Raw genomic sequence first — 55,669 nt, forward strand, 5'->3', positions numbered from 1 at the left:
CGCGCGTGAGGACCGCCAGCAGGCCGAGCAGGCGGGCGCGGGCGTCCGCCGCGCTGTCGGACCGGGTGAGGGCCTCCAGTGACTGCATGTCCAGGACGGGGTCGAGGCCGAGGCGCGCGGCGAACGTGCGCATGGCCTCGTCCTCGCCGACGGGCGTGCCGTTCGCCAGCCATACGTAGCCGACGGGGCGGCGGAACCCGGAGGCGAGGGTGTAGCCGCTGTGTTCGGCGTCCCACCACAGGGCGAGCACCGGCCAGGGGGCGCTGACGGCGAGGGCCGCGGCCCAGCCCGCGAGGACGCTGTCGACCGGTTCGCCGCCGTGCAGCCAGGGCTTGCCCTCGGGGATCAGGACGCTCCACTCGGGTCCTGCCTGGGCGAGGAGCATGCGTTCGCGCAGGAGCTGGGCGGCGGGGCCGACGGTGGCGGGGGCGGCGCGGCAGAGGAGCAGCGCTCCCGCGGCCCTGGCCTGTGGGGCGGGGGTGTCGGCGGGGTCGGCGGTGGCGTCGGACGGCATGGACCCAACGCTAGGTCAGTTTGCGAGGTTTGGCCCCTGAATGCCCCTCTGCGGGATGGCCGGTACGACGGAATCCAGTCGCGACTGTCTTGACTTTCCGTATCCGCGATATATCGTGTCTCACGAGGGTGCGATACAACGCGTTCGCTCCTGAACCGTCCCGCCGAGGAGGTCGCACCATGCCCGAGTGGTCCGTGGCAGAGCCCCACAAGCTCGCCTTCGACGAGCCCGTGACGACGCTCCACGTACGCATCGTCAACGGAATGGTGAACGTCGTGGGCACGGACGAAGGTTCCGCCCGCCTCGAGGTGTCCGGGATCGAGGGCCCGCCGCTCCAGGTGACCCTGGCGGACGGCGTGCTGACCGTCGCGTACGACGACCTGCCGTGGAAGGGCTTCCTCAAGTGGCTCGACCCCAAGGGCTGGCGCCGCAGCGCGGTCGTGTCCCTGGCGGTCCCGGCGGGCACCGGAGTCGAGGTCGGCGTCGTCGGCGCCGGCGCGGTCGTCTCCGGGATACAGGGGCGTACGGAGGTCAAGGGTGTCACCGGTGACACGACACTGGTCGGCGTCGCGGGCGACGTGCGCACGGACACCGTCTCCGGGAATCTCGAGGCCCAGGCGGTCACGGGCGACCTGCGCTTCAACTCCGTGTCCGGTGACCTGACCGTCGTCGAGGGCGCGGGCCCCTCCGTGCGGGCCGAATCGGTGAGCGGCTCGATGATCGTGGACCTCGACCCGGCCGACCGGGCGACGGATGTGAACCTGACGAGCGTCTCGGGCGAGATCGCGATCCGCCTCCCCCACCCCGCGGACGCGGAGGTCGAGGCGAACACGGCGAGCGGAGCCGTGTCGAACGCCTTCGAGGATTTGCGGGTCGGCGGCCACTGGGGCGCCAAGAGCATCACGGGCAGGCTCGGCACGGGCCGCGGAAAGCTCAAGGCGACGACGGTCTCCGGATCGATCGCGCTTCTGCGGCGGCCTCCGGCGGAGGACTACACCCAGCCCCCCGCCGAGGACTCCCCCGCCACTGACGCCGCCGCCGGCGGCCCGGCCGACAAGAAGGTGCTCTGACATGCCCCCCGTCTTCGCCCACGGCCGCCTGCGCCTGTACCTCCTGAAGCTGCTCGACGAGGCCCCGCGCCACGGGTACGAGGTGATCAGGCTCCTGGAGGAACGCTTCCAGGGCCTGTACGCGCCCTCGGCCGGCACGGTGTACCCGCGCCTGGCGAAGCTGGAGGCCGAAGGCCTGGTCACGCACACCACGGAGGGCGGCAGAAAGGTCTACTCGATCACCGACGCGGGCCGCGCCGAGCTGGCCGACCGCAGCGGTGAGCTGGCCGACCTGGAGCTGGAGATCCGCGAGTCCGTGGCGGAGCTCGCCGCCGAGATCCGGGACGACGTGCGGGGCGCGGCGGGCGATCTGCGCCGCGAGATGCGGGCGGCCGCCTCAAAGGCGAGGAACGGGTCGGGTACGACCACGCGCAAGAGCGAGCGGCAGAGCCCGTTCGGCGACTTCCAGGACTTCGGGGACAAGGAGGCGTGGCGCGCGGCCAAGGAGGAGCTGCGCCGCGCCCGGCAGGAGTGGAAGGAGCAGGCAAGGCGCGCAAAGGACGAGAGCCGCCGGGCCCGCGAGGAGGCCCAGCGGGCGCGCCGGCAGGCCAAGGAGGCGCAGGAGCAGGCGCGCGAGCAGGCACAGGAGCAGGTCCAGCGTCTGGCGCAGCGGGTGCAGGACCAGGTCCAGGACCACTTCGCGCAGGGCGACTGGCCCACGGGGGTCCGGGAGGGCCTGACCGAACTGGCCAAGGAGTTCGGCGACTTCGGCAAGTACTTCGGCAAGGAGACGGGCGGCGCGGCCCGTTCGGACAGCTCCGGGACCGAGGTGCGGGTCACTCATGGGGACATCCCGGCGGAGTATCTGCCGTCGTGGACCCACGAGGACTCGACCGGTGACCCGGCCCGCGATCTGGACCGCCTCCTCGACCGCTTCCGCGACGACATCCGCGACGCGGCCAGGGACCACGGGGTGACGGAGGATCAACTCCGCGAGGCCAGGAGCCGGTTGTCGGAGGCGGCGGCGCACATCGGGGCTTCCCTGCAGGCACCCAAGGGCTGACCCGCGGTGAGGCCCACGGCGAGGAGGGTCGAGGGGCGCCGCCCCTCGACCCTCACAGGCCCGCCAAGGTCGGGCGAGGTCAGACGGTCAGCACGATCTTGCCGAACTGGCCGCCGGCCTCCATCCGCTCGAAACCCTCGCGGGCGCGGTCCAGCGGGAGGGTCTCGTCGATCACGGGGCGCACACCGGTGGCCGCGCAGAACGACAGCAGGTCCTCCAGCTCGTCCTTCGAGCCCATCGTGGAGCCGACGATCTTCAGCTCCAGGAAGAAGACGCGGGTCAGCTCGGCGTGCGAGGGGCGGTCCCCGCTCGTGGCTCCGGAGATGACGACCGTGCCACCGGGCTTGAGCGACTTGATCGAGTGCGACCAGGTGGCCGCGCCGACCGTCTCGATGACGGCGTCCACCCGCTGCGGCAGCCGCGCACCCGACTCCACGGCCTCGACGGCGCCGAGCTCCAGGGCGCGCTTGCGCTTGGCCTCGTCGCGGCTGGTCGCGAAGACCTTGAGACCCGCCGCCTTGCCGAGGACGATCGCGGCCGTGGCGACGCCGCCACCGGCGCCCTGCACGAGCACGGAGTCACCGGGCCGCACACCGGCGTTGGTGAACAGCATCCGGTACGCCGTCAGCCACGCGGTCGGCAGGCAGGCCGCCTCCTCGAAGCTGAGCTCCTTCGGCTTGGGCAGTACATTCCACTCGGGCACGGTCACCTGCTCGGCGAAGGTGCCCTGGTACTTCTCGGTGAGGATGGACCGGCCCTCCCGGGGCCCGACCCCGTAACCGGCCTGGCCGATGACAGAGTGCAGGACGACCTCGTTGCCGTCCTGGTCGATCCCGGCGGCGTCGCAGCCGAGAATCATCGGGAGCTTGTCCTCACCGAGTCCGACCCCGCGCAGGGACCACAGGTCGTGGTGGTTGAGGGAGGCGGCCTTGACGTTCACGGTCGTCCAGCCGGGGCGGGCCTCGGGAGCCGGGCGATCCCCCAACTCAAGGCCGTTCAGCGGCTGGTCACGGTCGATTCGGGCGGCGTAGGCAGCGAACATGACCTTGACCCTAGGTCCGCGCGGAGCCGCGCGGAACACCGTAGGGCTGTGACACGCGCCGCGCCCCGTGCGCCACGGAGTCGATCCGTGGCGCACGGGGCGCGGTCGGGGCCTGCGGCGTGATCAGCGTCGGGCGACGCCCTCGGCGCGCGCGGCGGCGGCAACGGCCGCGGTCACCGCGGGAGCGACCCGCTCGTCGAACGGCGAGGGGATGACGTACCCGGCGTCCAGGTCGTCACCGACCACGTCGGCGAGCGCGTCGGCCGCCGCGATCTTCATGCCCTCGGTGATCCGCGACGCCCGCACCTGAAGGGCACCGGCGAAGATGCCGGGGAAGGCGAGGACGTTGTTGATCTGGTTCGGGTAGTCGGAGCGCCCCGTCGCGACGACCGCCGCGTACTTGTGCGCCACGTCCGGGTGAACCTCGGGGTTCGGGTTGGCCATCGCGAAGACGAAGGCGCCGGGCGCCATCGAGGCGACCGCGGGCTCCGGGACCGTACCGCCGGAGACGCCGATGAAGACGTCCGCGCCGGCGAGCGCCGTCTCGAGCGAACCCGTGATGTTGGCCTTGTTGGTGAGCTCGGCCAGCTCGCGCTTGACGTCCGTGAGGTCCTCGCGGTCCCGGCTGACGATGCCCTTGCGGTCCGCGACCGCCACGTCGCCGAGCCCCGCCTCGAGGAGGAACTTGGCGATGGCGACACCGGCCGCGCCGGCGCCCGAGATCACGGCGCGCAGCTCGCCGAGCGTGCGCCCGCTGAGCTTGGCCGCGTTCTTCAGCGCCGCCAGCGTGACCACGGCGGTGCCGTGCTGGTCGTCGTGGAAGACCGGGATGTCGAGCCGCTCCTGCAGCCTGCGCTCGATCTCGAAGCAGCGCGGCGCCGAGATGTCCTCGAGGTTCACACCGCCGAACGAGGGAGCGAGCCGGACGACGGTCTCGATGATCTCGTCCGTGTCGGTCGTGCCGAGCGCGATCGGCACCGCGTCGACGCCGCCGAACTGCTTGAACAGGATCGCTTTGCCCTCCATCACCGGGAGGGACGCCTCGGGACCGATGTCCCCGAGGCCGAGCACCGCGGTGCCGTCGGTGACGACGGCCACGACGGACGACTTCCACGTGTAGTCGTGGACGAGCTCGGGATTCTCCGCGATCGCGGAGCACACCTTCGCGACACCCGGCGTGTACGCCAGGGACAGGTCGTCCTTGTTGCGCACCGGCACGGTGGCCTGCACGGCCATTTTGCCGCCGCGGTGCAGCGCGAAGGCCGGATCGAAGGGCTCTTCGGTGCTTTCGTTGCCGGTATGCGCCGGGCCCGCACTGGCCTGGCCGGAACCGGCGTCGCTGCGAGGATTGACGATCTCCGCTGCCACTTGTATGACCCCTTAAGTCTTAATCATCAGTTGAGGGTGGGTCCGCTCCTGGTTGAGGAACGGGCGGGCACCGCGTAAGACCCACATGTCGGGTGTCTTGCACTCGTACGGGTCAGTACGCGATGGGCGCGCCGCACGCGCGCCCTGAGCCCCGGATGAGGGGTGTAAAGAACCTTCTTACCTGACGGACGCCACCCCGGACGAGTCCATTTGTGATCGATCACAGCGCGGTGACATGACTCATAGCCGTGGATCCGGATATTAGGGGCCGGACCTCAAGCCGACCTCAAAGCCGACGGAGCGTCGCTCACATGATGAGACGCGACCCGCGTGGCCGCAGATCTTCCGGCCGGACAGCGGTGTCGCCGCAGATGTTCGCTCACCCGCTGGCGCGATGTACCGGCCTGTCGGGGTCCGGGAGCGGTACGGGGGTAACCCGTTATCCGATTTTGACATAACAGGGGCCCTGAATGGCCCGGTCCGAATGGCAAGATGCCGTAATCACACGAGGTCGCGACACTCGAAGGTGTGTGCCGGATCTCAGCATCGGCTACTCCCTCACCCTGCCGGAGGAACCAGAAATGACCGCAAGCACCACCCGTCGTTCGACCGCAGCGAAGTCCGCGAAGTCCCGGATTGCCGTGGTCGGCGCGATCGCGGTCGCAGGCACTCTGCTGCTGTCCGGCTGCGGTGACCAGACCAAGGACAAGAGCGCGCCCGCCGACTCCACCAAGAACGCTCCGCTCGCGGACAAGCTCCCCAAGGAGATCCGCGACAAGGGCGTCGTCACGGTCGGCTCGGACATCGCGTACGCGCCGGTCGAGTTCAAGGACAAGTCCGGCAACACGGCGGGCATCGACCCCGACCTCGCGGCCGCCATGGGCAAGCAGCTCGGCGTGAAGTTCGAGTTCCAGAACGGCACGTTCGACACCCTCATCACCGGTCTGCGCTCCAAGCGCTACGACATCGCGATGTCGGCGATGACGGACACCAAGGACCGGCAGAACGGTGTCGACTCCGACACCGGCAAGAAGGTCGGCGAGGGAGTCGACTTCGTCGACTACTTCAACGCGGGCGTCTCGATCTACACGCCGAAGGGCAAGACCCAGGGCATCAAGACCTGGAGCGACCTGTGCGGCAAGAAGGTCGTCGTCCAGCGCGGCACGGTCTCGCACGACCTGGCCAAGGCTGAGGCGAAGAAGTGCCCGGCCGGCAAGAAGCTCTCCATCGAGGCCTTCGACAACGACCAGCAGGCCCAGACCCGACTGCGTTCGGGCGGCGCCGACGCCGGTTCCTCCGACTTCCCGGTCGCCGCGTACGCCGTGAAGACCTCGGGCGGCGGCAAGGACTTCGAGATCGTCGGTGACCAGGTCGAGGCCGCCCCGTACGGCATCGCGGTCGCCAAGGGCAACACCCAGCTGCGGGACGCCCTGAATGCGGCGCTCGACGCCGTCATCAAGAACGGCGAGTACGAGAAGATCATCGCGAAGTGGGGCGTCGAGGCCGGCGCGGTCAAGGAAGCCACCGTCAACGGCGGCAAGTGACCGCGCCCCTTTCGTCACCCAGCCGTTTGAAAGGCAACACCCGTGTCTGTTGACATCGACAAGACGGACGGGCCCGAGGACGTCCCGCCGCCACCCAAGGCGGGCCCCGAGGCCATCAAGGCCGTCCCGGTCCGGCACTACGGCCGCTATGTGGCCGCGGTCGTCGCGATCGCCGTCCTCGTCGCGATCGTCTACGCGTTCGCCCAGGGCAAGATCAACTGGGGCGCGGTCCCGGACTACTTCTTCGACGACCGCATCCTCAGGGGCGTCGGCCAGACCCTGCTCCTGACCGCGATCTCCATGATCATCGGCGTGGCCGGCGGCATCCTGCTCGCCGTGATGCGTCTCTCGCGCAACCCGGTGACGTCGTCGATCGCCTGGTTCTACATCTGGTTCTTCCGCGGTACGCCGGTCCTGGTCCAGCTGTTCGTCTGGTTCAACCTGGGCCTGGTCTTCGAGTACATCAACCTCGGCCCGATCTACAAGGACTACTGGTCCTCGTTCATGACGCCGTTCCTGACGGCGCTGCTCGGACTCGGCCTGAACGAGGCCGCCTACATGGCGGAGATCTGCCGCGCCGGCCTGCTCTCGGTCGACGAGGGCCAGACGGAGGCCTCGCACGCCCTCGGCATGAGCCACGCCAAGACCCTGCGCCGGATCGTGATCCCGCAGGCGATGCGGGTGATCGTGCCGCCCACGGGCAACGAGGTCATCAACATGCTGAAGACGACCTCGCTGGTGTCGGCGGTCCAGTACTACGAACTCCTGCGCTACGCCCAGGACATCGGCCAGACCTCTGGTTCCCCGGTGGAGATGCTCTTCCTCGCCGCCGCCTGGTACCTGATCATGACGTCGATCCTGAGCGTCGGCCAGTACTACCTGGAGCGTTACTACGCCCGCGGCTCCAGCCGCTCGCTTCCTGCGACGCCGTTCCAGAAGATCCGGGCCAACCTGCTGTCGCTCGGTCGGCCGAAGGGAGCCGCGTGATGACCACCAACGCCATGGTGAAGTCCGAGGGCGTCCACAAGTCCTTCGGCAACGTCGAGGTCCTCAAGGGCATCGACCTGGAGGTCAAGGAGGGCGAGGTCTTCTGCCTCATCGGCCCCTCCGGCTCCGGCAAGTCGACCTTCCTGCGGTGCATCAACCACCTGGAGCAGATCAACGCCGGCCGGCTCTACGTCGACGGCGAGCTGGTCGGCTACCGGCAGAAGGGCGACAAGCTCTACGAGCTGAAGGACAGCGAGGTCGCGCTCAAGCGCCGGGACATCGGCATGGTGTTCCAGCGCTTCAACCTCTTCCCGCACCTGACGGCTCTCGAGAACGTCATGGAGGCGCCGGTCCAGGTCAAGCGCCAGTCCCGGTCCCAGGCGCGGCAGCGGGCCGGCGAGCTCCTGGAGCGCGTGGGCCTCGCCGACAAGGCGGGGAACTACCCCTCGCAGCTGTCCGGCGGCCAGCAGCAGCGCGTCGCCATCGCCCGGGCGCTCGCCATGGACCCGAAGCTGATGCTCTTCGACGAGCCGACCTCGGCCCTCGACCCCGAGCTCGTCGGCGACGTCCTCGACGTGATGCGTGACCTCGCCGAGTCCGGCATGACGATGATCGTCGTGACGCACGAGATGGGCTTCGCGCGCGAGGTCGGCGACAGCCTCGTCTTCATGGACGGCGGCGTGGTCGTCGAAGCGGGCAACCCGCGCGACGTCCTGACGAACCCGCAGCACGAGCGCACGCAGGCCTTCCTGTCGAAGGTGCTGTAACTCCGCGTACGCAGAAGCAGAAGGAGGGGGCGGTACGGACCTGGTGTCCGTACCGCCCCCTCCCGCATGAGCAGGGCTACTTGACCGCGAGCACCAGCGCGTCGGAGGGCGAGCGCCAGACGGGGCGGGCCTCGCCGAACCCGGCGGCGCGCAGGGTGCGGGCGTGCCAGTCTGCCGACGGGGTCTCGCCGTCGGCGTGCTCCCCGTAGATCTCGAAGCGCTCGGCGGTGGGTCCGGCGAGTACCGGGTCCTTGGCGGCGAGGGCCCACCACTCGGCCCAGTCGAGGGCGCCGGAGGCCTTGGCGCGGTCCATCTGCGCGTGGCGGTGGGCGCGTTCGGCGGCGTTGATCCGGGGCGTGGTGTCGTCGATCATGTGGTCGGCGTTCATGAAGACGCCGCCGTCGCGGACGAGGCCGGCGATCTGTCCGTAGAGGGTGGCGAGCGGTTCGTTGTGCAGCCAGTGCAGGGCGGTGGCGGTCAGGACGGCGTCGTACGAGGTGTGCGGCAGCCGCGCGGCCCAGTGCGGGTCCTTGAGGTCGGCGGTCACGAAAGTGACGCGGTCGTCGTCCGCGAAGGTGCCCTCGGCGATGGCGAGCAGCGCGGGGTCGAGGTCGACGCCGACACTGGTGGCTCCGGGGAACCTCTTCAGGAGCCGGTCCGTAATACTTCCCGTACCGCACGCGAGGTCGAGCACGCGCGGTGTGGGCCCGGCGAAGGCCTCCACCATGTCGAGCATGACCCGCAGCCGCTCCTCGCGGTCGGGCATGTACCACTCCTGCTGCCGGTCCCAGCTGTCCTGCCAGGCGCGCCAGTCGGCGGTGACTCCTGCGGTTTCCGTAGATCCCGTCATCGAGAACCCTCCCGTACGTAATACCCTCGAAGCAAGAGCAGCCATTACTCCCGTCATCGACGAAGATAGACCGCCCCGGTAAGGACTACAAGTGGAACTGGCCTATTACTCGGACTACGCCGTACGTCTGGTCAACAGCGAGGAGCCGGGTCGTGGCAAGGACTCCCTGACCACGGTCGAGGCGGTGCGCGACCTGTTCGGCGCCAACCAGTCGGCGGCCCGGCGCGCCACGGACGCCGACCTGACCCGCTTCCGCGGCGTACGGGCACGCCTGCGCTCGGTCTTCGATGCGGCGGACGGCGGCGACGAGACACTCGCGGTCGACCTGCTGAACTCGCTCCTCCTGGAGTTCCCGGTCAGTCCGCAGATCTCCGGACACGACCACCGGGACGACGACGACCGCCCGTTGTGGCACATGCACCTCGCGGACCACCCGTCGAACGCGACAGCGGGATACGCGGCGATCGCCGCGATGGGCCTCGCCTTCCACCTCACGGAGTACGGCGTGGACCGCCTCGGCCTGTGCGAGGCGTCGCCGTGCCGCAACGCCTACCTGGACACGTCGACGAACCGCTCCCGGCGCTACTGCTCGGACCGATGTGCGACCCGCGCGAACGTCGCCGCCTACCGCGCCCGCAAGCGCGCCGAGGCGGACCGGTCGGACAGCACGGGCCGCAGCGCCGAGAACGCCCAGGAGGCCACGGCCGCGACGGACCGCTGACGCTCGCCCTCCACCCACGGCTTGCGGCGGCGCAGGCGCCCGCGCACCTTGGCGAGCACGAGGTCGTCGGGCACCGCCCCGTACACCTCGCTGTCGCCGCCGGCGTCGGGGTTGTCGCCGAGCACCCACCAACCCCCTTCCCGCCGCTCGGAGATCCGCTTCACCACGAGCAGATCCTGCTGGAAGGGGTGCCGCAGGACGACCACGTCCCCCGGCCGTACTCGCGCGCCGTGCTGCACGAGCATCCAGTCGCCGGGATACAGCGTGGGCACCATGGACGGCCCGTCCACCTCGATGATTTGAAACGGCACCCTGGCCTCCCGCGTCTCCTCTGCCGTCTCAGACATCAGACATCCTCCCCGGTTCCGCCCGCCGGTCGTCCGGTCCCATCCTCCACCAGCCCCAGTCTCGCCCTGGACTTTTGTCCTAAGCCCATGGGGGCACCCGAGAAAACAGGTCTGCCACGGAGTAATGTCCCACCTGAGAAGACGATCACGAGGAAGGACTGCTACATGCTTTCCCGCCTGTTTGCCCCCAAGGTGAAGGCCAGCGCGCACTGCGACCTGCCGTGCGGCGTGTACGACCCGGCCCAGGCCCGCATCGAGGCGGAGTCGGTCAAGGCCGTCCAGGAAAAGATGGCCGGCAACGACGACCCGCAGTTCCAGACGCGCGCCATCGTCATCAAGGAGCAGCGCGCCGAGCTCGCCAAGCACCACGTGTCGGTGCTGTGGAGCGACTACTTCAAGCCCCCGCACTTCGAGAAGTACCCGGAGCTGAGCCAGCTGGTCAACGACACCCTGAAGGCCCTCTCGGCCGCCAAGGCGTCGAGCGACCCGGCGACGGGCCAGAAGGCTCTGGACTACATCGCCCAGATCGACAAGATCTTCTGGGAGACGAAGAAGGCCTGACGCCTTCCCGTCACCTGTCCGACAGCACCCGGCGTCCGCGCGGAGCCGGGTGCTGTCGGCGTTTTCGGGGCGCTCGGGTAGCGTCGCCCGGATGGAGCACTCGCGCGCCCGCATCCTCTACGTCACCGATCTCGCGTACCCGGCCCGTGGCCGCCGGTACTGCGACGAGGACATCGCCCTCTCGGCTCGGCTTCGCGAGGAGTTCGACGTGGCGCTGTGCCATCCGCTGGACGCCGCCGCGCTGATGGACGGCTTCGACGCGGTCGTCGTGCGCAACAGCGGGCCCGTGCTGCACTACCAGGCCGCGTACGACGCGTTCCGCGAGCGGGCCCTCGCGCGCGGGGTGCGGGTCTACAACGGGCTGTCCGGGAAGGCCGACATGGCGGGCAAGGGGTATCTGCTCGACCTGACCGCCGCCGGGTATCCCGTCATCCCGACCGTCGCCCGCGCCGCCGATCTCCCTCTGCTGCCCGAGGCGGACGAGTACGTGGTCAAGCCGCTGCTCGGCGCCGACTCCATCGGTCTCGCGTTCGTCGGCCGCGAGGAGCTGCCCGGCCTGGAGTTCGACGGCATCCTCGTCCAGCCGCGGATCCGCTTCCGGTACGAGGTGTCGTTCTACTTCGTCGACCGCGCTCTCCAGTACGCCCTGTACGCGCCCCGGCCGGACGAGCGGTGGGTCCTCGAACCGTACGAGCCCACGGACGCGGACCGGGAGTTCGCGCAGAAGTTCGTCGACTGGAACACCGTCGGCCACGGCATCCAGCGCGTGGACGCCTGCCGAACCCCGGAGGGCGAACTGCTCCTGGTCGAGCTGGAGGACCTCAATCCGTATCTGTCCCTGGACCTGGTCGACGCGAGCACGCGCGACGCGTTCGTGGCGGCGATGGCGGACTCACTGCGGGGGCTACTGGCCGGCGAGGTCTGACGAGGACGGCCGGCTGAAGCGGAGCTTGTCCTTCTCGCGGGCGCCCAGGCGCCGGTAGAAGCGGATCGCGCCGTGGTTCCAGACGGGTGTCTGCCACTGGATCTCGGCGATCCCCAGGGCGCGGGCCTCGGCGGCCACGGCGTCCATCAGGAGCGGTCCGAGGCCGAGTCCGCGGTGGCCGGGGCGCAGGTACAGGCAGTCCATGTGGAGGTACTCGTACCCGTCCCAGGTGGAGATCGCGGGCTCGCAGGTCGCGTAGCCGACGAGTGCGCCGTCGGCGAGTTCGGCGACCAGGCAGCGCAGGCGGGGCGCAGCGGTGGTGAACAGGAGCGTGTGCAGGCGGTCGGCGAGGCCGGGCGCCGGCGGGTCCGCCTTCTCGAACGCGGCGTGCTCCGCGGCGAGTCGGGCCACTTCGGGCAGGTCGCCGGGGCGGGCGTGCCGCACGCTCACCTGTGCGTCGGTCACCGGGCGTCTTCCTTGGTGACGTCCGCGGACCAGGCGGCGAGGCGGTCCGTGAGAGGGCCTTCGCCGTCGAGGACGTGGCGGGTGAACGCGGTGCGCTCGTGGGCGAGTACGGCCGCCTCCCAGACGCAGGGGGCGAGGCCGGTGCGGCCGGGCCGCAGTTGCTCCGGGTGGCCTGCGGGCCCGGTGAAGACCGCGAGGTCGGACATGTGGCCCTCGATCCAGGTGTGGACGAGGACGTAGTCCCCGTCTCCCCCGGCGTGCAGCAGGACCACGGCGAGGCCGAGCGAGCCCCGGACGGCGCCGAGCGCCAGATGGGCGTCGACGAGCGGCATGACCGCGGCGACGTCCCGCTCCGTCACGGCGCGCCCCGGCGCCTCGATCGCGTACGTCTTGACGAGGTGACCGGCGTGCTCGCCGCTGCCCAACGGGCGTACGGCACGCGCGTGGTGGCCGTCGGCGAGGGCGAGGAGCGCGCCCTGGTCGACGGCCACCGGGAGGGCCGATGCTGCGGTTGCGTTCTCGATGCGATCGGACATGGCCCCATCATGCAGGGCCAAGGGGTCAGGTGCCCGCCCTGTTCTGTCCGCGCCGGGGCGAGAGGAACAGCGCGGCCAGTGCCGAACCCGCGGCAACCAGAAGGGAGTTGACGAGTACGGCCGTGGAGACTCCGGACAGGACCGCGTGCGGGCCGGTCGCCCCGCCCATGCGTGCCGTGGCGATCGCGCTCATCACCGGGATGCCCAGGGTGATGCCGACCTGCTGGGTCATGGTCGCGAGGCCGGTGGCGAGGCCCTGCTCCTCGTCGGGCAGTCCGGACGTGGCCGTCACCATGAAGCCGACGATCACCAGCATGTTGCCGACGCCCCCGACGAACGTGGCCGCGAGGAGCAGCCAGATCCAGGCCCCCGACGTGCCGAGCGCCACCAGGGCGAGCGTGGCGACGGCCTGGACGGCACCGCCGACGACGATCGTGGTCCGGTTGCCGAGGCGTCCGACGGCGCGGCCGCCGAGCGTGCCGCCGATCACGGTGCCGAGCCCGAGGACGCCGAAGGCGAGGCCCGTGGCGAGCGGCGAGTAGCCGAGGACTTCCTGGAGGTAGAGCGTGAGCAGGAAAACGAGGGACGTCTCGGTGACGAAGGCGATGAGCCCGGCCGCGTTGCCCCAGATCACGGTGCGCCGCCTGAGGATGTGGAGCGGGACGAGGGGCGCGGCGGCCCGCTTCTCGACGAACAGGAAGGCGACGAGGAGCGCGGCGCCCGCGAGCAGCGCGGCCAGGGTCGCGGGGGCGCCCCAGCCGGTCTCGCCGGCCTGCGTGAGCCCGTAGACGAGGAGCAGGAGTCCGCCGGTGACTGCCGCGGCGCCGGGTACGTCGAGACGCGGGCGCCGGTCCGGGCGCGAGTCGGTGATGACGGACGGGGCGAGGACGAGGACGAGCGCGGCGACGGGGACGTTGACGAAGAACGCCCAGCGCCAGGAGAGCAGGTCCGTGAGAAGCCCGCCGAGGATGGCGCCCGCGGTGAACCCGGCGGACATCAGGGCGCCGTTGAGGCCGAGGGCGCGTTCGCGCAGCGGCCCCTCCTTGAAGGCGGTGGTCAGGAGGGCGAGACCGGCCGGGGTGACGGCCGCGGTCGCAAGGCCCTGCAACACCCTTGCCACGAGCAGGACTTCGGGCGAGGTGGCGAGACCGCCCAGGAGGGAGGAGGCGCCGAGGACCGCCATGCCGGCGAGGAACAGCCGCTTGCGGCCCACCAGGTCGGCGACGCGGCCGAAGAGGAGCGTGAACCCGGCGGCGGCGAGCGCGAACGCCGTGGCGATCCACTGGAGATGGGAGAGCGAGAAGCCGAGCCCCTCGCCGACGACGGGCAGCGCGACGTTCAGGATCGAGAAGTCCACGGCGATCATGAACTGGGCGCCGAGGAGGAGGGTGAGGACGAGCTTCTGGCGGGCCGTCATGCGCGGGGGTGGTGCGACGGCAGGTGCGGGGGCGGTCTGCGTGGGCGCCGACATGAGGCACTCCTTAAATGGTTCTGCGTTCCCGTTAAGGCGCGCCAAACGTAGCAGAATGGAGCACCTTAAGGGAACCGCTGTCCCATTACGTCGTGGCGAGCACCTCGCGCACGTTGTCCCGCACCGTCTCCTGGTCCCGGCGCGCCGCCTCGTACGCGGACCTGTGACGCCCAAGGTCCGCCCGCTGCCGCTCGGACAGCACGGACCACCACACCCCGGCGGTGTTGTGCTCGCGCTTGCACTCGACGTCGGCGACGGCCGTGCCCCGCTCGCGGCGCGTACGCGCCGTGTTGCCGCCGCTGTCGCGCTTCCACGCCTTGTCGCGGAAGGCGTCGTCGGGGGTGCCGTACCGCTTGAACCCCTTGTCCACGACACACTGCGACCAGGCCTTGAGCACGCGCCGCATCCGCCGGTCCTTCACGGCCGCCTTCTCCAGGACGATCTCCCGCTGCGGGACATACCCCCACGTGCGGCGCGGGTCCCGCACACCGCGGTAGAGGCGCTTGTCCGCGCGGCCGAGGCAGCCCTCCTCGGGGACGCGCCTGCCGAGGACCGTCGGCTTCCCGCCCGTGCGGTGCCCCCAGTAGACGTGGGACTCTTCGACCGTCATACGGCGGCCCTCGGGCTCGATCCGTACGTCCCGTTCCGGGTCCCAGCCGTACCCCCAGCGCCGCGCCTTCTCCAGGTCGAGCTGCCCATCGAGATCCTGGGACACGGCCACCATGGCCAACCCGCTGGGATTCGGGTTCTTCGGGTCGCGCGGGAAGTCGGCGAAGCCGAAGTCGCGCATGCACCGCTGGGCGAGGAGCTGCTGGGCGCGCTTGAGCGTGCCGAACGCCCCGTCGTCCTCGGCGGTGAATTCGTAGCGGTGCAAGGGAAGTTCGGGCCGGTCCTTCGCCTCGCGGACGATCGGAACGCCGTCCGCGGTCCACCGGTCGCCGGACGGTGAACCGTCACACCCCGCCAGCAGGACCACCGCCATCGCCGCCGCGACCCCTGCGGGACCGCCCCCTCGCCGTGCGCGCACCGAACCCCCTCGGCCGGCTCACGCCGGCCCGTCCCCGCCCGGGGGCGAGCCGCCCCCGGATCCGAACACCCGTCCGACCGACGGGCAGACCGAGGGGACTTTAGCGGACCCGCCCGCCGTCCCAGTCGCGCACCTCGGTGACGGCGTCGACAGGCAACGGCCCGTAGATGTGCGGGAATTCATCCGCGCCGGGCTCCGGCGCCTCGAACCTGACGGGCGCGGGCACCCGCGCGCTGTCGATGACCAGCACCACCAGCTCGTCGGGCCCGTCGTACGCGCCGTACAGGAAGTCGGCGACCTTCTGGAGCTGGTGCGCCAGCGAGCAGTGGATGAAGCCCTCCTCGGCGAGGGTCCTGCCGCGCGTGGACATCTCGTAGGCGCCGGACGCGCGGGCCGCGTCCCACAGGGAGCGCTCGGTGATGTGCAGGAGTTCGGTCATGCACACCAACCTACGAGCCGACGGCTGCGGCGGGTATCGCATATCGGCCGGGGGCCTCACCGAGCCGGGCCGCCCGCAGCTGGAGGTAGCGCTGCTCCGGGCGGCTGAGCGTGCCGCTCGCCGCCTCCTGGTAGGCCGCCCGCGCCGCGTCGCGGTCCCCGGCCAGCTCCAGGAGGTGACCCCGCACGGCGGCGAGCCGGTGGTGCCCGCCGAGGGCGTCCGCCAGCTTGTCCGTCTCCGTCAGGCCCGCCTCGGGGCCGTGCACCATGGCGACGGCGACGGCCCGACCGAGCGCGGCCATCACCTCCCCCTCGGGCACGATCCGCACGAGCAGGTCGTACAGGGCGAGGATCTGCGGCCAGTCGGTGTCCTCGGCGCGCGCGGCCTCGTCGTGCAACGCGGCGACGGCGGCCTGGAGTTGATAGGGGCCGACCGGTCCGTGCGGGAGGGCGAGGGAGACCAGGGCGACGCCCTCGTCGATCTCCGCGCGGTCCCACAGGGTGCGGTCCTGTTCGTCGAGGCGGACCAGTTCGCCCGCCGCGTCGGTACGGGCCGCGCGACGCGCGTCGGTGAGCAGCATGAGGGCGAGCAGCCCGGTGACCTCGCTGTCGTCGGGCAGCAGCGCCCGCACGGCCCGGGTCAGCCGGATCGCCTCGCGGGCCAGGTCGGCGCGCTGCAACTGGGGCCCCGACGTGGCCGCATACCCCTCGTTGAAGATCAGGTAGAGGATCTGGAGCACGGCGGGCAGCCGCTCGCGCCAGTCCTCGGGCAGGCGGAACCGCACGCCCCGTACGCGCTGCTTGGCGCGGCTGATGCGCTGCGCCATCGTCGGCTCGGGGACGAGATGGGCGCGGGCGATCTCGGCCGTCGTCAGGCCGCCCACGGCGCGCAGGGTGAGGGCGACCTGGGCGGCCGGGGTCAGCTCCGGGTGGCAGCACAGGTAGAGCAGGGTGAGGGTGTCGTCCTCGGAGGGGGCGCGGCTCTCGCCGGGCGGCGGGGCCGTGAACGCGTCACGCGGGGTGAGCGCGGCATCCGCCTCCTCGCGTCTGCGCCGCGCGTCGTCGCTGCGCAGGGCGTCGACGAGACGGCGTGACGCGACCCTGATGAGCCAGCCGCGCGGGTTGTCGGGCACGCCGGATTCGGGCCACTGCCGTGCGGCGGCGAGCAGCGCCTCCTGCACGGCGTCCTCCGCGGCGTCGAAGTGTCCGTAGCGGCGGACCAGCGCGCCGAGGACCTGCGGCGCGTGTGGGGGTGCCCCCGCGCCCTTAAGGCTGTGGGGGAGCAGCAGGTCCTCGGTCGCCGCCGTTGTCAAAGGTCGCCGCCGCTGCCCATGATGGCGCGGATCACGACGGGGCGGACGGGTGCGCCCGCGGGGGCGGGGCACTCGGCCACGCGCTTGGCGATCTCGGTGACCCGGTCGAGGTTCTCGCACTCGAGGATCCAGAAACCGGCGAGCAGCTCCTTCGTCTCCCCGTACGGGCCGTCACTGATGACGGGCCGCCCCTGGGCGTCCGGGGTGACGAACCGGGCCTTCGCGGGCTCCGCCAGACCTTCGCCGGCGAGCATCTCGCCGGTCTCGGCGAGGTCGTCGTTGATCTTCTGCATGTGGGCGAACATCGCCTGGATGTCCTTCTCGCCCCAGGCCGGATTGCCCTCGGACGCCTTGCCCGCCATGGCCTCGTAGTCGAGCTGGGTGCCTGTCACCATCATCAGGTACTTCATTGCTGCGCTCCTTCGGCCCGCCGCCCGCCGGGTGCGGGCGGCTTCACTGGAGACGTCGGAGCGGCAGCAGCGTTCTCGACACCGCCCGGAAAAAAATTCTAGCCGGGGGTCCCCGGCCTCTTCCTGCTGTACGTCCGCACGATCACGCCGTTGCCGAACGTCCGGTTCTCTTCCAGCGCGAACTCGCCGATCGCGAAGCCGGAGCCGAACATCGGCATGCCCGAGCCGAACACCAGCGGGTACGTCTTGATCACCAGCTCGTCCACCTCGTCGGCGAGGACGCCGGCGAGCGTCGCGCCACCGCACAGCCAGATGCCGAACTCGCTCTCCTCCGCTTTCAGTTCGCGGATCTTCCCGACGACGTCATCGGCGACGATCTCCACGTTCGGGTCGGGGGACTTCTCGATCGAGCGCGCCGCGACGTACTCGCGCAGGTGCCCGTAAGGGCTGGTCAGGCCGGCGTCGAGGCCGACCTGATAGCTGGCACGGCCCTGGATGACGGTGTCGAACCGCTTGTTGACCAGGTGCTCCAGACCGAGGATCCGCCGACCCTCCGCCGAGATGGTCTCGGGGTACTCCGTCGTGAGGAACCCCAGGAACTCCTCGTCCACGAAGGGCATGAAGGCGTTCGCGTCTCCGTCGGGATCGCCGATGAAACCGTCGATCGACACGGCGACGAAGTACGTGAGCTTTCGCAAGTGGGTCTCTTTCCGCAGATGACAGGGGTGCCCGGGCGAGCCGTCGCGCCGTTTCGGCTTCCTGGCCCGCTCGAACAACTGCAGTTATAGTGCTTCATCTGTAGTGGTTGCAAGAGGTTTCCGGATCTACGGTCAAGAGGAGCGCGCAGATGGCACGGAACGCGGAGCGCAGGGTGGCCCTGGTGAACGCCGCGGTGGAGGTACTCGCGGCCGAGGGCGCGCGCGGCCTGACCTTCCGCGCGGTGGACGCGGCGGCGGGCGTCCCCACGGGCACCTCGTCGAACTACTTCACCAGTCGGGACGACCTGCTGCACCAGATCGACGCATGGCTGCACGAGCGGCTGGCCCCGGATCCGGCGGTGGTCGCGAAACTCCTTGAGCGGCCGCGGGACCGCGAGCTGGTCGGGGCGTTCATGCACGATCTGCTCGGCCGCGCCCAGCGTGACCGCACCGGCTATCTGGCCATGATGGAGATGCGCCTGGAGGCGGGGCGCCGGCCCGAACTGCGCGCGTCCCTCATGAAATCGCTCCGCGGCGACCTCGACTTCGGCATCTCGTTCCACACCGAGTCCGGGCTCCCCGGCGGCGCGGAGACGGTGACCGTGCTCTATCTCGCCGTGCTGGGGCTCATCCTGGAACACCTGACGATGCCGGGGATGCTGGACGGCGCCGTGCCCGGCGTGAGCGTCCCCGAAGGCCTCATGGACCGGATCGTCCGCACGATCGTGCCGCAGGAGTAGCCGCCCGCCCGCTTGATCGCCGGACTCTGGGCGAGGTGCTCACATCCCTTGCGGATCACGCCACATGGGCCACATCGTCGGTCCGTCCGGCAACGCGATCCCGCTGCCGGTGCACGTGAAGCCGAGCCGCTCGTACAGCGCACGGCTGCGGTCGCTGCTCGCCTCCAGATACGCCGCCACGCCCTCGCGGTCGCAGCGGTCGAGGACGGGCTGCGTCAGCGCGGTGCCGAGGCCCTGGCCCTGCCGCGCCGGGTCGACGGCGATCATCCACAGGTACTCGTGCGCGCGGTCGCCCGGGTGGGCCCCTGCGGTCAACCGGCCTATCTCCTCGACCCGTTCGTTGTCCGGGTCCACGGCGGCGCGCAGTTGCGCGGGACCGTCGTCGTCCTCGCCCTCGGCCGAGCCGTCCGGCTGGGCCGGCACCGAGAGCCAGAGCGCGGCCGCGGCACCGTCCTCGGTCATGTCGACATATCCCTCGCTCAGCGAGATGTCGATGAAGGCCGCCATGAGTCCGGCGTGCCTGCGGCGCCGGTGCGCCAGGCCGGGGAAGACCCAGCCGCTCACCGGGTCGTCCATGAACGCCTCGTCGAGCAGCCGCACAAGGTCCGCCCGATCGCCCTCCGTGGCCCTCCGGATCGCCACGCCCATGGCCCCGCCCCCTCACGTCGCGGCCCGCCTCAACGGGCCGTGTCCCTGCGCCGGTCGGCCGCCACGCGCCGGCCCGCTGCAGCCTAGGCGATCGGTTCCGTACGCGCGTGCGGGCCCCGCGCTCCTGCCGGAACGCGGGGCCCGCGACGCTTGGCGACTCCCCTCCCCTGTTGCTGGTTTCCCCTGGTGGCTGCTTTCCCCTAGTGGCTGCGCCGCGTCACGAACTCGGCCAGCGACAGCAGTCCGTCCGCGGCCTCCGGCGCCGGGACCGCACGGGACAGCTGGTGCACCGCCCGGGACATCCGGTCCGCCGCGTGCAGCTGCGCCCAGTCGCGCCCCCCGGCGCGCTCGACAACCAGCGCCATGGCCTCCAGCTCCCCCTCCTTCGGCGGACCGTCGTCCGGTCCCACCACCCCGTAGAGCGCGGCCAGTTCACCGGCTTCCGGCGTTCCCGAGGCCAGCGCCGCCACCACCGGCAGCGACTTCTTGCGCACCGCGAGATCGGCGCCCGCCGCCTTGCCCGTACGGGCCGGATCCCCCCAGATCCCTATGACGTCGTCGATCAGCTGGAACGCGAGCCCGGCCTGTCTGCCGAACCCGTCGAGGGCCGCGACCTCCTCCTCTCCGGCCCCCGCGTACAGCCCCCCGACCGCGCAGGCGCAGCCGAGCAGCGCGCCCGTCTTCGCCTCCGCCATGACGAGGCACTCGTCCAGCGTGACCGCGTCCGGTTCGCGCCTCTCCAGGGCGACATCGGCGACCTGGCCCTCGCACAGCTCCATCACACAGGCCGCGATCCGGGCCGCCGCCGGCCGGGCCGCCGGGTGCGGGTCCTCGGCGAGCAGCCGCTGCGCGAGCGCCTGGAGCGCGTCGCCCGCCAGGATCGCGTCGGCGTCCCCGAAGACGGTCCACGCCGTCGGCCGGTGCCTGCGCGTGGTGTCCCGGTCCATGACGTCGTCGTGCAGGAGCGTGAAGTTGTGGACGAGTTCCACGGCCGCGGCCGCCCGCACGGCGAGCTCGGGGGCGCCCCCGAGCGCCCGTACCGCGGCGAGGACGAGCGCCGGCCTGATGGCCTTGCCCGCGTGCTCCGTGGCCGCGGTGCCGTCCGCGTGCTCCCACCCGAAGTGGTAGCGCGCGATGCGGCGCAGGGACGTGGGCAGGGTCTCCACGGCCCCGCGCAGCTCCGGGTCGACCTGCGCCCTGGCCTGCGCCAGGATCACCGCCGCCTCCTGGCCGTCAGCAGCCACCTCTTCGCCCGGTCCCCCTTGCTGCTGCCGCACTATGGACTGCTTCGTCTGCGCCATGAGCTTCAACGCCACCTGCCGATCTCGACGTTCTCCAGGACGCCGAGCGCGTCCGGCACGAGCACCGCCGCCGAGTAGTACGTCGTCACCAGGTACGAGATGATCGCTTGCTCGCTGATGCCCATGAACCGCACCGACAGGCTCGGCTCGATCTCGTCCGGGATGCCCGCCTGCTGGAGGCCGATGACGCCCTGCTCCTCCTCGCCGGTACGCATGCAGATGATCGACGTCGTGCGCGCGTCGGACACGGGGATCTTGTTGCTCGGGAAGATCGGCACCCCGCGCCAGGTCGGAATGCGGTTGCCGCCCACGTCGATGGACTCCGGGACGAGCCCCCGCCTGTTGCACTCGCGCCCGAACGCGGCGATGGCGCGCGGGTGGGCGAGGAACAGCTTCGATCCCCGGCGGCGGCTGAGCAGCTCGTCCATGTCGTCCGGGCTGGGCACGCCGTCGTGCGGCTGGAGCCGCTGCTCGTACTCGCAGTTGTTGAGCAGACCGAACTCCCGGTTGTTGATGAGCTCGTGCTCCTGGCGCTCCTTCAATGCCTCGACGGTGAGCCGGAGCTGATGCTCCGTCTGGTTCATCGGCTGGTTGTAGAGGTCCGCCACGCGCGAATGGATGCGCAGGACGGTCTGGGCGACGCTCAGCTCGTACTCGCGCGGCGCCGCGTCGTAGTCGACGTACGTGCCCGGGAGCACCGCCTCGCCGATGTGGCCGGCGGAGACGTCGATCTGCTTCTCGCCGAACTTGTTCGCGCGCTGCGCCGGGATGGCCCGCAGCGCTCCCAGGTGGCCGGCGAGGCTCTCGGAGCGCTCCGCGACCTGCTCCAGGTCCTGGCGCGGCAGCGTGAGCACGGTGCACGCGGTCACCGCGCGCGCCGTGTACTCCCAGATGGCGTCCGGGTCGAGCAGCGCCTGCTCGCCGAAGTACGCACCGTCGGCCAGGACCCCCAGCACCGCGTCGTCCCCGTAGGGACCGGTGCCGACCTTCTCGACCTTGCCGTGCGCGAGCAGGAACACCTCGTCGGCGGAGCTGCCGAACGAGACGAGCAGCTCGCCCGGCGCGTACTCCCGCTGGCGGCACCGCACCGCGAGCTCCTCGAGCACCTCCTGGTCGCCGTAGCCCCTCAGCAGCGGCAGTTCGCCGAGCTCCGCGGGGATGACCCGCACCTGGTCTCCGGTCTTCACGAACGTCACGCGTCCGTCACCGACCGAGTAGCTGAGCCGCCGGTTCACCCGGTACGTGCCGCCCTGCACATTCACCCAGGGCAGCATCCGCAGCAGCCACCGGGAGCTGATCTCCTGCATCTGTGGTGCGGACTTGGTGGTGGTGGCCAGATTCCGCGCTGCGGATGTGCCGAGACTCTGCTGGGGCCCGGCCTGCTCCGTGCGGACTTCTTCGCCTACCGACATGGGCTTTGCCTCCCGATCAAGAACTGACCTGCGGCGACAAGACTTCCAGCACCCACTGTGGCCGCGCCATTACACAAACGAGCGGGGTTGGGCGAGAGTGGACAGGGCACGATGCCCGTTTTTCCGGGTAGGGAACTTATCGACGGAGGAACTTCAAGATCCCGGCGGGCGTTCAACCGGTACACCGAGGCACCGATGACGGGAGACAGCAATGACAGGCTTCCTGGACCGCGCCAAGGAGCAGGCGCAGCGCGGGCTCACGCAGGGCAAGCAGAAGCTGGACGAGGTGCAGGCGCAGCGGGCGGGCGGCGACCTCCTGAAGAAACTGGGCGCCGCGTACTACGCGGAGCGGAAGGGCACGGGCACCCCCGAGGCGACCCAGTCCGCGCTCGGAGCCCTGGAGAACCACATCGCGGAGCACGGGGACGGCTTCCTGCGGGCCTGAGGCAGTTCCGCCTCCCTCCCGGTCGGCCCGTAGGCCTGGCTGTCCGGAACGGCTCACGATGTCCGGATCGGCTCGCACGTGATGCGAACAAGTAGTTCGGTCGGGCCTGTTCGGGTACAAGCGGCGTACGAGACGGACGCGCCCCGCTTCCGTCGCACCCCGCGAAGGAGGCGGCCGTGGCCCCACCCATGTCCGCGAGCAGTTTCCTGGACGCCCTCAAGCGTGAAGGCCTGACGGTCGTCGAGGTCGGCGACTGGAGACACCACAACCGCAACCACAAGGGACCCTGGGGCCCGGTGAACGGCGTGATGATCCACCACACCGTGACGAAGGGCAGCAAGCAGACCGTCGACCTCTGCCGGAAGGGGCACGCGGACCTGCCGGGGCCGCTGTGCCACGGCGTCATCACGAAGGACGGCCGCGTTCACCTCGTCGGCTACGGGCGGGCCAACCACGCGGGCCTCGGCGACGACGACGTGCTGCGGGCGGTCATCGCGGAGAAGGCGCTGCCCCACGACAACGAGGCGAACACGGACGGCAACCGCCACTTCTACGGCTTCGAGTGCGAGAACCTCGGCGACGGCGAGGACCCGTGGCCCGCCGCGCAGCTGGAGGCCATCGAGAGGGCGGCGGCCGCGGTGTGCCGCCATCACGGCTGGACGGAGAGGTCGGTGATCGGCCACCTGGAGTGGCAGCCGGGCAAGATCGACCCGCGCGGCTTCACGATGGCCTCGATGCGGGGGCGCATCCGCGCCCGGCTCAAGTAGCCGGCCTCCGGCACGCGGCCCGCGGCGACCCGCTTGCACAATGAGCAGGTGACCCCGCATGCCCGCCCGCGCCCGCCCCTGCACCCCCGGCTGCCCTCGCCGGTGGAGCCGGTCGCCGACGACCGGTTCCGCCGTCACGGGGTGCGGCTCCTGCTCAAGCGCGACGACCTCATCCACCCCGACCTGCCCGGCAACAAGTGGCGCAAGCTGGCCCCGAACCTCGAAGCGGCGACCGCCGCGGGCCACGGCACGCTGCTCACGTTCGGCGGCGCGTACTCCAACCACCTGCGCGCCACGGCCGCCGCGGGCCGTCTCATGGGCCTGCGGACCATCGGCGTGGTCCGGGGTCAGGAGCTCGCCGGACAGCCCCTGAACGCCTCTCTCGCGCGCTGCGCGGAGGACGGCATGCGTCTGCACTTCGTCGACCGGACGACGTACCGGGAGAAGCGGGATCCGGCCACGCTCGCGCGCATCCTGCGCGAGGTGGCACCGCCCGACGGTGACTGGAAGACGCCCTACGTCGTCCCCGAGGGCGGCAGCAACGCCGAGGCCGTGCGCGGCTGCGCGGAGCTCGGGCAGGAGTTGCGCGGGGCCGCCGACGCGGTGAGCGTCGCCTGCGGCACCGGCGGCACGCTCGCCGGACTGGCCGCCGGGCTCGGCGAGGGGCAGCGCGCACTCGGCATACCCGTCCTGAAGGGCGGCTTCCTCGGCGACGAGATACGCACCCTCCAGGAGGCGGCGTTCGGCGGCCCGCGGGGCGACTGGTCCCTGGACGAGCGCTTCCACTGCGGCGGCTACGGCCGCACCACCCCCGCCCTCCTCGCCTTCGCCGAGGACTTCGAGCAGCGCCACGGCGTGCCCGTGGAGCGCCTCTATGTGGCCAAGCTGCTGTACGGGCTGCTCGCCCTCACCGAGGAGGGCGCGTTCGCGCCGGGCACGCGGCTCATGGCCGTCGTGACGGGAACGCCCTCCCCGTAGCGGCCGGTCAGTCGTCGACCTCCCGGTAGGCAGCCGCCTCTTCCAGGTCGAGCTTGCGCAGCAGCGTGCGCATCATCTCGTCGTCGATCCGCCGCTCGTCCCGCATCCGTACGAAGACCTCGCGCTCGGCCGCGATGGCCTCCCGCGTGAGCCGGCGATAGGTGTCGTCGGCAGACTCCCCCGTCACCGGGTTGGCATGGCCGAGGCGCTCCCACACGGAGTTGCGGCGGCGCTCCAGGACGGTCCGCAGCCGGTCCTCGAGCGGCTCGGGCAGACAGTTGCGCTCGTCCTCCATCAGCTCGTTCACGCGCTCCTCGGCGGCCTGTGAGGCGGCGTTCTGCGCCTGCGCCTCGGCGAGCGTCTCGGCCTGCGTATCGCGCCCCGGCAACTTGAGGATCCTGATCAGCCAGGGCAGCGAGAGCCCCTGCACGACGAGGGTGCCGATCACGGTCGTGAATGTCAGGAACAGGACCAGGTTGCGAGCGGGGAAACGGCTCCCGTCGTCGACGAACAGCGGGATCGAGAAGGCGATCGCAAGCGACACGACGCCGCGCATCCCGGCCCAGCTCACCACGAGCGGCCGCCGCCAGTCGCTGTCCTTCTCCCGCTCCCTGATCCGCTTCGACAGGCACCAGGGCAGATAGGTCGCCGGATACGACCACACGAACCGCATCACCACGACGAGTACGAACACCGCGACGGCGTACCCGAAGGCCTGCCCGACGCTGTACTCGCCGAGGTCCTTCAGGACGACGGGCAGCTGGAGGCCGATGAGCGCGAAGACCGCCGACTCCAGGATGAAGGCGACCACCTTCCACACGGCGGCCTCCTGGAGGCGCGTCTCGAAGTCGACCTGCCAGGCGTGGTGCCCCAGGTAGAGAGCGACCGTGACCACGGCGAGCACTCCGGAGGCGCCGACCTGCTCGGCGGCCGCGTAGGCGACGAACGGGATGAGGAGGGAGAGCGTGTTCTGGAGGATCGCCTCCTTCAGATGCGTCCGCAGCCAGTGCAGCGGCACCATCAGGACGAGCCCGACGCCGACGCCGCCGACCGATGCCACCAGGAACTCCCTGATCCCGCCCGCCCAGCTCGCGCCCTCCCCGACGGCGGCGGCCAGCGCGACCTTGTAGGCGGTGATCGCGGTCGCGTCGTTCACCAGGGACTCGCCCTGGAGGATCGTCGTGATCCGCGCGGGCAGCCCCACCCTGCGCGCGATGGCCGTCGCGGCGACCGCGTCCGGCGGGGCGATCACCGCGCCGAGCACGAGCGCGGCCGTCAGCGGCAGATCGGGGATCAGCTCGTACGCGAGCCAGCCGACGGCGACGGTCGCGAACAGCACGTACCCGACGGAGAGCAGCGCGACCGGCCTGACGTTCGCCCGCAGGTCGAGGTACGAGCTCTCCAGGGCCGCGGTGTGCAGCAGTGGCGGCAGGATCAGCGGCAGCACGATGTGCGGGTCGAGGGTGTACTGCGGCACCCCGGGCAGGTACGACGCCACGAGTCCGACCGCGACGAGCAGCAGCGGCGCGGGTACCGGGGTCCGGCGCGCGGCCCCAGCGACCGCCGCACTCGCCGCGATCAGTCCCACCAGGGGCAATACGTCCATCAGCCCGTCCCTCCGCCGTCCGCCATGCCGCCGCCCGTCGTAACCTGGCCATCATGAACGAGTGCCCGCACGTCGACGCGCTGCCCCACCCCGAGCCCGCGCCCCTGAGCGACACCTGCCTGGAGTGCCGCGCGGCCGGCACCCACCCGGTGCAGCTGCGGCTCTGTCTGGAATGCGGGCATGTGGGCTGCTGCGACTCCTCGCCCCTGCAGCACGCGACGCAGCACTTCGGGGAGTCGGGACATGCGGTGATGCGGACGTTCGAACCCGGTGAGAGCTGGCGCTGGTGCTTCGTGGACAGCCTGCTCGTCTGAGGACCGCACCGGTTTGCGGTTCGACCGTGCGAGGCCTGGGTACGTCAACCCGGCGCCCGCTCTTTCCAATTGAGCCCGCACACCCTCTAGCCACTGTCCGTACTCATAGGCTTACTATGAGTGACACCAACGGGCCGGGGGTCCCCGGGACAGGAGACTTGGGCGCGCGGTAGCGTCACCGCTGAACACATAGCGCGTCACCCGGGGGACGTACCCTCCGGAGCCCGAAAGTGCTTGTACCACCATGGAGGTGAGGGTGTCCCAGATCGCAGGCGAGCCCGGGAATCAGGACTTCGTAGAAGTCCGGCTGCCGGCTGCGGGTGCCTACCTGTCGGTGCTGCGGACGGCCACGGCCGGCCTCGCGGCGCGTTTGGACTTCACCCTCGACGAGATCGAGGACCTCCGCATCGCGGTGGACGAGGCGTGCGCGATCCTGCTCCAGCAGGCCGTGCCCGGCTCGGTGCTCAGCTGCGTCTTCCGCCTCGTCGACGACTCGCTGGAGGTGACGGTCTCGGCGCCCACCACCGACGGCCGTGCCCCGGAGCGCGACACCTTCGCCTGGACTGTGCTGTCGGCCCTCGCGGGCAAGGTGGACTCCACGGTCGCCGACGACAACACCGTCTCGATCAGTCTCTACAAACAGCGCGGCGCGGGTCCCGGGCCGGCGTGACGAACGGGGACGGGCCGGTGCGGGACGAGAAGCACGGCACACAGGACCTCCCGGCCGACGGCGGGGAGGGGATGCGGCGGCTTGCCGACGGCATCCCCGAACAGCAGGCCCGGCCGCACCCGGAGGACCCCGCGGACCTCGAACGGCCGGGTCCGCCGGCGGTGGCCGATGCGTCGGAGCAGGCAGAGCCGGCCGGCGGAGAGAAGATCTCCGCAGGACCGGACGCGCGACGGGCGGGATGGATGAGCGAGCACGAGCGACACGGTGACCAGCAGCGCACGCACGATCCGCGGGACCGCAGCGGCGCACGGCTGATGTTCATCGAGCTGCGCACCCTGAAGGACGGCAGCCCGGAATACGCGAACCTGCGCAATCAGCTGGTCCGCATGCATCTGCCGCTCGTCGAGCACTTGGCCCGCCGCTTCCGCAACCGCGGCGAGCCGCTCGACGACCTGACCCAGGTCGCCACGATCGGCCTGATCAAGTCGGTGGACCGCTTCGACCCGGAGCGCGGCGTGGAGTTCTCCACGTACGCGACGCCGACGGTCGTCGGTGAGATCAAGCGGCATTTCCGCGACAAGGGCTGGGCGGTGCGCGTCCCGCGGCGTCTTCAGGAGCTGCGGCTCGCGCTGACGACGGCGACGGCCGAGCTGTCCCAGCTGCACGGCCGCTCCCCCACGGTCCACGAGCTCGCCGAGAAGCTGGCGATCTCGGAGGAGGAGGTCCTGGAGGGCCTGGAGTCGGCCAACGCGTACTCCACGCTGTCCCTGGACGTCCCCGACACGGACGACGAGTCGCCCGCCGTGGCGGACACGCTGGGATCCGAGGACGAGGCGCTTGAGGGCGTCGAGTACCGCGAGTCCCTCAAGCCGCTCCTGGAGGACCTGCCGCCGCGCGAGAAGCGGATCCTGCTCCTTCGCTTCTTCGGGAACATGACGCAGTCGCAGATCGCGCAGGAGGTCGGCATCTCCCAGATGCACGTCTCCCGCCTGCTGGCCCGCACCCTGGCCCAGCTTCGGGAGAAGCTCCTCGTCGAGGAGTGAGACCCAGGGCGTGCGCGCCGGCTACTTCTGGTTCTGCTTCTGTACGGCGCCCGGGGCGCCCGGCGTCGTGATGCCGAGCGCCCGGGTGGTGGCCGGGTTCACCAGGAGCACCAGGGCCGTCACCGCGATGACGGCGAGCGCGATCCCGCCGGGGATCATCACGCTGTCGGCCTGGAGCAGCGTGTAGGCGACCGGCAGCGCCATGATCTGCGTGATGATCGCGGGCCCCCGGCTCCAGCTGCGCCGCTTCAGGAGGCCACGCGCCGCGATCAGCGGCAGCAGCGCGAGGACGGCGAGCGTGACACCGCCGGTCACGGCCTGCTCGGGGTCGTCGGGGTGACCCGCGAGGCCCATGACGAGCAGGTAGACGCCGCCGACGAGCAGGGCGGCACCCTCGAGCCCGGCCAGCGCGGCGGCCGCCGTCAGCCGCCCGGGGCGCGGGCCGTCGTCGGTGGTCGCGGCGTCGTCGGGGCTGGGGTTCTGCTCTGAGGTCACCCAAGCAGGGTAGCCCTCGGCCGACACCTCCCGGCCGCCCCGGGTGGGGCCCGCGGCGGCCCCGGTCTCTTACCCGACTCCTACCTCGGTCTGGGCCGAGTACCACCCGGTAGGTACTCTGCTTCGCATGCGTGCACTTCTTGTGGTCAATCCGGCGGCAACCACCACCAGTGCGCGCACGCGTGACGTACTGATCCACGCACTGGCGAGCGAGATGAAGCTCGAGGCGATCACCACGGAGTACCGCGGGCACGCCCGGGACCTCGGCCGGCAGGCCGCGGAGAGCAAGGACATCGAGCTGGTCGTGGCCCTCGGCGGCGACGGCACGGTCAACGAGGTCGTGAACGGCCTGCTGCACCACGGCCCGAATCCGGACCGTCTTCCCCGCCTCGCCGTCGTCCCCGGCGGCTCCACCAATGTCTTCGCCCGCGCTCTCGGTCTGCCGAACGACGCGGTGGAGGCGACGGGCGCCCTGCTCGACGCTCTGCGCGAAGGCCGGGAGCGAACGGTGGGCCTGGGGCTCGCGGGCGGCACGCCGGGCACGGAGGACGAGGCCGCCCCGTCCCGGTGGTTCACGTTCTGTGCCGGTCTCGGGTTCGACGGAGGCGTCATCGGCCGGGTCGAACAGCAGCGCGAGCGCGGCAAGCGATCGACACACGCGCTCTATTTGCGTCAGGTCGTACGCCAGTTCCTCGGGGAACACGACCGCCGGCACGGCGCTATCACACTGGACCGACCGGGTGAGGACCCCGTCACCGATCTGGTCCTGTCCATAGTCTGCAATACCTCCCCATGGTCATATCTGGGGAACAGGCCGCTCTACGCGTCCCCTCAGGCGTCCTTCGACACCGGCCTTGACGTGCTCGGACTCAAGAAATTGTCCGCCCCTTCGGTGGCCCGTTACGGCACCCAGCTGCTCACCTCGACGCCCGACCGGGGACCCCACGGGAAGAACGCCGTCACGCTGCACGACCTGACCGACTTCACCTTGCAATCGAAGGTCCCCCTGCCCCTCCAGATGGACGGTGACCACCTGGGGCTGCGAACGAGCGTGACGTTCACAGGCGTACGCCGTGCACTGCGTGTGATTGTGTGAGTGGAAGAGCCCAAAGTCCTTTATCTCGAACGTTTGGGCCAGGATCCACCCCATGGAAGTACGGCTGTGACCTAGCCGACACCGAGGAATCAAAAAAAACTTTCCTGAAGGGGTTGTATCCGCCGCCGAGGTTTGCGAATCTCTACATGGCGCTCGGGACGGCCCGCAACATCGGCCCCACAGAGAGCCCGAACCCCCTCCTCAACACACAGGACATCGTCGCAGATGTGACGGAAGTCCCTTCCGTTGTCGGGGGATTCGTGAAAGCGTTCACATTCACAAGCAACCTGCACGTAATACCAAGGAGAGGTAGCCGTCATGGACTGGCGTCACAACGCCGTTTGCCGCGAGGAAGACCCCGAGCTCTTCTTCCCCATCGGCAACACCGGTCCTGCGCTGCTGCAGATCGAGGAAGCCAAGGCCGTCTGCCGCCGTTGCCCCGTCATGGAGCAGTGCCTGCAGTGGGCGCTCGAGTCCGGCCAGGACTCCGGCGTCTGGGGTGGCCTCAGCGAGGACGAGCGCCGCGCAATGAAGCGTCGCGCCGCCCGCAACCGTGCTCGCCAGGCCAGCGCCTGACGCCCACGCCCCCCCACGAGCCTGAGCCCGGCGGCGCGTACAGCGAGTACGCAACTCCCGCCCCCGAGCCGCAGCGCGCAGTACCCCCGATGCTCCACCCAGGCTCAGCCCGGGATGTAGACCCGGGCAACGCGAACAGTGAGCCCCGGACCCAACGGTCCGGGGCTCACTGGCGTTTGCGGTCGTGTCGATCCGGCGTTTGCATCTGCGCCGACGAGTCGGCGCGGCGCCCGTCGGCGCCGGGCCGGCTACTTGTCGGCGGCCACCGGGATGTCGAGGACGACCTGGGTGCCGCGGCCGGGCGCCGGGACCATGTCGAACGATCCGCTCAACTCGCCCTCGACCAGGGTGCGTACGATCTGCAGGCCCAGGTTGCCGGCGCGCTTCGGGTCGAAGCCCTCGGGCAGGCCGACGCCGTCGTCGGTGACGGTGATCAGCAGGCGGGCGTCCTTGGTGGTGCCGCCGCGCACCGCGGAGACCTCCACCGTGCCGGTGTCGCCCTGCCGGAAGCCGTGTTCCAGGGCGTTCTGCAGGACTTCGGTGAGGACCATCGACAGCGGGGTGGCGACCTCGGCGTCCAGGATGCCGAAGCGGCCGGTGCGCCGGCCCGTGACCACGCCCGGCGAGATCTCCGCGACCATGGCGAGCACCCGGTCGGCGATCTCGTCGAACTCCACGCGCTCGTCCAGGTTCTGGGAGAGCGTCTCGTGGACGATGGCGATGGAGCCGACGCGGCGCACCGCCTCCTCGAGGGCCTCTCGGCCACTGTCGGAGTCGATGCGGCGGGCCTGGAGGCGCAGCAGGGCCGCAACGGTCTGGAGATTGTTCTTCACCCGGTGGTGGATCTCCCGGATGGTCGCGTCCTTGGTGATCAACTCCCGCTCGCGGCGGCGCAGTTCGGTGACGTCGCGCAGCAGGACGAGCGAACCGATGCGGGTGCCCTTGGGCTTGAGGGGGATCGCCCGGAGCTGGATCGACCCCTCCTCCCCCTCGATCTCGAACTCGCGCGGGGCCCAGCCGCTGGCCACCTTGGCGAGCGCCTCGTCCACGGGGCCGCGCGACGGGGCGAGCTCGGCCGTCGTGCGGCCGAGGTGGTGCCCGACCAGGTCGGCGGAGAATCCGAGCCGGTGGTACGCGGAGAGTGCGTTCGGCGACGCGTACTGGACGACGCCGTCCGCGTCGAGGCGGATGAGGCCGTCGCCGACGCGGGGGGACGCGTCCATGTCGACCTGCTGGCCCGGGAACGGGAAGGACCCGGCCGCGATCATCTGGGCGAGGTCGGAGGCCGACTGGAGGTAGGTCAGTTCGAGGCGCGACGGGGTGCGGACCGTGAGCAGGTTCGTGTTGCGGGCGATCACGCCCAGGACGCGGCCTTCCCTGCGTACGGGGATGGACTCGACCCGTACCGGGACCTCCTCGCGCCACTCGGGGTCGCCCTCGCGGACGATGCGGCCCTCGTCGAGGGCGGCGTCCAGGAGCGGGCGGCGGCCGCGCGGGACGAGATGGCCGACCATGTCGTCCTGGTACGAGGTGGGCCCGGTGTTGGGCCGCATCTGCGCCACGGAGACGTAGCGGGTGCCGTCGAGCGTGGGGACCCACAGCACGAGGTCGGCGAAGGAGAGGTCGGAGAGCAGCTGCCACTCCGAGACCAGCAGGTGCAGCCACTCGAGGTCGGTGTCGCCGAGGGCGGTGTGCTGGCGTACGAGGTCGTTCATGGAGGGCACGGAGCAGAGGGTACCTGGCGGGTCCGGCCCCAGGGTCTTTCGTTTGGATCAGGCCGGATCAGGGAGCGGGGTCTGATCCAAACGAGAGGCCCCGAAGACACCCGCGGGCCGCGGCGCCTGGGAGGGACCCTCAGCCCTCCCGGCACCGCAGCCCGGAGTTGCAACAGCCGTCGGGTGTGCGGTCCCGTCCGGCCATGTGAGGACCCGCCGCAGTCAGGGCAGAGAGCGCCGGCTCCTCGGTCCGTCCTCCTGTGCGGGGAGGGCGGAGGCTTTTACCATCGCATTGTGGACTAGACCATTCTGTCATGTCTATGCGTTGGACGATGTTTGTTGTTGTCGCTCCCACCCAGCGTGCCAGAGCCGCCGCGTCCGTGTCGGGTGGAGGCTCCCGTTCCGCGATACCGGCCCGGATTCGGGCCTCGAAAGCGGTGATGCTCGCCTGCGCCGGTCGCGATCGTCACCGAAGGCCGCGTAGAGGCTGGGGGCGCAGATGTCCATGACGTGGGTCGTATCGGCGCCACTTGGTCGCCATCCGCGAATTCTATAGCGGGCGCCGGAGAAGGCGGCGGGGGTCAGTGCGTCTCCGTCACCTTCGCCAGGGCGCGGGGAGCGTCCGGGTCCTGGCCGCGGGCGATGGTGACCTCGTACGCGAGGAACTGGAGCGGGATGATCTCCAGGACCGGCTGGACCTCCTCCGCGACACCCTGGGTCGGCAGGACGAAGCCGGCCGACGCCTGGTCCACCTGGGCCTCGGGGCCGATGACGACAAGGTCGGCGCCTCGGCCGCGCAGCCGGTCGAGGACGGGCTGGAGCATGAGGCCGCCCTTGCCGTCCGTGACGACGGCGATGACCGGCGAGATGTTGTCGACCATGGCGAGCGGGCCGTGCAGCAGGTCGGCGCCCGAGTAGGACAGGGCCGGGATGTAGCTGGTCTCCATGAGTTTCAGGGCGGCCTCCTTGGCCGTCGGGTAGCCGTAGCCGCGCGAGGTGATCACCATGCGGTCCGCGAAGCGGTAGCGGGAGGCGAGGGTGCGTACCTCGTCCTGGCGAGCCAGGAGCTGTCGGGCGAGGCCGGGCAGCACCTCGGCGGGCGAGCCGTCGCCGCCGCGCAGGCCCTCGACGAAGAGGTAGAGCGCGAGCAGGGACGCGGTGTACGTCTTCGTGGCCGGGAGCGCCTTCTCGGGTCCCGCCATGATGTCGATGTGGTGCTCGGAGACGGCGGCGAGCGGCGAGTCCGGGTTGTTCGTCACCGCGAGGGTGATCGCGCCGGCCGCGCGGGCCGCCTTCGTGGAGGCCACCAGGTCGGGCGAACCGCCCGACTGACTGACGGTGACGGCAAGAACGTCGCGCAGGTCGGGCCGGGCGCCGTACGCCGTCGTGGTGGACATGGAGGCCAGGCCGCAGGGCATCCCGAGCTGGATCTCCAGGAGGTACTTCGCGTACAGGGCGGCGTTGTCGGAGGTGCCGCGGGCGGTGAGCAGAACGAAGCGGGGCGACTGTGCCGCGACGCGCCGGGCGACCTCGTGGATGCGGGGAGCGCCGGTGTCCAGGAGGCGGCGCAGCACCTCGGGCTGCTCGGCCATCTCGCGGGCCATGATCCGGCCCGGCTGCTCGCTCTTCGGGGCCGACGGGGTGGCGGTCATGCGGACTCCTCCGGAGGGGCGGTCGCGAGTGCGGCGGGCTGGGCACGGCCGGTGGCCGGGCTCCTCCTTGCACGCTCCCTTCCACTCTGGCGGCTGAGGCGGGCGCGCGCCCGGCCGAAGGGACGGCTTCGAGGTGCCGTCGGAGCGGGGAGCGCCGAGCATGGTCGGACGGCGTCGTACGCCCCGTGACCGGCCGGGCCGCCTCTGCTAGATTGGTCTATACCACATACGCAGCATCACACCCTCGACCAGATCGGCAGGCCCAGCGTGGAAGTTGTGATCGTCCCGGACGCCAAGGCAGGCGGCGAGCTCATCGCCGAGGCGATGGCCCAGCTGCTGCGGCGCAAGCCCGACGCCCTGCTCGGCGTGGCCACCGGCTCGACCCCGCTGCCCATCTACGAGGCGCTGGCGGCCAAGGTCCGCGGCGGCGAGGTCGACGCCTCGAAGGCCCGTATCGCCCAGCTCGACGAGTACGTGGGTCTGCCGACCGGACACCCCGAGTCCTACCGGGCGACCGTGCTGCGCGAGGTCGTCGAGCCGCTCGGTCTGAGCGAGGGCTCCTTCATGGGCCCGGACGGCAGCGCCGATGACGTGCAGGCGGCCTGCGAGGCGTACGACAAGGCGCTCGCGGCGGCCGGCGGTGTGGACCTCCAGCTGCTCGGCATCGGCACCGACGGACACATCGGCTTCAACGAGCCGTGCTCGTCGATCGCCTCCCGCACGCGAATCAAGACGCTGACGCAGCAGACCATCGCGGACAACGCACGCTTCTTCGACGGCGACCTCAGCCAGGTGCCGCGCCATGTCATCACGCAGGGCATCGGCACGATCCTGGAGGCGCGGCATCTGGTGCTGCTCGCCACGGGTGAGGGCAAGGCGGATGCCGTGGCGGCGACCGTCGAGGGGCCGGTGGCCTCTGTGGTGCCGGCGTCGGCACTTCAGCTGCACCCGCACGCGACGGTTGTCGTCGACGAGGGGGCGGCGTCGAAGTTGAAGCTTGCCGACTACTTCCGGCACACGTACGTGAACAAGCCCGATTGGCAGGGGCTGTAAGCGAGTTCGGGACGACATGAAGGTGCCGGTCACCCCTGGTGAGGGGTGGCCGGCACCTTCGCGTCGTCGTCCGTGGGAGCGTCGTGGCTCGTCGCGCCCACACGTCGAAGCCGCACCATGTCGCGGCCCCGCGCCCCTGAAGGGGCGCTCGACTCACCCGGCGACGATCACCTCGGCGGCAGCCAAGCCGCACACCCGGGCCGCGCCGTGCGTCGCCACGTGGAGGGCTCCCCGGGGTGGCGCCTGCGGTACGCCCATCTCGACCACGACCGTGTCGGGGCGGGCATCGAGGAGTGTGTCCAGGGAATCCGCCATCCACGCGTGGCGGTGGGCGTCGCGGACCACGGCGACGATGCGCCGGTCCCCCGCCGCGGCCAGGGCGGCGGCGCCCGCGTCCGCGCCGGAGAAGCTGCCGGTCTCCGTGCCGGGCAGCAGCCGCTCCAGTTCGGCGGCGACGCCCCACGGCGTCTCGTCGCCCACGGCGATATTGGCGACGGGCGTGAGGGCGGCGACGTACGGCGCCTCGGTGACCGGGGTCGCGTGCTCACCGCGCGTGACGGTCACCGCCCGCCGCGCCGCGACCAGTCCGATCCCGCTGTCGGGCGCACCCCCCGAGTGCTCGGCCGCGCCCGGCACCGAGGCCCACCGGGCGAGCGAGCGCACCCGCGCCGCGGCGTCGGCGAGCCGTTGTTCGGGCAGATCGCCCGCGTGCACCGCGGCGACCAGCGCGTCCCGCAGCCGCAGCACCGTGTCGTCGTCGGCGAGCCCGCCGCCGACGCAGATGGCGTCGGCGCCGGCCGCGATGGCGAGGACGCTGCCGCGCTCGATGCCGTACGTGGCGGAGATGGCCTGCATCTCCATGCCGTCGGTGACGATCAGCCCCTCGTAACCCAGCTCCTCGCGGAGCAGGCCGGTCAGGATGCGGCGCGAGAGGGTGGCGGGGCGGTCCGGGTCCAGGGCGGGGACCAGGATGTGGGCGCTCATCACCGCGCGCGTGCCGGCTGCGATCGCCGCACGGAACGGCGCGAGTTCACGCTCGTACAGCACGTCGAGGCCCACGTCGATGCGGGGCATGTCGTGGTGCGAGTCGACGGCGGTGTCGCCGTGGCCCGGGAAGTGCTTGGTGCAGGCGGCGACGCCCGCGGACTGGAGCCCGGTGACGTACGCGGCAGTGTGGCGCGAGACAAGGCCGGTGTCGGCGCCGAAGGACCGCACGCCGATGACGGGGTTGGCCGGGTTGGAGTTGACGTCCGCGGACGGTGCCCAGTTGAGGTTGACGCCGCAGGCGGCGAGGCGGCGGCCGAGTTCGGCGGCGACGGACCTGGTGAGCTCCACGTCGTCGACGGCGCCGAGGGCGTGGTTGCCGGGGAACGAGGAGCCGGAGCGCACCTCCAGGCGGGTCACGTCCCCGCCCTCCTCGTCGATGGCGACCAGGACGTCGTCACGCTCGGCACGCAACTGGGCCGTCAGGGCGGCGAGTTGCTCGGGCGAGGCGATGTTGCGGCCGAACAGGCCGACGGAGGCGAGGCCTTCGCCGAGCCGGCGCAGCAGCCAGTCGGGGGCGCTGGTGCCGGTGAAGCCGGGCTGGAGGACGGTGAGCGCGTCACGGGTGAGGGTGTCGGTGCCGCGTGCGGTGAGTGTCGTCATCTGGCGGTGTTATCCCTTCACGGCGCCGTCGGTGAGGCCGCTGACGGCCCTGCGCTGCAGGAAGACGAAGAGGATCAGGATCGGGATCGCGAACAGCGAGGACGCGGCCATGGTCGCACCCCAGTCGTCGCCGAACGCGGTCTGGAAACTGGAGAGCCACAGCGGCAGCGTCTGCGCCTCGGGCGACTTGTTGAGGACGAGGACCATCGGGAACTCGTTCCAGGCGGTGATGAAGCCGAACATCGACGTCGACATCAGGCCGGGCGCGAGCAGCGGCAGGATCACCCTGCGGAAGGCCTGCATGCGGGTGCAGCCGTCGACCATCGCGGACTCCTCCAGCTCCCTGGGCACGGCTGCGACGAAGCCGCGCAGCGTGAGCAGGGTGAAGGGCAGGATCATCACCATGTAGAAGAGGGTCAGCGGGACGAGGCTGTTCAGCATCGACGCGTCGCGCACGATCATGTAGATCGCGATGACCATGACTTCCCAGGGCGCCATCTGGGCCAGCATGAACCCGATGATGAAGCCGCGGCGGCCCTTGAAGCGCATCCGCGCGAGGGCGAACGACGCGGCCAGGCCGATGACGAGCGAGAAGACGACGGCGAGCACGGTCACGGTGACCGAGTTGCGCACCAGCGTCCAGAAGTTGTCGGCGCCGAACGCCGTCCTGAAGTGCTCGAACGTGATGTCGGTCGGAAACCAGACGGGGTTCTCGCTGATGATGTCGCCGGTCGGCTTGAGCGACGTGGCGAACATCCAGTAGACCGGGAAGACGAAGCCGATGAACAGGATCACGGCCGTCACATTGGGCCAGGCCCGGCGGAACGTCGACGAAGCGGAGCGCTTCACTGCTCGTCCTCCTCTTGCTTGAGCACGATCCGGAGGTAGTAGGCGGTCAGCACGAGCAGGATCAGGATCGTCAGGACGGCGATCGCCGCGCCCATGCCGAAGTGCTGGTTGCCGACGCCCTCGATGTACGCGTACACGGGCAGGATCTCGGTGAGCCGGTCGGGGCCGCCGCCGTTGATCGTGAAGACCTGGACGAACGCCTTGAAGACCCAGATGATCTCGAGGAACGTCGTCGCGTAGAGGAAGGGCCGCAGATACGGCAGCGTGACCGAGAGGAAGCTCTTCCAGGGGCCGGCGCCGTCGAGGGACGCGGCTTCGTAGAGCTCCTTGGGGATGGTGGTCGTCGCGGCGTAGAGGTTGATCGCGACGAACGGGATCGACATCCAGACGATCAGCACGGTGACGACGAAGAACGTCGACATCTGGCTGCCGGTCCAGCTGTAGTCGGCCATGGAGTGCCAGCCGAGCTTGTCGAGGACCCAGTTGACGACGCCGAAGCGCTCCGCGAACAGCCACTGGTAGACGGTGGTCGCGGCGACGACGGGCATCGCCCAGGCGAGCACGAGCCCGACGAGGAGCAGGACGCGCATGCGCCTGCCGAGCCGGGCGAGGAGCAGGCCGACGAGGGTGCCGAGCACCATGATCAGGACGGCGTTGACGAGGGTGAAGACGATGGAGCGTCCGGTCACCCGCCAGAAGTCCGAACTGGTCAGTACCTCTTGGTAGTTGTCGAAGCCGTTCCACTCGGTGACATGCTGGATCAGCTGCCCCATGTTGAGGTTCTGGAACGACAGGAGCCCGTCCTTGAGCAGCGGCCAGCCGAGGAGCAGCACGGTGGCCGCGACCGCGGGAAGCAGCAGCAGATAGGGCGCGAACGCCCCGGCCCGTGCGCGGGCCCGCTTTCTCGGCCCGCCGGATTCCCCGCCGTCCGCTTGTCGGACCTCCGCCGGACCGGAGGGCGGCCGTTCGGTCTGCACGGTCATGCTCGCCATCTCTTTTCTGGGCCTGCCGGGACGCCGTGAACCCCGCGGGGCGGAGGGCGTATTGACGCTCTCCGTCCCCGCGGGGCCTGTTGCTGTCTTACTGCTTCTGCGAGAGGCGCTTGTTGAACTCGGCCTCGACCTGCTTGGCGGCGGCGGCCGGGGACTTACCCTTCAGCACCGCGGTCATGTAGGTCTTGACCGGGTTGGGAGCGTTCTCGACCGGGGCCCACTCCGGGATCAGCGGGGTGGTGCCACCGCCGGCGGCGGCGGGAGCGGCGGCCTCGGCGGCCGCGTTGCCCTTGAGGTTGGACTGCAGCGCCTCCTTGTTGGGGATCACGCCGCCTTCCTTGGCGAGCTGGCCCTCGAACTGGTCGGAGAGCGCGATCTTCAGGAACTCCTTGGCGAGGTCCTGCTTCTTGCTGCCCGCGGCAACGGCGAGGTTGGAGCCGCCGAGGAAGACGCCCTCGGGCTTGTCGGCCGTGGCACCCGGAACGGTGAAGTAGCCGATCTCCTTCTCGATCTTCGGGTTGGCCTTGATGGCGAGGGCGGACTCCCAGCCCATGCCGATGAAGGAGCCGGTCTTGCCCTTGGCGAAGACCTCGGCCTGCTGCGGGGTGGCCTCGTCCTTGTCCTTGGGGGCCTTGGACAGCGCCTGGAACTTCTTGTACGTCTCCATGGCGGCGCCCACCTTGGGGTCGGCCAGGTTGGAGACGTACTTGTCGCCGTCCTTCTTGACGAGCTCGGCGCCCTCACCGATGGTCAGGCCGACGAAGTGGTACCAGTTCTGCCCGGGCAGGTAGATCGGCTCGGCGTCCGTCTTCTTGCCGATGGTCTCGAGGTCCTTGTAGAACTCGTCGCGCGTCTTGGGGAGGTCCTTGATGCCGGCGTCGGCCCAGATCTTCTTGTTGTAGATGACGACGCGGTTCACGACGAACCACGGGGCGGCGTACTGCTTGCCGTCCGAGACCGCGGACTTGTTCATCGACTCGGCCCAGTCGGCGCCGAGCGACGACTTGAGGTCGGAGAGGTCGGCGAGGCCGCCGGTCTTGGCGTAGGCGGGGGTCTGCGTGTTGCCGACCTCGAAGACGTCCGGCGGGTTCTCCTCGGACAGGGCGGTGGTCAGCTTCTGCTGGATACCGTTCCACTGCTGGATCTCGATCTTCAGCTTCGCGCCGGTCTTCTTCTCGAAGGCCGCCGTGACGTCCTTCTGCCAGGTGTCCGGCGTGGAGCCGTCCATGGCCCACACGGTCAGCGTCTGGCCCTTGTAGCCGTCGGCGCCGGCCTTCTTGTCCGTGCTGCCGTCATCACCACTGCCACAAGCCGCGATCGAAACCAACATGCCCGCGACACCGATAGCCGCAATGAGCCTGCGCTTCACGTCACCCTCCTCAGGGATGCCAGCAACCCCCCGCCCACAACGACGGATACGACGAACACAACAAACTCGACGTGGTACTGCACGTGGGACTGGGACCTGGTCTTTAATGGTGTAGACCAGTACCCGGAGCTTGGCCTAGACCTTTAGGGGTGTCAAGGGTGTATAAGAAGGGCTGTCACGTCCGTTATCGGACCGACACCTGAGGGAGCGCGACTCCCTCAGGGAGGGCCGTGCCACGATGTGAGCCGCGACAGACGGAGGAGCCGGTGACGGCAGCACCACAGGAGCCGGGAAGGCGGACCATGGGCACCCATGCGGGCAGCAGCGGAACCGATGCGGGCGGCGCCACGACGGCGGAGGCACCCGCAGCGGGCCGCACCGCGCGTGTGCCCAAGTACTACCGCCTGAAGCGGCACTTGCTGGACATGACCGAGACGCTGCCCCCGGGCACGCCGGTCCCGCCCGAGCGCACCCTCGCCGCCGAGTTCGACACCTCCCGCACGACCGTGCGCCAGGCCCTTCAGGAACTGGTCGTCGAGGGCCGGCTCGAGCGCATCCAGGGCAAGGGCACGTTCGTCGCCAAGCCCAAGGTCTCGCAGGCGCTGCAACTGACCTCGTACACCGAGGACATGCGCGCCCAGGGCCTGGAACCCACCTCGCAGCTCCTGGACATCGGCTATGTGACCGCCGACGACACCCTCGCCGGGCTCCTCGACATCACGGCGGGCGGGCGCGTCCTGCGCATCGAGCGGCTCCGCCTCGCGAGCGGCGAGCCGATGGCCATCGAGACGACGCATCTGTCGGCCAAGCGCTTCCCCGCGCTGCGCCGCTCCCTGGTCAAGTACACGTCCCTGTACACGGCGCTCGCCGAGGTCTACGGCGTACGCCTGGCCGAGGCCGAGGAGACCATCGAGACGTCCCTGGCGACCCCGCGCGAGGCGGGCCTGCTCGGCACGGACGTGGGCCTGCCCATGCTGATGCTGTCGCGGCACTCCGTGGACGGCGCGGGGCAGCCCGTCGAGTGGGTCCGCTCGGTGTACCGGGGCGACCGCTACAAGTTCGTGGCCCGCCTCAAGCGCCCGACGGACTGACGGGCGTCGCACGCGAATCCGCTTGTGCCGACCGAGAAGTCGGCACATGAACGGCATGTCGACCATGCTTTGTCCGTTATCCGGACGGGGGTTCCATACGACGAGATCGTCGCCTAGATTTCCGCCACGTTAAGCATGAGATAAGCGGGATCAGCGAGGGGACGGACCGCCGTATGTCGGATGTGCCTGAAGTGAAACGGCCGGTGGTCACGCCGGTCCGAGTGGTCATTGCCCTGTGCCTCGTCGCACCGTTCGTGGCGATGCTCTGGGTCAGCTCCTACGCGAAGGTCGACCCGGCCTTCATCGGTATTCCGTTCTTCTACTGGTACCAGATGCTGTGGGTCCTCATCTCCACGGCGCTGACGATGATCGCGTACAAGCTGTGGCAGCGTGACCAGCGCGCCCGGAAGACGGGTGGTCAGGCATGAACGGCGGAGTCAACGGCGTCGCGCTCGGCGTCTTCATCTTCTTCTTCATCGCCGTCACGGTCATGGGCTTCCTGGCCGCGCGCTGGCGCAGGTCCGACAACGAGCAGAGCCTCGACGAATGGGGCCTGGGCGGACGGTCGTTCGGTACCTGGGTCACCTGGTTCCTGCTCGGCGGCGACCTCTACACGGCGTACACCTTCGTGGCCGTCCCGGCGGCGATCTACGCGGCCGGCGCCTCCGGCTTCTTCGCCGTGCCCTACACGATCCTCGTCTACCCGCTGATCTTCACCTTCCTGCCGCGTCTGTGGTCGGTGTCGCACAAGCACGGCTACGTGACGACCTCCGACTTCGTGCGCGGCCGCTTCGGCTCCAAGGGCCTGTCCCTGGCCGTCGCCATCACGGGCATCCTCGCCACGATGCCGTACATCGCGCTCCAACTGGTCGGCATCCAGGCCGTCCTGGACGTGATGGGCGTCGGCGGCGACGAGTCGACCAACTGGTTCATCAAGGACCTGCCGCTGCTCATCGCGTTCGCGGTGCTCGCCGCGTACACGTACTCGTCGGGTCTGCGGGCGCCCGCGCTGATCGCGTTCGTCAAGGACGGCCTGATCTACCTCGTCATCGCCGTCGCGATCATCTACATCCCGATCAAGCTGGGCGGCTTCGACGCCATCTTCCACGCGGCGAACGAGAAGTTCGCGACACCCAACCCGGCGACGGGCAAACCGGTCGGATCGCTCGCCCCGGCACCGGCCGGGCAGTGGACGTACGCGACGCTGGCCCTCGGCTCGGCGCTGGCGCTCTTCATGTACCCGCACTCGATCACGGCGACGCTGTCCTCGCGCAGCCGCAACGTGATCCGCCGCAACACCACCATCCTGCCGCTGTACTCCCTGATGCTGGGCCTGCTCGCGCTGCTCGGCTTCATGGCGATCGCGGCCGGGATCAAGGTCCAGAACGGGCAGCTGGCGATCCCTCAGCTGTTCGAGAACATGTTCCCCGACTGGTTCACGGGCGTCGCGTTCGCGGCCATCGGCATCGGCGCGCTGGTGCCCGCGGCGATCATGTCCATCGCCGCGGCGAACCTGTTCACGCGCAACATCTACAAGGACTTCATCAAGCCCGACGCCACCCCCGAGCAGGAGACCAAGGTCTCCAAGCTGGTCTCGCTCCTGGTGAAGGTGGGCGCGCTCGCCTTCGTCCTCACCATGGACAAGACCGTCGCGATCAACTTCCAGCTCCTGGGCGGCATCTGGATCCTCCAGACCATGCCCGCCCTCGTCGGCGGCCTGTTCACCCGCTGGTTCCACCGGTGGGCGCTGCTCGCCGGCTGGGCGGTCGGCATGGTCTACGGCACGCTCGCCGCGTACGGGGTCGCGTCGCCGACGCAGAAGCACTTCGGCGGCAGCGCCAAGGAGATCCCGGGCATCGGCGAGATCGGCTACATCGGCCTCACGGCGTTCGTCATGAACGTGGTGGTCACGGTGGTCCTCACCTTCGTCCTGAAGGCGCTGAAGGCCCCTGAGGGCGTCGACGAGACGTCCGCGGCGGACTACACGGCGGACGCGGGCGACCCGGGCGTCCTGAAGAAGCTGCCGGAGGCGACGGCGGGAGCCGGCGGGCACTGACCCGACTTCCCCGACGCAGCACGGGCCGCCGGATTCCTCCGGCGGCCCGTTGCCGTACTGCGGGTTCATGAAGCCGCGTAGAGGTCCTTCCCCACCCGCTGCGCCGCCTCGGCGGCCGAGGACAGCGTCAGGGCCCTGTCCGTGCCCGCCCCCACGATCACCAGGACGCCGCCGACCCGCAGTTCGACCTCGTAGTGCGCACTCCCGTCGTACTCGTCGCCGCCCGTGGTCCGCGTCGTCTCCAGGACCGCCTCGTCGCCCAGGTCCGGCAGAGGCCGGACCTCGTGGTGCTCCTCGACGGGCGCGGCGTCGGTGTCGACGGTGACGCGGCCGCACGCCTCGTGGAGCTCGCGGCGCAGTTCGAGATAGCGCCCGGCCCGCCCGGTCGGCATCGAGACCAGGCGCTCGTAGACGAAGGGGTCGTCCTCGCCCGTCGCCGCGGGGTCCGGGCGGAACGTCCGCTCGGCGCTGGCGCCCCGTATGCGCGACAGTTCCCCGCGCGCGTCCCGGCCGGCCGCGCAGGTGCTCCAGTCGCCTCCCCCGGAACCCTGGTCGAAGAGTCCCAGGTAGACCTCGAACGCCTTCGCGCCCTTGCCGACGGCCTCGGGCGGAAGGAGGGCAGCGCCCAACTCGGCGCCCGTGAAGACCTTCGCGGGATCCGCCGTACCGTCGACACCGGACGCCGACGGCTGCTTGCTCCCGCCCTCGCCCCGCTGCCCGGACCCGCCGTCCCCGCCGTTCCCGCACCCGGCGAGCAGCATCAGCATTACGGCGACACAGCCCGCTCCACGGCCTCGCACCCGCGCCTCCCCCTGCTAGGCCACCAGTTCGGCCGCAACCCTAGCCGACACAAGATGTGGGGCTGCCATCCGAGCCCGACACAAGATGTATGCTCATGCTCGCTGTCGCCGCAGGGGAATCCGGTGCAAGTCCGGAACTGTCCCGCAACGGTGTACGTATGCACGCATACGTGAAGTCCGAGGACCTGTCGACAGCCTGCCCGAGCCGTCCGGCCCGGGATGACGACGTCCGGGTCTCGTGGAGTGGGCCGGTGACGCGGGCTCCGCCATGCCCCCGTGCCCTCCTCCCCGTCAGGCCCAGAGCCGAGCGAGGGAGAGCTCCACGTGACCATCGCGCCCGCCGAACCGGCCTCAGAGCTGGCAGGGAACCCCGAACAGCACGACGCCCCGGGAACCGCGCTGCTGCGCACCCTGACCGAACTGACCGCCGACCTGACGGACACCGACCCGGGCAAGGTCGCCGCCGCCGCGCTGCGCGGCAGGTCCGCCGTGGCGGACTCCGGCATCACCGCCGAGCTGCGCTCCCTCGCCACCGAGGCCGCCGCGGGCCTCATCTCCGAGGACCCGGCGTACTCGCGGCTCGCCGCCAGGCTCCTGACGATCAGCATCGCCGAGGAGGCCGCGTCGCAGGGCGTCACCTCGTTCTCCGAATCCGTCGCGGTCGGCCACCGCGAGGGCCTGATCGCCGACCGCACGGCCGACTTCGTGCAACTGCACGCCGAACGCCTCGACGCGCTCGTCACCGCCTCCGTCGCCGAGGGCGCCGACGACCGCTTCGGCTACTTCGGACTGCGCACCCTGCACAGCCGATACCTGCTGCGCCACCCGATCACCCGGCAGGTCGTCGAGACCCCGCAGCACTTCATGCTGCGCGTCGCGTGCGGCCTCGCCGAGGACGACTCGGTCCGCGCCCTCGACGAAGTCGCCTCCCTGTACCGCCTGATGAGCCGCCTCGACTACCTTCCGTCGTCGCCGACGCTCTTCAACTCCGGCACCCGCCACCCGCAGATGTCGTCCTGCTACCTCCTCGACTCGCCCCTCGACGAGCTGGACTCCATCTACGACCGCTACCACCAGGTGGCGCGTCTGTCGAAGCACGCGGGCGGCATCGGCCTCTCGTACTCGCGCATCCGCTCGCGCGGTTCCCTGATCCGCGGCACGAACGGGCACTCCAACGGCATCGTGCCGTTCCTGAAGACCCTCGACGCGTCCGTCGCGGCCGTGAACCAGGGCGGCCGGCGCAAGGGCGCCGCGGCCGTCTACCTGGAGACGTGGCACTCCGACATCGAGGAGTTCCTGGAGCTGCGGGACAACACGGGCGAGGACGCCCGGCGCACCCACAACCTCAACCTCGCGCACTGGATCCCGGACGAGTTCATGCGCCGCGTCGCCGACGACGGCACGTGGTCGCTCTTCTCGCCGTCCGACGTGCCCGACCTCGTCGACCTGTGGGGCGAGGAGTTCGACACCGCGTACCGCGCGGCGGAGGCTGCCGGGCTCGCGCAGAAGACGATGCCGGCCCGTGAGCTGTACGGCCGCATGATGCGCACCCTGGCGCAGACCGGAAACGGCTGGCTGACCTTCAAGGACGCCGCCAACCGCACCGCCAACCAGACGGCGGAGCGCGGCAACGTCGTCCACTCCTCGAACCTGTGCACCGAGATCCTCGAGGTCACGGACGACGGCGAGACCGCGGTCTGCAACCTGGGATCGGTCAACCTCGGCGCCTTCGTGCGCGACGGCGGTATCGACTGGGAGCGCCTGGACGCGACCGTGCGCACGGCCGTCACGTTCCTCGACCGCGTCGTCGACATCAACTTCTACCCGAGCGAGCAGGCCGGCCGCTCCAACGCCAAGTGGCGTCCGGTGGGCCTCGGCGCGATGGGCCTCCAGGACGTCTTCTTCCAGCTGAAGCTGCCCTTCGACTCCCCCGAGGCGAAGGCCCTGTCCACGCGGATCGCCGAGCGCATCATGCTCGCCGCGTACGAGGCGTCCGCCGACCTCGCCGAACGCAACGGTCCGCTCCCCGCGTGGGAGAAGACCCGCACCGCGCGCGGCATGCTGCACCCGGACCACTACGGCGTCGAGCTGACCTGGCCGGAGCGCTGGGCCGCGCTGCGCGAGCGCATCGCCGCCACCGGGATGCGCAACTCCCTGCTCCTCGCCATCGCGCCCACCGCCACGATCGCGTCCATCGCGGGTGTCTACGAGTGCATCGAGCCGCAGGTCTCCAACCTGTTCAAGCGCGAGACGCTCTCCGGCGAGTTCCTCCAGGTCAACTCCTACCTCGTCCAGGAGCTCAAGCGGCTCGGCGTGTGGGACGCGCAGACCCGCGAGGCGCTGCGCGAGTCCAGCGGCTCCGTGCAGGGCTTCGGCTGGATCCCGGCCGAGGTGCGCGACCTGTACCGCACGGCGTGGGAGATCCCGCAGCGCGGTCTGATCGACATGGCGGCGGCCCGTACGCCGTTCCTCGACCAGGCGCAGTCCCTGAACCTGTTCCTGGAGACGCCCACCATCGGCAAGCTCTCGTCGATGTACGCGTACGCCTGGAAGTCGGGTCTGAAGACGACGTACTACCTGCGCTCGCGCCCGGCGACGCGGATCGCACGCGCGGCGTCGGCCGCCCCCATCCCCGCCCAGCAGGCCGCCGACCCCGAGGCCGTCGCCTGCTCCCTCGAAAACCCCGAGTCCTGCGAGGCCTGCCAGTGATGACCACCCCCAACTCCGAGAAGAACCTGCTCGACCCGGGCTTCGAACTGACCCTGCGGCCCATGCGCTACCCGGACTTCTACGAGCGCTACCGGGACGCGATCAAGAACACCTGGACCGTCGAGGAGGTCGACCTCCACTCGGACGTCGCCGACCTCGCGAAGCTGTCGCCTGGCGAGCAGCACATGATCGGCCGGCTGGTCGCGTTCTTCGCGACGGGTGACTCGATCGTCTCGAACAACCTGGTCCTGACGCTGTACAAGCACATCAACTCCCCCGAGGCGCGCCTGTACCTGTCGCGCCAGCTGTTCGAGGAGGCCGTGCACGTCCAGTTCTATCTGACGCTCCTGGACACCTACCTCCCCGACCCGGAGGACCGCGCGGCCGCGTTCGACGCGGTCGAGGAGATCCCCTCCATCCGCGAGAAGGCCCAGTTCTGCTTCAAGTGGATCAACGAGGTCGAGAAGCTGGACCGCCTGGAGTCGAAGGCCGACCGCCGCCGCTTCCTCCTCAACCTGATCTGCTTCGCGGCCTGCATCGAGGGCCTGTTCTTCTACGGCGCCTTCGCGTACGTCTACTGGTTCCGCTCGCGCGGCCTGCTGCACGGCCTGGCGACCGGCACCAACTGGGTCTTCCGCGACGAGACGATGCACATGAACTTCGCGTTCGAGGTCGTCGACACCGTCCGCAAGGAGGAGCCCGACCTCTTCGACGACGAACTCCGGCAGCAGGTCACCGACATGTTGAAGGAGGCCGTCGCGGCGGAGCTCCAGTTCGGCCGCGACCTGTGCGGTGACGGCCTGCCCGGCATGAACACCGAATCGATGCGCCAGTACCTGGAGTGCGTCGCCGACCAGCGTCTCCAGCGCCTCGGCTTCGCGCCGGTCTACGGCTCGGAGAACCCCTTCTCCTTCATGGAGCTCCAGGGCGTCCAGGAACTGACGAACTTCTTCGAGCGCAGGCCGTCGGCCTACCAGGTCGCGGTGGAGGGCTCGGTCGGGTTCGACGAGGACTTCTAGGCGACGGTCGTGAACTCGGTGCGGCGGGACGGGCGTTCGGCGTCCCGCCCCGCCTGCCGGGCCTGCCGGATCTGCCGGTCGATCCGGCGGTCGTGGGCGATCCCGTGGAGGGACGGGGCGGCCAGGAGGAGGAAGACGAAGAGGACGGTGAGGGCGTTCATCGCTGTGTTCATGTCCTCTACTTTCGCCCTCCGCGGACGCATCCGGCAGTGGCAGGACTGCCACTGACCCTCGAATTACTGCCAGTAGTGCGGCACACTGGACGGCATGCTGAAGAACGTGGCCGCAGTGCTGCTCGACGGTGTGCATCCCTTCGAACTCGGCGTGGTCTGCGAGGTGTTCGGGCTCGACAGGAGTGACGAGGGGCTGCCGTCCTACGACTTCGCGGTCGCCTCCGCCGCCGGTCCGACGCTCTCCACGCACGCCGGGTTCACCATCTCGACCCCGTACGGCCTCGACCGGCTCGAAGAGGCCGATCTCATCGCCGTACCGGCCGCGAGCGTGCCCGACTCCTATCCGCCCGAGCTGCTCGACGCACTGCGCCGGGCGGTCGACCGGGGCGCGCGCGTCCTCAGCGTCTGCTCGGGCGTCTTCGTGCTCGGCGCGGCCGGGCTGCTCGACGGACGGCGCTGCGCGGTGCACTGGCGGTACGCGGCCGAACTGGCGGTGCGCCACCCGCGCACCCGCGTCGACCCCGACGTCCTGTACGTCGACGAGGGCCCGGTCATCACCTCGGCGGGCACCGCCGCCGGCATCGACGCCTGCCTGCACATCATCCGCACGGAGCACGGCTCCGAGGTCGCCAACTCCATCGCGCGCCGCATGATTGTCCCGCCGCACCGCGACGGCGGGCAGGCCCAGTACGTGGAGCGCCCGCTCCCCGTCACTCCCTGCGACACCGTGGGGGGCGTACTGGCGTGGATGGAGGCCCATCTGGACGAGACGCTGACGGTCGAGGAGCTCGCGGCGCGCGCCCTCATGTCGCCGCGCACCTTCGCGCGCCGCTTCCAGCAGGAGACGGGGACGACGCCGTACCGCTGGCTGCTTCGCCAACGGGTGCTGCTGGCGCAGGAGTTGTTGGAGGGCACGGACGAGACGGTGGAGGCGATCGCCGGGCGCGCCGGGTTCGGCAACGCGGCGGCGATGCGGCATCAGTTCATGAAGGCGCTGGGCACGACGCCCAACGCCTTCCGCCGCACGTTCCGGGTGCGGTCCGCGGCCTGAGTGCGCGGGGAGCCGGCCGACCGGCCCCCGCGCACCCGGCGCGTGGACCGCTACCCGCGCTCCTCCACCCGCAGCAGCGCCCGCTTGGGCTGGAGCGTGATCCCGATGCGGGCCGTGCTGTCCGTCTCCGCGGCCGGAACCAGCCGCCAGCGGGGCGTCACCGTGGCCAGGATGATGGCCAGTTCGGCCATGCTGAAGTGATCGCCGGGGCACTTCCGGTTGCCGACACTGAACGGCATCATCGCGCTCTGCCGGCTTTCCGCGGCGCGTTCCGGCAGCCAGCGGTCGGGGTCGAACTCCAGATGGTCCGGGAAGGACCGCGGATCGCGCTGCATCGCGTACGGGCTGTAGACGATGTCCGCACCGGCCGGAATGTGATAGCCGCCGAGCTCGGTATCGACGGCGGCCTGCCGCGTCAATATCCATACGGCGGGCCGTATGCGCATCGCCTCTGTGATGACATTGCGCGTGTGGATTAGGCCCGTGAGGTCGGCGAATGCGACGGGGCGGCCGGCCGTCACGGATTCAACCTCCTCGTGCAACCGGCTTTCCTGCTCGGGGTGTTCCGCAAGGAGCTGGAACGTCCAGGTGAGAGTCGACGCGACATTCTCCGCGCCGGCCACGACGAGGGAGACGACTTGGTCGTGCACCTCCTGCTCGCCGACCGTTTCGCCATTCTCGTCCTCGGCGCCGAGCAATGCCGCGAGCAGGTCACCCGGATTGACGCCGGACGCGCGTCGCTCGGCAATGATCTCGTCCACCAGCCGATGCAAATCGGCCAAGGCCCGCTCGAATCGGCGATTGGCCGGAAGTGGCAGCCGGTAGAAGGGTCCGACGGACAGGACCATGCGCCGGTACAGGCCGCTGAAGACCGTGTGCAGCGAGGAGCTGAGCCGGTCGGCGCGCTCGTCGACCGAGTCGACGTGCAGGACGGAGCGGGCGACGATGCGCACCGCGGTGCGGAACACCTCCGCGCCGATGTCGACCGTGTCGCCGGGCTTCCAGCGCGCCGCCATGGCGCGCGCCTCCTCCTCCATCACGGTCGCGTAGTCGGCGATGCGGTCGGTGCGGAACGCGGGCTGGATGGTGCGCCGCTGGCGCCGGTGCATGGGCCCGTTGCTGGTCGCCACGCCCTTGCCGAGGAGCACTCCGAGGGTGTCCCAGAGGGGCCCGCCCACCATGTAGTCGGGGCTCTTGAGAAGCGCGGCCACGAGGTCGGGGTCGCAGACCGCGTACGCCGTCTTCGGGCCGAGCCTGAGGCGGACCAGGTCGCCGTGGCCGCGCAGTGAGGCCACGAAGGCGAGGGGGTCGCGCACGAGGTTCCATGCGTGCCCGAGGAGGGGTGCGCCGCCGCCTGCGTACGGCGGTGTGCGCCGCTCACCGGGCTCCGCCACGGCCGGAACGGAGGATTCTGCCGATTCGACGGTCATTCGTCACCTGCCTGGTCGCTGATGTACGGAGGAGTGGCGCGGTCGTCCCAGCTGTCCACCTGATAGCGGCCCGACTCGTGGTGGAACCAGTACACGGAACTGAACCAGTTCCGCATATTGGAGACGCACGACCTGAGTGCCTGGGCGAGGCTCTCGCCCGCTAAAGTCCCGTCGGCCACTTCGTTCGCCATCCGCAGAACTTCGGGCTCCGCGACCAGGAATTCAAAAATGCATCCGCGAACCCTTCGGCGGACTTCTTCCACGGCCCCTTCGAGGGAAAGGCCCTCATGCTGGATGAGGCTTATCCCGAGGTTGTGGAGTTCATCGCCCGCGAGTTCCTTGGGCAGTGAGCACAGGTCGTTGTACCACGCGGCGAAATCCTGGCACGCGAGCGCGGCACGCCGGTACGCGGGGCTTTCGAGCACCCATTCCGGGAGCTCGTACTGCGCAGTCGGCTCAAGGAGATCGAGCCATATCCAGTGCGCGAAGGTACTCCTCCGGAGTTCGATATACTCCTCGACCGAAGGCACCGTTCCCGAGGCCCGGTTCCGGAATTCCTGGTCGTAGGCGTCGATCACCACGTGGAAGTGGCGGGCGAACCGGGCGTTCCATGAACGGGTGAGGGAGCCGTTCAGCCGGAGCACACTGTCGGCGAACGCCGCAACCAGAGGGTCCTTGTGGTGCAGATGGAGCTGAGGTGCTTCAAGTGCCGCGTGGAGCTGGACGGCGAGGCGTCGCCAGGCACCGGCCCGGCCGTGGATCACGTCGCGGTCGTGGCGGTCGTCCCAGACGAAGAACCACGCGCTGTAGTCGCAAATCGCGGAGAGCAGGTCGTCGGGGGCTCCTATGTAGTAGCCCGCCATGAGGTCGGTGTAGCAAAGGCCATCGGCATATTTCTCCACCTTGTCGGGCGACATGAGCCGCTTTTTGAGCAGCCAGGACCGCGTCTTCTCCTGAAGCTTCGGCCAATACGGATGCAGATTGCGAGGAAACGCCTCCTCGATCACCGGTAGCGCCAGCGCCGGTGGGACCGCTGTCTGCTTCTGCGTCTGCGTCTGCACCCGAGTCCGTGAAGTGCTGTGTGAGAAAGCAGGCACGAACAACCCCTCTCAGCCGCCTGATGGCGTGCGCCCCTCCGCTGTGCCGGGCGCGCGCCGTTGCGTATCCCCGCACTTTCTATTCAGCACTACAACTGACCGTTCTGGGAACGGATTTGCTCCCCTCACTCCCCCCACGCGCCGGAAAAGTCCCCTTAGATGACTGATTTCGGATCATCTGCGGCCGGCCCGGTTCGCACACCTGACCGCAGGGGCGGTCCGGGCCCCGAACACGCGAGCGGCGTCCGGCCGGTTGGGAACCTGGCCGGACGCCGCTCGGGTGTCACTCGGGTGCGCTCAGGGCCCAACAGGCCCTTCCCGCTCAGCCGTTGGAGACGACCTCGTAGCGCGGGGTGCCCTCGGCCATCTGCTTCATGGCGTCCTTGCGCTCGCGCTTGGAGAGGCGGTCGATGTACAGGTACCCGTACAGGTGGTCCGTCTCGTGCTGGAGGCAGCGCGCGAAGTAGCCCGTGCCGCGGACCTTGATCGGGTTGCCCTTCTCGTCCTGCCCGGTCACCACCGCGTAGTCGGGACGCGCGAGCGGCGCGTACGCCGTCGGCACGGACAGGCAGCCCTCGTTCGAGTCGTCGAGGCGGCGCTGGTCCGCGGGCAGCTCCTGGAGCACCGGGTTGCAGACCACGCCGGTGTGGCGCGCCCCGTCGTCGTCCGGGCAGTCGTAGACGAAGACCTTCAGGTCGACGCCGATCTGGTTGGCGGCGAGGCCCACGCCCTCCGCGGTGCGCTGGCTGGCGAACATGTCGTCGACCAGCTGCGCGAGCTCGTCGCCGAACTCGGTGACGTCCTTGCACTCCTTGTGCAGGACGGGGTTCCCGACGACGGTGATCGGCCGCGACGTGCCGCGCGCGACGGCGGCCTCCTCGCGGGCGGCGTTGTCCTCGGTGTCGAGGACGAAGCCCTCGTCGTCCACGGGGAGCACTCCGGCGTGCTCGTGCTCGGTGTCCTGCTGCGCCATGTCCGACGTACGCCTTCCGGTACCTGCTACGACAAATTTTCCGGGGTACAGCCTACGGGGACCGGTCAGCAGACCTCTTCAAGGTCCCGCCAGTCCCTGGAGTCCGGGCTGTCCGCGACCCAGCCGTCGAGCAGCCCCCGCACCAGCGCCGCGGGCGCCGCGACACCGCACTCGCGCTCGGGCACCCACAGCTGGCCGTCCGTGCGGTGGCCGAGCGGCCCCGGATGTCCGGGCTCGCTGTGGTCGTGCGGGTCCAGGTGCTCGCCGTCGCCCTCGTCGGACGGCATCCTCGACTCGGAGCACATCCGGCACAGCAGCCGCACGGAGGACGACCAGTCCTCGGCGGCGAAACCGGCGTCGGAGGCGAGCTGCTCCAGGGCGTCCCGGTCGGCCTCGGTCGCCGCCTCCAGGAGAACGACCCAGGTGGGGACGGGCGAGGGAGCCCACAGCTCGATCTCGTCGAAGACGGGGTACGAGTGCCCGGCGGCCGTCGTCCGCTCCCCGTGGGGCACGCCGTCGTGCAGCACGACCTCGCCCCAGCGCCGCCCGGAGGACGGCAGCGGGATGGACAGGACCTCCATGCGGGCGGGGTCGAGCCTGCGCCCCCACACCACCTCGGCCTCGCCCTCCGGCGACAGCCGCACGGCGGCGCTGCCCAGGTCCATGCCGGTCGGCTCACCGGCGGCGGTCGCGCCGCCCGGCACCTTCAGTCCGTACGCCTGCCAGGCCCGCCGTGCGAGCGGCCAGTCCTGCAGGGCGGTGGCCGCGATGCCCACGTTCCACCAGTCGGGGGCGCCGCTCTCGCGGTCCAGGAGGGCGACCGCGCGCAGGCCCGCGGCCCGCGCCTGCTCCCAGTCGTGCCGGAACTTGTGCAGCAGCGCGAGGTTGAACCAGGACTCGGACAGCCACGGCTCGAGGTCGGCGGCCCGGGTGAGCAGGGCCCCGGCGTCCTCGTACCGGCCGTCGCCGATGAGCGTGAACGCCCGATCGGTGGCCTGCCGCCATGAGGCGGAGGGCCGGTGCCGTCCCTTGCCGAAGATCCTCACGATTCCCGCCTGCATTCCCGCCTGTCGGTCCGGGGGACGGTGCCCTCGGGAGGCCTTCCCCCAAGGAGCACGGCCGGGGCCTGAGCCCCCGGACATCCTCTTCTTCGCATCCAACCACGTGCGGCCGGAGAGCCGCTCATTACCCATGGGTTACCCAGCCGGGGGCAGGGTCACCCCGCCCCTCGACACGACCCTGGCCAGGGATTCCACCACATCGGGCTGGTAGTCGCGCCCCGTGGCCAGACGCAGTCGCTCCAGGGCGGTGAGGGGGCCCTGCGGACCTTCTCCCCGCGCCATCTCGTCGTATGCGTTGGCGGTGCGGACGATGCGCGCGGTGAGGGGCTGCTCACGGTAGGGGTCGGCCTGGCGCTCGACGACGACGGCGACCTCGGCGTCCACGCCCGTCTGGCGCACGACGGCCCCGCCGAGCAGCGCGATCCGGCGCTGCTCCTGGGCGGGCAGGGCGGCGGTGGCGCCGTCGGCCACGGGGTCGACGAGGGACAGCTGCCCGATGTCGTGCATGAGGGCCGCGTACTCCAGGACGGTGAGGTCGGGCTCGGAGAGACCCAGCTCACGGCCCACGGCGCGGCTGAGCGCCGCGACGCGCAGGGCGTGGCCCTGGGGCGTGTAGCCGGCGATCTCGGTGGCGCGGGCCAGCGAGGCGATCGTCTGCCGGTACGTGGTCCGCACGGCGGCATACCGACGGAAGGCGAGCTGGGTCAGGAGGAGGGGCAGGCAGAAGACGGGCAGCGCCCACAGTCCGGCGACGGCCACGGCGAGGGCGATGACGGCGCCGGTGGCGCACACCGCGGAGCCGATGCCGCTCATGGCTCGCAGCTCGTCCCTGAGCAGCGGCCCGAACGGCCAGCCGGTACGGGCGTGCGCCATGGCCGCGGCGAGGACGGCGTCGCACAGCGCGGTCAGGACGAGCAGCCCGACGAGCAGCAGCGCGTAGGCCGCGCCGTCGCCCAGCCAGGCGCCGAACCTGCCCTCGTTGTACAGGGGTTGGAAGCAGACGGCGGCGAAGGCGACGGTGAGGACGCGCCGCGCCATGTGATCGGCGGACGGCCCGCGCCCGACCGCGAGATGCGGCACGGAGCCGACGAGCGCGGCCGCGACGCAGACGGCGACGACCTGGAGCGCTCCGTGATGCGTCGCCTGCCCCGCCGTCTCCCCGAGGAGTGCGTACGCGAGCGCGCCGGCGACCCCCAGTGGTGCGGGCTCCCGGTCCCCTCCGGGTGCCCCCCAGCGCGCGAGTTCACCGACGGCGATGAGCACGCCGAAGGCGAGCGCCGTCCCGGGTTCCTCCAGCCCGTTCCAGAGGGTGGCGCCCAGGGAGACGGCGGTGAGCACGACGGCGAGACCCTGGACGGCCGCGATCGTGGTGCGCGCCCGGCCGCTCCCCGGGCCCGGGGACCGCGTCCACGTCACCGCGAGGCCGCCCGCCGCGCGACGCGGGGCCCGGGCACCTGCCCGGCGGCCTCGTCCGCGGTCACGGCGGGGTTCCATCCGTGCCGCCCCAGCGCCCGCACCAGCGCCCCGACCATCAGCGGGTCGAACTGCGCGCCCGCGCACCGGGACAGCTCGGCGAGGGCGACGTCGACGGGCCGTGCCCGCGAGTAGGACCGGGTGGACGTCATCGCGTCGAACGCGTCCGCCACCGCCACCACCCGTGCGAACTCCGGGATCTGCGCCCCCGTGAGCCCGTAGGGGTACCCGCTGCCGTCCATCCGCTCGTGGTGATGCAGGATCGCCGCCCGCGCCTCCCCCAGGAACCCGATGCCGCGCACCATCTCGTGCCCGTACTCGGGGTGCAGTTCGATGATGCGCCGCTCCTCGGGGGTCAGCGGGCCGTCCTTGCGCAACAGGCGGGTGGGGACGCCGAGTTTGCCGACGTCGTGCAGGATCCCGGCGAACCGCAGGACCTCGGCGCGCTCGTCCGCCATGCCGAGTTCGCGGGCGATCATCATGGACGCCTGGCCGACCCGCTCGCTGTGGCCGCGCGTGTATCCGTCCTTGATGTCGACGGCCTGTACGAGGGCCCGGATCGTCTCCTGGTGGGCGGCGCGCTCGCGGTGGTACTGGGCGAACACCCAGCAGGAGATGTACATCGGCAGCAGCACGAGCAGCGCGGCGAACGGGCCGTACGGGCTGCGCCACAGGACCGCCATCATGAGGCCCGCGAGGCCGTGCACGGCGACGGGTCCGAGGGCGCTCGGGAAGAGGCCGCGCCAGGCGGCGCGCAGCGGGACGCGTTCGGCGGTGGCGAGGATGCCGCCGTCGAGCAGGGCGAGGACGGCGCAGAAGACGAGGACCGCCGCTCCGGCGGGCACGAGCGCGTACGGGAAGTGGGGCGCGGACACCGCCGCGGTGCCGCCGAGCGCTCCGTGGACGCGGGCGGCGGCCCAGGTGGCGAGGGCGAGCTGGGCGGCGCGCCAGACGCGGCGCAGACCGGCCGGGCGCCGGTCCGTCCTCGCGACGAGGGCGCCGGGCACGGCGACGAGGGCGGCCGCCGCCGGCGGCAGGAGGAACGCTCCGGCGAGCAGGACCGGGAAGAAGGTGCCCATGCCCTTGGGTACGCGCCGCCCGATCACGCGGCACTGGCCCGCGTGTTCGCATCCCGTGTAGAGGACGGCGAGGAGTCCGACGGCGGGCCAGGGTGTGGCCGGGCCCGCGGCGGGGGCCAGGCACGCGAGGGCGCCGCCGGCCGCGCACAGGACATAGCCGAGGGCCACTGGCGGAACCGTGCGCATACCGACC

56 protein-coding genes and 1 riboswitch (1 of these 57 running past the window's edge) are annotated in these 55,669 nt (G+C 70.6%); of the genes, 24 read left to right on the forward strand and 32 right to left on the reverse strand.

The window, feature by feature from the left end; genetic code table 11:
- Window positions 1–514, reverse strand: partial view of a hypothetical protein gene (locus OG698_RS18195; RefSeq protein WP_406104076.1) — the 5' portion only. Its footprint begins 335 nt before the window's first position; 514 of the gene's 849 nt are visible here — the first part of the coding sequence; the start codon lies at window positions 512–514; the stop codon falls past the left edge of the window.
- Between the two features lie 179 nt (window positions 515–693).
- Here OG698_RS18195 and OG698_RS18200 point away from each other — a divergent pair, with 179 nt between their 5' ends.
- Both OG698_RS18200 and OG698_RS18205 read left to right on the forward strand, forming a co-directional pair.
- Window positions 694–1,584: a DUF4097 family beta strand repeat-containing protein gene (locus OG698_RS18200; RefSeq protein ID WP_406104078.1), complete on the forward strand. Its 891-nt coding sequence runs from the start codon at window positions 694–696 to the stop codon at window positions 1,582–1,584.
- 1 nt (window position 1,585) lies between these two features.
- Complete coding sequence (locus tag OG698_RS18205; RefSeq protein WP_406104080.1) at window positions 1,586–2,626, forward strand: helix-turn-helix transcriptional regulator; 1,041 nt, start codon at window positions 1,586–1,588, stop codon at window positions 2,624–2,626.
- Between the two features lie 79 nt (window positions 2,627–2,705).
- Here OG698_RS18205 and OG698_RS18210 read toward each other — a convergent pair whose 3' ends face one another.
- The gene (locus OG698_RS18210) at window positions 2,706–3,668 is read right to left on the reverse strand and encodes a zinc-binding dehydrogenase (RefSeq protein ID WP_100595910.1); all 963 of its coding nucleotides are present in this window, start codon (window positions 3,666–3,668) and stop codon (window positions 2,706–2,708) included.
- 123 nt (window positions 3,669–3,791) lie between these two features.
- On the reverse strand, window positions 3,792–5,036 hold the full coding sequence (locus tag OG698_RS18215; protein WP_100595911.1) for an NADP-dependent malic enzyme: 1,245 nt from the start codon (window positions 5,034–5,036) through the stop codon (window positions 3,792–3,794).
- A gap of 581 nt (window positions 5,037–5,617) precedes the next feature.
- On the opposite strand from OG698_RS18215, the gene OG698_RS18220 reads away from it, so the two are divergent.
- From OG698_RS18220 to OG698_RS18230, 3 genes are read left to right on the forward strand one after another with little or no spacing between them, the layout of a single operon-like run.
- Window positions 5,618–6,580 (forward strand): ABC transporter substrate-binding protein, encoded by a 963-nt coding sequence (locus OG698_RS18220; RefSeq protein ID WP_399969682.1) that lies wholly within the window; start codon window positions 5,618–5,620, stop codon window positions 6,578–6,580.
- A 42-nt stretch (window positions 6,581–6,622) separates the two neighbouring features.
- Window positions 6,623–7,567 (forward strand): amino acid ABC transporter permease, encoded by a 945-nt coding sequence (locus tag OG698_RS18225; protein WP_406104082.1) that lies wholly within the window; start codon window positions 6,623–6,625, stop codon window positions 7,565–7,567.
- Entirely contained in the window at window positions 7,567–8,334 is a 768-nt protein-coding gene (locus OG698_RS18230) for an amino acid ABC transporter ATP-binding protein (RefSeq protein WP_406104084.1), read from the forward strand. Before OG698_RS18225 ends, OG698_RS18230 begins: the two co-directional genes overlap by 1 nt.
- A gap of 76 nt (window positions 8,335–8,410) precedes the next feature.
- Here the strand turns inward: OG698_RS18230 and OG698_RS18235 are convergent, their stop codons facing one another.
- Window positions 8,411–9,184, reverse strand: coding sequence for a class I SAM-dependent methyltransferase (locus OG698_RS18235; RefSeq protein ID WP_399969688.1), 774 nt, complete (start codon window positions 9,182–9,184; stop codon window positions 8,411–8,413).
- A gap of 91 nt (window positions 9,185–9,275) precedes the next feature.
- On the opposite strand from OG698_RS18235, the gene OG698_RS18240 reads away from it, so the two are divergent.
- Window positions 9,276–9,905, forward strand: coding sequence for a CGNR zinc finger domain-containing protein (locus OG698_RS18240; protein ID WP_406104085.1), 630 nt, complete (start codon window positions 9,276–9,278; stop codon window positions 9,903–9,905).
- Here OG698_RS18240 and sodX read toward each other — a convergent pair.
- Window positions 9,809–10,252, reverse strand: a complete 444-nt coding sequence (sodX, locus tag OG698_RS18245) for a nickel-type superoxide dismutase maturation protease (protein WP_406104086.1) — start codon at window positions 10,250–10,252, stop codon at window positions 9,809–9,811. The genes OG698_RS18240 and sodX overlap by 97 nt on opposite strands.
- A gap of 165 nt (window positions 10,253–10,417) precedes the next feature.
- Here sodX and sodN point away from each other — a divergent pair, with 165 nt between their 5' ends.
- Together sodN and OG698_RS18255 are read left to right on the forward strand one after the other, a co-directional pair.
- On the forward strand, window positions 10,418–10,813 hold the full coding sequence (sodN, locus tag OG698_RS18250) for a superoxide dismutase, Ni (protein WP_100595918.1): 396 nt from the start codon (window positions 10,418–10,420) through the stop codon (window positions 10,811–10,813).
- A 91-nt stretch (window positions 10,814–10,904) separates the two neighbouring features.
- Window positions 10,905–11,738, forward strand: a complete 834-nt coding sequence (locus tag OG698_RS18255; protein ID WP_406104088.1) for a hypothetical protein — start codon at window positions 10,905–10,907, stop codon at window positions 11,736–11,738.
- Here the strand turns inward: OG698_RS18255 and OG698_RS18260 are convergent.
- From OG698_RS18260 to OG698_RS18295, 8 genes are all read right to left on the reverse strand, one after another.
- A complete protein-coding gene (locus OG698_RS18260) occupies window positions 11,718–12,203 on the reverse strand; it encodes a GNAT family N-acetyltransferase (RefSeq protein WP_406104090.1) in 486 nt (161 codons plus the stop codon). The two genes, OG698_RS18255 and OG698_RS18260, sit on opposite strands and share 21 nt — an antisense overlap.
- Complete coding sequence (locus OG698_RS18265) at window positions 12,200–12,739, reverse strand: hypothetical protein (protein ID WP_406104092.1); 540 nt, start codon at window positions 12,737–12,739, stop codon at window positions 12,200–12,202. The genes OG698_RS18260 and OG698_RS18265 overlap by 4 nt, the downstream gene beginning before the upstream one ends.
- A 25-nt stretch (window positions 12,740–12,764) precedes the next feature.
- Entirely contained in the window at window positions 12,765–14,210 is a 1,446-nt protein-coding gene (locus tag OG698_RS18270; RefSeq protein ID WP_406104093.1) for an MFS transporter, read from the reverse strand.
- Window positions 14,211–14,295: 85 nt separating this feature from the next.
- The gene (locus OG698_RS18275; RefSeq protein ID WP_406104094.1) at window positions 14,296–15,237 is read right to left on the reverse strand and encodes a hypothetical protein; all 942 of its coding nucleotides are present in this window, start codon (window positions 15,235–15,237) and stop codon (window positions 14,296–14,298) included.
- Between the two features lie 100 nt (window positions 15,238–15,337).
- Window positions 15,338–15,676 carry a DUF952 domain-containing protein gene (locus OG698_RS18280; RefSeq protein ID WP_399969705.1) on the reverse strand — a complete coding sequence of 113 codons (339 nt, stop codon included), beginning with the start codon at window positions 15,674–15,676 and terminating at the stop codon, window positions 15,338–15,340.
- 10 nt (window positions 15,677–15,686) lie between these two features.
- Entirely contained in the window at window positions 15,687–16,961 is a 1,275-nt protein-coding gene (locus OG698_RS18285; protein WP_406111133.1) for an RNA polymerase sigma factor, read from the reverse strand.
- 23 nt (window positions 16,962–16,984) lie between these two features.
- A complete protein-coding gene (locus OG698_RS18290) occupies window positions 16,985–17,398 on the reverse strand; it encodes a YciI family protein (protein ID WP_399969708.1) in 414 nt (137 codons plus the stop codon).
- Between the two features lie 98 nt (window positions 17,399–17,496).
- A complete protein-coding gene (locus tag OG698_RS18295; RefSeq protein WP_406104096.1) occupies window positions 17,497–18,096 on the reverse strand; it encodes a dihydrofolate reductase family protein in 600 nt (199 codons plus the stop codon).
- Window positions 18,097–18,245: 149 nt separating this feature from the next.
- Here OG698_RS18295 and OG698_RS18300 point away from each other — a divergent pair, with 149 nt between their 5' ends.
- Window positions 18,246–18,836 carry a TetR/AcrR family transcriptional regulator gene (locus OG698_RS18300; RefSeq protein ID WP_406104098.1) on the forward strand — a complete coding sequence of 197 codons (591 nt, stop codon included), beginning with the start codon at window positions 18,246–18,248 and terminating at the stop codon, window positions 18,834–18,836.
- A 39-nt stretch (window positions 18,837–18,875) separates the two neighbouring features.
- Here OG698_RS18300 and OG698_RS18305 read toward each other — a convergent pair whose 3' ends face one another.
- The 3 genes from OG698_RS18305 to OG698_RS18315 all read right to left on the reverse strand — a co-directional run bounded on the left by OG698_RS18305 (window position 18,876) and on the right by OG698_RS18315 (window position 22,197).
- On the reverse strand, window positions 18,876–19,484 hold the full coding sequence (locus tag OG698_RS18305; protein WP_406104099.1) for a GNAT family N-acetyltransferase: 609 nt from the start codon (window positions 19,482–19,484) through the stop codon (window positions 18,876–18,878).
- A 200-nt stretch (window positions 19,485–19,684) separates the two neighbouring features.
- On the reverse strand, window positions 19,685–20,785 hold the full coding sequence (locus OG698_RS18310; RefSeq protein WP_406104101.1) for a family 2 encapsulin nanocompartment cargo protein polyprenyl transferase: 1,101 nt from the start codon (window positions 20,783–20,785) through the stop codon (window positions 19,685–19,687).
- Between the two features lie 5 nt (window positions 20,786–20,790).
- Entirely contained in the window at window positions 20,791–22,197 is a 1,407-nt protein-coding gene (locus tag OG698_RS18315; RefSeq protein WP_406104103.1) for a family 2B encapsulin nanocompartment shell protein, read from the reverse strand.
- A 211-nt stretch (window positions 22,198–22,408) separates the two neighbouring features.
- Between OG698_RS18315 and OG698_RS18320 the strand changes: the two genes are divergently transcribed.
- The 3 genes from OG698_RS18320 (at window position 22,409) to OG698_RS18330 (ending at window position 24,387) form a co-directional block, all read left to right on the forward strand.
- Entirely contained in the window at window positions 22,409–22,642 is a 234-nt protein-coding gene (locus OG698_RS18320) for a hypothetical protein (protein WP_100595931.1), read from the forward strand.
- A 188-nt stretch (window positions 22,643–22,830) separates the two neighbouring features.
- On the forward strand, window positions 22,831–23,409 hold the full coding sequence (locus OG698_RS18325; RefSeq protein ID WP_406111135.1) for an N-acetylmuramoyl-L-alanine amidase: 579 nt from the start codon (window positions 22,831–22,833) through the stop codon (window positions 23,407–23,409).
- Window positions 23,410–23,457: 48 nt separating this feature from the next.
- Window positions 23,458–24,387 (forward strand): 1-aminocyclopropane-1-carboxylate deaminase/D-cysteine desulfhydrase, encoded by a 930-nt coding sequence (locus tag OG698_RS18330; RefSeq protein ID WP_406104104.1) that lies wholly within the window; start codon window positions 23,458–23,460, stop codon window positions 24,385–24,387.
- A gap of 7 nt (window positions 24,388–24,394) precedes the next feature.
- Here OG698_RS18330 and OG698_RS18335 read toward each other — a convergent pair whose 3' ends face one another.
- Entirely contained in the window at window positions 24,395–25,993 is a 1,599-nt protein-coding gene (locus OG698_RS18335) for a Na+/H+ antiporter (protein WP_406104105.1), read from the reverse strand.
- Window positions 25,994–26,046: 53 nt separating this feature from the next.
- Here OG698_RS18335 and OG698_RS18340 point away from each other — a divergent pair, with 53 nt between their 5' ends.
- The 3 genes from OG698_RS18340 to OG698_RS18350 all read left to right on the forward strand — a co-directional run bounded on the left by OG698_RS18340 (window position 26,047) and on the right by OG698_RS18350 (window position 28,020).
- Window positions 26,047–26,307, forward strand: a complete 261-nt coding sequence (locus tag OG698_RS18340) for a UBP-type zinc finger domain-containing protein (protein ID WP_399969723.1) — start codon at window positions 26,047–26,049, stop codon at window positions 26,305–26,307.
- Between the two features lie 256 nt (window positions 26,308–26,563).
- Window positions 26,564–26,977, forward strand: coding sequence for an anti-sigma regulatory factor (locus OG698_RS18345; protein ID WP_100595936.1), 414 nt, complete (start codon window positions 26,564–26,566; stop codon window positions 26,975–26,977).
- Window positions 26,974–28,020: an RNA polymerase sigma factor SigF gene (locus tag OG698_RS18350; protein WP_406104108.1), complete on the forward strand. Its 1,047-nt coding sequence runs from the start codon at window positions 26,974–26,976 to the stop codon at window positions 28,018–28,020. The genes OG698_RS18345 and OG698_RS18350 overlap by 4 nt, the downstream gene beginning before the upstream one ends.
- A gap of 21 nt (window positions 28,021–28,041) precedes the next feature.
- Here OG698_RS18350 and OG698_RS18355 read toward each other — a convergent pair whose 3' ends face one another.
- A complete protein-coding gene (locus OG698_RS18355) occupies window positions 28,042–28,515 on the reverse strand; it encodes a hypothetical protein (RefSeq protein ID WP_406104110.1) in 474 nt (157 codons plus the stop codon).
- A 127-nt stretch (window positions 28,516–28,642) separates the two neighbouring features.
- On the opposite strand from OG698_RS18355, the gene OG698_RS18360 reads away from it, so the two are divergent.
- Together OG698_RS18360 and OG698_RS18365 are read left to right on the forward strand one after the other, a co-directional pair.
- Window positions 28,643–29,611, forward strand: a complete 969-nt coding sequence (locus OG698_RS18360) for a diacylglycerol/lipid kinase family protein (RefSeq protein WP_399969727.1) — start codon at window positions 28,643–28,645, stop codon at window positions 29,609–29,611.
- A gap of 318 nt (window positions 29,612–29,929) precedes the next feature.
- On the forward strand, window positions 29,930–30,187 hold the full coding sequence (locus OG698_RS18365; protein ID WP_016639615.1) for a WhiB family transcriptional regulator: 258 nt from the start codon (window positions 29,930–29,932) through the stop codon (window positions 30,185–30,187).
- Window positions 30,188–30,435: 248 nt separating this feature from the next.
- Here the strand turns inward: OG698_RS18365 and OG698_RS18370 are convergent, their stop codons facing one another.
- The gene (locus OG698_RS18370; RefSeq protein ID WP_399970359.1) at window positions 30,436–31,902 is read right to left on the reverse strand and encodes a sensor histidine kinase; all 1,467 of its coding nucleotides are present in this window, start codon (window positions 31,900–31,902) and stop codon (window positions 30,436–30,438) included.
- 581 nt (window positions 31,903–32,483) lie between these two features.
- Window positions 32,484–33,554, reverse strand: coding sequence for an SIS domain-containing protein (locus OG698_RS18375; RefSeq protein WP_399969729.1), 1,071 nt, complete (start codon window positions 33,552–33,554; stop codon window positions 32,484–32,486).
- A gap of 267 nt (window positions 33,555–33,821) precedes the next feature.
- Between OG698_RS18375 and nagB the strand changes: the two genes are divergently transcribed.
- Window positions 33,822–34,607, forward strand: coding sequence for a glucosamine-6-phosphate deaminase (gene nagB / locus OG698_RS18380; RefSeq protein WP_406104111.1), 786 nt, complete (start codon window positions 33,822–33,824; stop codon window positions 34,605–34,607).
- 153 nt (window positions 34,608–34,760) lie between these two features.
- Here the strand turns inward: nagB and OG698_RS18385 are convergent, their stop codons facing one another.
- The 4 genes from OG698_RS18385 to OG698_RS18400 form a co-directional block, all read right to left on the reverse strand.
- Window positions 34,761–36,254 (reverse strand): glycoside hydrolase family 3 protein, encoded by a 1,494-nt coding sequence (locus OG698_RS18385; RefSeq protein WP_406104113.1) that lies wholly within the window; start codon window positions 36,252–36,254, stop codon window positions 34,761–34,763.
- Between the two features lie 9 nt (window positions 36,255–36,263).
- Entirely contained in the window at window positions 36,264–37,103 is an 840-nt protein-coding gene (locus OG698_RS18390; RefSeq protein ID WP_329570451.1) for a carbohydrate ABC transporter permease, read from the reverse strand.
- Window positions 37,100–38,086 (reverse strand): carbohydrate ABC transporter permease, encoded by a 987-nt coding sequence (locus tag OG698_RS18395; RefSeq protein ID WP_399969734.1) that lies wholly within the window; start codon window positions 38,084–38,086, stop codon window positions 37,100–37,102. The genes OG698_RS18390 and OG698_RS18395 overlap by 4 nt, the downstream gene beginning before the upstream one ends.
- A gap of 97 nt (window positions 38,087–38,183) precedes the next feature.
- Window positions 38,184–39,464: an extracellular solute-binding protein gene (locus OG698_RS18400; RefSeq protein WP_326774170.1), complete on the reverse strand. Its 1,281-nt coding sequence runs from the start codon at window positions 39,462–39,464 to the stop codon at window positions 38,184–38,186.
- 302 nt (window positions 39,465–39,766) lie between these two features.
- Here OG698_RS18400 and OG698_RS18405 point away from each other — a divergent pair, with 302 nt between their 5' ends.
- From OG698_RS18405 to mctP, 3 genes are all read left to right on the forward strand, one after another.
- On the forward strand, window positions 39,767–40,555 hold the full coding sequence (locus tag OG698_RS18405; RefSeq protein WP_399970361.1) for a GntR family transcriptional regulator: 789 nt from the start codon (window positions 39,767–39,769) through the stop codon (window positions 40,553–40,555).
- A gap of 173 nt (window positions 40,556–40,728) precedes the next feature.
- The gene (locus OG698_RS18410; RefSeq protein WP_100595948.1) at window positions 40,729–40,983 is read left to right on the forward strand and encodes a DUF3311 domain-containing protein; all 255 of its coding nucleotides are present in this window, start codon (window positions 40,729–40,731) and stop codon (window positions 40,981–40,983) included.
- Entirely contained in the window at window positions 40,980–42,611 is a 1,632-nt protein-coding gene (gene mctP / locus OG698_RS18415) for a monocarboxylate uptake permease MctP (RefSeq protein WP_384253450.1), read from the forward strand. Before OG698_RS18410 ends, mctP begins: the two co-directional genes overlap by 4 nt.
- A 65-nt stretch (window positions 42,612–42,676) precedes the next feature.
- Here mctP and OG698_RS18420 read toward each other — a convergent pair whose 3' ends face one another.
- A complete protein-coding gene (locus OG698_RS18420) occupies window positions 42,677–43,411 on the reverse strand; it encodes a hypothetical protein (protein WP_406104117.1) in 735 nt (244 codons plus the stop codon).
- A gap of 114 nt (window positions 43,412–43,525) precedes the next feature.
- A riboswitch (cobalamin riboswitch) is annotated at window positions 43,526–43,597 on the forward strand.
- 138 nt (window positions 43,598–43,735) lie between these two features.
- On the opposite strand from OG698_RS18420, the gene OG698_RS18425 reads away from it, so the two are divergent.
- A complete protein-coding gene (locus OG698_RS18425; RefSeq protein ID WP_406104118.1) occupies window positions 43,736–46,120 on the forward strand; it encodes a ribonucleoside-diphosphate reductase subunit alpha in 2,385 nt (794 codons plus the stop codon).
- Window positions 46,120–47,139: a ribonucleotide-diphosphate reductase subunit beta gene (locus tag OG698_RS18430; protein WP_406104119.1), complete on the forward strand. Its 1,020-nt coding sequence runs from the start codon at window positions 46,120–46,122 to the stop codon at window positions 47,137–47,139. The genes OG698_RS18425 and OG698_RS18430 overlap by 1 nt, the downstream gene beginning before the upstream one ends.
- Here OG698_RS18430 and OG698_RS18435 read toward each other — a convergent pair.
- On the reverse strand, window positions 47,136–47,312 hold the full coding sequence (locus tag OG698_RS18435) for a hypothetical protein (protein ID WP_406104120.1): 177 nt from the start codon (window positions 47,310–47,312) through the stop codon (window positions 47,136–47,138). The genes OG698_RS18430 and OG698_RS18435 overlap by 4 nt on opposite strands.
- Window positions 47,313–47,406: 94 nt before the next feature.
- Here OG698_RS18435 and OG698_RS18440 point away from each other — a divergent pair, with 94 nt between their 5' ends.
- On the forward strand, window positions 47,407–48,363 hold the full coding sequence (locus OG698_RS18440) for a helix-turn-helix domain-containing protein (protein WP_406104122.1): 957 nt from the start codon (window positions 47,407–47,409) through the stop codon (window positions 48,361–48,363).
- A 50-nt stretch (window positions 48,364–48,413) separates the two neighbouring features.
- On the opposite strand, the gene OG698_RS18445 is transcribed toward OG698_RS18440, so the two are convergent.
- The 6 genes from OG698_RS18445 to OG698_RS18470 form a co-directional block, all read right to left on the reverse strand.
- Window positions 48,414–49,793 carry a cytochrome P450 gene (locus OG698_RS18445; protein WP_406104124.1) on the reverse strand — a complete coding sequence of 460 codons (1,380 nt, stop codon included), beginning with the start codon at window positions 49,791–49,793 and terminating at the stop codon, window positions 48,414–48,416.
- Entirely contained in the window at window positions 49,790–50,890 is a 1,101-nt protein-coding gene (gene cyc1 / locus OG698_RS18450; protein WP_406104126.1) for an epi-isozizaene synthase, read from the reverse strand. The genes OG698_RS18445 and cyc1 overlap by 4 nt, the downstream gene beginning before the upstream one ends.
- Before the next feature lie 322 nt (window positions 50,891–51,212).
- Entirely contained in the window at window positions 51,213–51,863 is a 651-nt protein-coding gene (def, locus tag OG698_RS18455; RefSeq protein ID WP_399969751.1) for a peptide deformylase, read from the reverse strand.
- Window positions 51,864–51,928: 65 nt separating this feature from the next.
- Window positions 51,929–52,909 carry a hypothetical protein gene (locus tag OG698_RS18460; RefSeq protein WP_100596001.1) on the reverse strand — a complete coding sequence of 327 codons (981 nt, stop codon included), beginning with the start codon at window positions 52,907–52,909 and terminating at the stop codon, window positions 51,929–51,931.
- 150 nt (window positions 52,910–53,059) lie between these two features.
- Window positions 53,060–54,418, reverse strand: coding sequence for an HD-GYP domain-containing protein (locus tag OG698_RS18465; RefSeq protein WP_406104129.1), 1,359 nt, complete (start codon window positions 54,416–54,418; stop codon window positions 53,060–53,062).
- A complete protein-coding gene (locus tag OG698_RS18470; RefSeq protein ID WP_406104131.1) occupies window positions 54,337–55,662 on the reverse strand; it encodes an HD-GYP domain-containing protein in 1,326 nt (441 codons plus the stop codon). Before OG698_RS18470 ends, OG698_RS18465 begins: the two co-directional genes overlap by 82 nt.
- Window positions 55,663–55,669 lie beyond the last annotated feature (7 nt).

It is taken from the genome of Streptomyces sp. NBC_01003 (genome assembly GCF_045162695.1).
GTDB lineage: Bacteria > Actinomycetota > Actinomycetes > Streptomycetales > Streptomycetaceae > Streptomyces.

Bases quoted from the DNA above. Each gene is read 5' to 3' on its own strand.
- OG698_RS18200 (WP_406104078.1), top strand. From the start codon at position 694: ATGCCCGAGTGGTCCGTGGCAGAGCCCCACAAGCTCGCCTTCGACGAG.
- OG698_RS18205 (WP_406104080.1), top strand. From the start codon at position 1,586: ATGCCCCCCGTCTTCGCCCACGGCCGCCTGCGCCTGTACCTCCTGAAG.
- OG698_RS18210 (WP_100595910.1), bottom strand. From the start codon at position 3,668: ATGTTCGCTGCCTACGCCGCCCGAATCGACCGTGACCAGCCGCTGAAC.
- OG698_RS18220 (WP_399969682.1), top strand. From the start codon at position 5,618: ATGACCGCAAGCACCACCCGTCGTTCGACCGCAGCGAAGTCCGCGAAG.
- OG698_RS18230 (WP_406104084.1), top strand. From the start codon at position 7,567: ATGACCACCAACGCCATGGTGAAGTCCGAGGGCGTCCACAAGTCCTTC.
- OG698_RS18235 (WP_399969688.1), bottom strand. From the start codon at position 9,184: ATGACGGGATCTACGGAAACCGCAGGAGTCACCGCCGACTGGCGCGCC.
- sodX (WP_406104086.1), bottom strand. From the start codon at position 10,252: ATGTCTGAGACGGCAGAGGAGACGCGGGAGGCCAGGGTGCCGTTTCAA.
- sodN (WP_100595918.1), top strand. From the start codon at position 10,418: ATGCTTTCCCGCCTGTTTGCCCCCAAGGTGAAGGCCAGCGCGCACTGC.
- OG698_RS18255 (WP_406104088.1), top strand. From the start codon at position 10,905: ATGGAGCACTCGCGCGCCCGCATCCTCTACGTCACCGATCTCGCGTAC.
- OG698_RS18265 (WP_406104092.1), bottom strand. From the start codon at position 12,739: ATGTCCGATCGCATCGAGAACGCAACCGCAGCATCGGCCCTCCCGGTG.
- OG698_RS18270 (WP_406104093.1), bottom strand. From the start codon at position 14,210: ATGTCGGCGCCCACGCAGACCGCCCCCGCACCTGCCGTCGCACCACCC.
- OG698_RS18280 (WP_399969705.1), bottom strand. From the start codon at position 15,676: ATGACCGAACTCCTGCACATCACCGAGCGCTCCCTGTGGGACGCGGCC.
- OG698_RS18290 (WP_399969708.1), bottom strand. From the start codon at position 17,398: ATGAAGTACCTGATGATGGTGACAGGCACCCAGCTCGACTACGAGGCC.
- OG698_RS18300 (WP_406104098.1), top strand. From the start codon at position 18,246: ATGGCACGGAACGCGGAGCGCAGGGTGGCCCTGGTGAACGCCGCGGTG.
- OG698_RS18305 (WP_406104099.1), bottom strand. From the start codon at position 19,484: ATGGGCGTGGCGATCCGGAGGGCCACGGAGGGCGATCGGGCGGACCTT.
- OG698_RS18310 (WP_406104101.1), bottom strand. From the start codon at position 20,785: ATGGCGCAGACGAAGCAGTCCATAGTGCGGCAGCAGCAAGGGGGACCG.
- OG698_RS18315 (WP_406104103.1), bottom strand. From the start codon at position 22,197: ATGTCGGTAGGCGAAGAAGTCCGCACGGAGCAGGCCGGGCCCCAGCAG.
- OG698_RS18320 (WP_100595931.1), top strand. From the start codon at position 22,409: ATGACAGGCTTCCTGGACCGCGCCAAGGAGCAGGCGCAGCGCGGGCTC.
- OG698_RS18325 (WP_406111135.1), top strand. From the start codon at position 22,831: ATGTCCGCGAGCAGTTTCCTGGACGCCCTCAAGCGTGAAGGCCTGACG.
- OG698_RS18335 (WP_406104105.1), bottom strand. From the start codon at position 25,993: ATGGACGTATTGCCCCTGGTGGGACTGATCGCGGCGAGTGCGGCGGTC.
- OG698_RS18340 (WP_399969723.1), top strand. From the start codon at position 26,047: ATGAACGAGTGCCCGCACGTCGACGCGCTGCCCCACCCCGAGCCCGCG.
- OG698_RS18360 (WP_399969727.1), top strand. From the start codon at position 28,643: ATGCGTGCACTTCTTGTGGTCAATCCGGCGGCAACCACCACCAGTGCG.
- OG698_RS18365 (WP_016639615.1), top strand. From the start codon at position 29,930: ATGGACTGGCGTCACAACGCCGTTTGCCGCGAGGAAGACCCCGAGCTC.
- OG698_RS18370 (WP_399970359.1), bottom strand. From the start codon at position 31,902: ATGAACGACCTCGTACGCCAGCACACCGCCCTCGGCGACACCGACCTC.
- OG698_RS18375 (WP_399969729.1), bottom strand. From the start codon at position 33,554: ATGACCGCCACCCCGTCGGCCCCGAAGAGCGAGCAGCCGGGCCGGATC.
- OG698_RS18385 (WP_406104113.1), bottom strand. From the start codon at position 36,254: ATGACGACACTCACCGCACGCGGCACCGACACCCTCACCCGTGACGCG.
- OG698_RS18395 (WP_399969734.1), bottom strand. From the start codon at position 38,086: ATGACCGTGCAGACCGAACGGCCGCCCTCCGGTCCGGCGGAGGTCCGA.
- OG698_RS18405 (WP_399970361.1), top strand. From the start codon at position 39,767: ATGGGCACCCATGCGGGCAGCAGCGGAACCGATGCGGGCGGCGCCACG.
- OG698_RS18410 (WP_100595948.1), top strand. From the start codon at position 40,729: ATGTCGGATGTGCCTGAAGTGAAACGGCCGGTGGTCACGCCGGTCCGA.
- mctP (WP_384253450.1), top strand. From the start codon at position 40,980: ATGAACGGCGGAGTCAACGGCGTCGCGCTCGGCGTCTTCATCTTCTTC.
- OG698_RS18430 (WP_406104119.1), top strand. From the start codon at position 46,120: ATGACCACCCCCAACTCCGAGAAGAACCTGCTCGACCCGGGCTTCGAA.
- OG698_RS18435 (WP_406104120.1), bottom strand. From the start codon at position 47,312: ATGAACACAGCGATGAACGCCCTCACCGTCCTCTTCGTCTTCCTCCTC.
- OG698_RS18440 (WP_406104122.1), top strand. From the start codon at position 47,407: ATGCTGAAGAACGTGGCCGCAGTGCTGCTCGACGGTGTGCATCCCTTC.
- OG698_RS18445 (WP_406104124.1), bottom strand. From the start codon at position 49,793: ATGACCGTCGAATCGGCAGAATCCTCCGTTCCGGCCGTGGCGGAGCCC.
- def (WP_399969751.1), bottom strand. From the start codon at position 51,863: ATGGCGCAGCAGGACACCGAGCACGAGCACGCCGGAGTGCTCCCCGTG.
- OG698_RS18465 (WP_406104129.1), bottom strand. From the start codon at position 54,418: ATGGAACCCCGCCGTGACCGCGGACGAGGCCGCCGGGCAGGTGCCCGG.
- OG698_RS18470 (WP_406104131.1), bottom strand. From the start codon at position 55,662: ATGCGCACGGTTCCGCCAGTGGCCCTCGGCTATGTCCTGTGCGCGGCC.